The 57,671-nt window shown below is 73.9% G+C and carries 47 protein-coding genes (2 of these 47 running past the window's edge); 13 read left to right on the top strand and 34 right to left on the bottom strand.

What is annotated here, in order from left to right; all coding sequences use genetic code 11:
• The 3 genes from HDA31_RS10755 to HDA31_RS10745 all read left to right on the top strand — a co-directional run.
• Positions 1-932 carry the 3' portion of an MFS transporter gene (locus HDA31_RS10755; RefSeq protein WP_178064943.1) on the top strand. 391 nt of this gene lie to the left of the window's left edge, so only the last 932 of its 1,323 coding nucleotides appear in the window; its start codon lies off the left edge, out of view; its stop codon occupies positions 930-932.
• 79 nt (positions 933-1,011) lie between these two features.
• On the top strand, positions 1,012-1,404 hold the full coding sequence (locus tag HDA31_RS10750) for a helix-turn-helix domain-containing protein (RefSeq protein WP_178064942.1): 393 nt from the start codon (positions 1,012-1,014) through the stop codon (positions 1,402-1,404).
• 122 nt (positions 1,405-1,526) lie between these two features.
• Positions 1,527-1,736: a hypothetical protein gene (locus tag HDA31_RS10745; protein WP_178064941.1), complete on the top strand. Its 210-nt coding sequence runs from the start codon at positions 1,527-1,529 to the stop codon at positions 1,734-1,736.
• 98 nt (positions 1,737-1,834) lie between these two features.
• On the opposite strand, the gene HDA31_RS32935 is transcribed toward HDA31_RS10745, so the two are convergent.
• The 3 genes from HDA31_RS32935 to HDA31_RS10730 all read right to left on the bottom strand — a co-directional run bounded on the left by HDA31_RS32935 (position 1,835) and on the right by HDA31_RS10730 (position 8,244).
• Positions 1,835-4,741: an ATP-binding protein gene (locus tag HDA31_RS32935; RefSeq protein ID WP_178064940.1), complete on the bottom strand. Its 2,907-nt coding sequence runs from the start codon at positions 4,739-4,741 to the stop codon at positions 1,835-1,837.
• Positions 4,742-4,831: 90 nt separating this feature from the next.
• Positions 4,832-5,140 (bottom strand): hypothetical protein, encoded by a 309-nt coding sequence (locus tag HDA31_RS10735; RefSeq protein ID WP_178064939.1) that lies wholly within the window; start codon positions 5,138-5,140, stop codon positions 4,832-4,834.
• A complete protein-coding gene (locus HDA31_RS10730; RefSeq protein WP_178064938.1) occupies positions 5,137-8,244 on the bottom strand; it encodes a type 2 lanthipeptide synthetase LanM family protein in 3,108 nt (1,035 codons plus the stop codon). Before HDA31_RS10730 ends, HDA31_RS10735 begins: the two co-directional genes overlap by 4 nt.
• Positions 8,245-8,719: 475 nt before the next feature.
• Between HDA31_RS10730 and HDA31_RS10725 the strand changes: the two genes are divergently transcribed.
• The 5 genes from HDA31_RS10725 to HDA31_RS10705 are packed head-to-tail and all read left to right on the top strand — an operon-like array spanning position 8,720 to position 16,178.
• Positions 8,720-11,224, top strand: a complete 2,505-nt coding sequence (locus HDA31_RS10725; RefSeq protein ID WP_178064937.1) for a tetratricopeptide repeat protein — start codon at positions 8,720-8,722, stop codon at positions 11,222-11,224.
• A 5-nt stretch (positions 11,225-11,229) separates the two neighbouring features.
• Positions 11,230-12,591 carry a condensation domain-containing protein gene (locus tag HDA31_RS10720; RefSeq protein WP_178064936.1) on the top strand — a complete coding sequence of 454 codons (1,362 nt, stop codon included), beginning with the start codon at positions 11,230-11,232 and terminating at the stop codon, positions 12,589-12,591.
• A gap of 1 nt (position 12,592) precedes the next feature.
• Positions 12,593-13,861 carry an MFS transporter gene (locus HDA31_RS10715; protein WP_178064935.1) on the top strand — a complete coding sequence of 423 codons (1,269 nt, stop codon included), beginning with the start codon at positions 12,593-12,595 and terminating at the stop codon, positions 13,859-13,861.
• Positions 13,862-13,905: 44 nt separating this feature from the next.
• Positions 13,906-14,694: a class I SAM-dependent DNA methyltransferase gene (locus HDA31_RS10710; RefSeq protein ID WP_178064934.1), complete on the top strand. Its 789-nt coding sequence runs from the start codon at positions 13,906-13,908 to the stop codon at positions 14,692-14,694.
• Between the two features lie 20 nt (positions 14,695-14,714).
• A complete protein-coding gene (locus HDA31_RS10705; protein WP_311774352.1) occupies positions 14,715-16,178 on the top strand; it encodes an MFS transporter in 1,464 nt (487 codons plus the stop codon).
• Between the two features lie 20 nt (positions 16,179-16,198).
• On the opposite strand, the gene HDA31_RS10700 is transcribed toward HDA31_RS10705, so the two are convergent.
• The 8 genes from HDA31_RS10700 to HDA31_RS10665 all read right to left on the bottom strand — a co-directional run bounded on the left by HDA31_RS10700 (position 16,199) and on the right by HDA31_RS10665 (position 32,291).
• Complete coding sequence (locus tag HDA31_RS10700; RefSeq protein WP_178064932.1) at positions 16,199-18,286, bottom strand: amino acid adenylation domain-containing protein; 2,088 nt, start codon at positions 18,284-18,286, stop codon at positions 16,199-16,201.
• Complete coding sequence (locus HDA31_RS10695) at positions 18,283-21,195, bottom strand: type I polyketide synthase (protein WP_178064931.1); 2,913 nt, start codon at positions 21,193-21,195, stop codon at positions 18,283-18,285. The genes HDA31_RS10700 and HDA31_RS10695 overlap by 4 nt, the downstream gene beginning before the upstream one ends.
• Complete coding sequence (locus HDA31_RS10690) at positions 21,192-24,644, bottom strand: non-ribosomal peptide synthetase (protein ID WP_178064930.1); 3,453 nt, start codon at positions 24,642-24,644, stop codon at positions 21,192-21,194. The genes HDA31_RS10695 and HDA31_RS10690 overlap by 4 nt, the downstream gene beginning before the upstream one ends.
• Positions 24,644-24,910, bottom strand: a complete 267-nt coding sequence (locus tag HDA31_RS10685) for a phosphopantetheine-binding protein (RefSeq protein ID WP_074473075.1) — start codon at positions 24,908-24,910, stop codon at positions 24,644-24,646. The genes HDA31_RS10690 and HDA31_RS10685 overlap by 1 nt, the downstream gene beginning before the upstream one ends.
• Positions 24,910-27,204: a beta-ketoacyl synthase N-terminal-like domain-containing protein gene (locus HDA31_RS32930; protein WP_178064929.1), complete on the bottom strand. Its 2,295-nt coding sequence runs from the start codon at positions 27,202-27,204 to the stop codon at positions 24,910-24,912. Before HDA31_RS32930 ends, HDA31_RS10685 begins: the two co-directional genes overlap by 1 nt.
• The gene (locus HDA31_RS10675) at positions 27,197-30,424 is read right to left on the bottom strand and encodes a non-ribosomal peptide synthetase (RefSeq protein WP_178064928.1); all 3,228 of its coding nucleotides are present in this window, start codon (positions 30,422-30,424) and stop codon (positions 27,197-27,199) included. The genes HDA31_RS32930 and HDA31_RS10675 overlap by 8 nt, the downstream gene beginning before the upstream one ends.
• Positions 30,425-30,684: 260 nt before the next feature.
• Positions 30,685-31,524 (bottom strand): aminoglycoside phosphotransferase family protein, encoded by an 840-nt coding sequence (locus tag HDA31_RS10670; protein WP_178064927.1) that lies wholly within the window; start codon positions 31,522-31,524, stop codon positions 30,685-30,687.
• A gap of 5 nt (positions 31,525-31,529) precedes the next feature.
• A complete protein-coding gene (locus HDA31_RS10665) occupies positions 31,530-32,291 on the bottom strand; it encodes a LuxR C-terminal-related transcriptional regulator (RefSeq protein ID WP_074473072.1) in 762 nt (253 codons plus the stop codon).
• 575 nt (positions 32,292-32,866) lie between these two features.
• Here HDA31_RS10665 and HDA31_RS10660 point away from each other — a divergent pair.
• On the top strand, positions 32,867-34,075 hold the full coding sequence (locus tag HDA31_RS10660; RefSeq protein WP_178064926.1) for an MFS transporter: 1,209 nt from the start codon (positions 32,867-32,869) through the stop codon (positions 34,073-34,075).
• Positions 34,076-34,181: 106 nt separating this feature from the next.
• Here the strand turns inward: HDA31_RS10660 and HDA31_RS10655 are convergent, their stop codons facing one another.
• A complete protein-coding gene (locus HDA31_RS10655) occupies positions 34,182-34,835 on the bottom strand; it encodes a TetR/AcrR family transcriptional regulator (RefSeq protein ID WP_178064925.1) in 654 nt (217 codons plus the stop codon).
• 109 nt (positions 34,836-34,944) lie between these two features.
• On the opposite strand from HDA31_RS10655, the gene HDA31_RS10650 reads away from it, so the two are divergent.
• Positions 34,945-35,589, top strand: coding sequence for an O-methyltransferase (locus HDA31_RS10650; protein WP_178064924.1), 645 nt, complete (start codon positions 34,945-34,947; stop codon positions 35,587-35,589).
• An 85-nt stretch (positions 35,590-35,674) separates the two neighbouring features.
• Here HDA31_RS10650 and HDA31_RS10645 read toward each other — a convergent pair whose 3' ends face one another.
• Positions 35,675-36,661: an aldo/keto reductase gene (locus tag HDA31_RS10645; protein WP_178064923.1), complete on the bottom strand. Its 987-nt coding sequence runs from the start codon at positions 36,659-36,661 to the stop codon at positions 35,675-35,677.
• 127 nt (positions 36,662-36,788) lie between these two features.
• On the opposite strand from HDA31_RS10645, the gene HDA31_RS10640 reads away from it, so the two are divergent.
• Entirely contained in the window at positions 36,789-37,637 is an 849-nt protein-coding gene (locus tag HDA31_RS10640; protein WP_178064922.1) for a helix-turn-helix transcriptional regulator, read from the top strand.
• A 698-nt stretch (positions 37,638-38,335) separates the two neighbouring features.
• Here the strand turns inward: HDA31_RS10640 and HDA31_RS10635 are convergent.
• The 3 genes from HDA31_RS10635 to wrbA all read right to left on the bottom strand — a co-directional run bounded on the left by HDA31_RS10635 (position 38,336) and on the right by wrbA (position 41,079).
• Positions 38,336-38,752, bottom strand: a complete 417-nt coding sequence (locus HDA31_RS10635; RefSeq protein ID WP_219824894.1) for a MarR family winged helix-turn-helix transcriptional regulator — start codon at positions 38,750-38,752, stop codon at positions 38,336-38,338.
• 339 nt (positions 38,753-39,091) lie between these two features.
• The gene (locus HDA31_RS10630) at positions 39,092-40,465 is read right to left on the bottom strand and encodes an MFS transporter (protein ID WP_178064920.1); all 1,374 of its coding nucleotides are present in this window, start codon (positions 40,463-40,465) and stop codon (positions 39,092-39,094) included.
• Positions 40,462-41,079 carry an NAD(P)H:quinone oxidoreductase gene (gene wrbA / locus HDA31_RS10625; RefSeq protein ID WP_074473065.1) on the bottom strand — a complete coding sequence of 206 codons (618 nt, stop codon included), beginning with the start codon at positions 41,077-41,079 and terminating at the stop codon, positions 40,462-40,464. Before wrbA ends, HDA31_RS10630 begins: the two co-directional genes overlap by 4 nt.
• Before the next feature lie 84 nt (positions 41,080-41,163).
• On the opposite strand from wrbA, the gene HDA31_RS10620 reads away from it, so the two are divergent.
• A complete protein-coding gene (locus HDA31_RS10620; RefSeq protein ID WP_178064919.1) occupies positions 41,164-41,937 on the top strand; it encodes an SDR family NAD(P)-dependent oxidoreductase in 774 nt (257 codons plus the stop codon).
• A gap of 74 nt (positions 41,938-42,011) precedes the next feature.
• On the opposite strand, the gene HDA31_RS10615 is transcribed toward HDA31_RS10620, so the two are convergent.
• From HDA31_RS10615 to HDA31_RS10540, 16 genes are read right to left on the bottom strand one after another with little or no spacing between them, the layout of a single operon-like run.
• Complete coding sequence (locus tag HDA31_RS10615) at positions 42,012-43,073, bottom strand: methyltransferase (protein ID WP_178064918.1); 1,062 nt, start codon at positions 43,071-43,073, stop codon at positions 42,012-42,014.
• Positions 43,070-43,420, bottom strand: coding sequence for a TcmI family type II polyketide cyclase (locus HDA31_RS10610; RefSeq protein WP_376701376.1), 351 nt, complete (start codon positions 43,418-43,420; stop codon positions 43,070-43,072). Before HDA31_RS10610 ends, HDA31_RS10615 begins: the two co-directional genes overlap by 4 nt.
• A gap of 18 nt (positions 43,421-43,438) precedes the next feature.
• The gene (locus HDA31_RS32925; RefSeq protein ID WP_178064917.1) at positions 43,439-44,620 is read right to left on the bottom strand and encodes an acyl-CoA dehydrogenase family protein; all 1,182 of its coding nucleotides are present in this window, start codon (positions 44,618-44,620) and stop codon (positions 43,439-43,441) included.
• Positions 44,621-44,632: 12 nt separating this feature from the next.
• A complete protein-coding gene (locus HDA31_RS10600) occupies positions 44,633-45,808 on the bottom strand; it encodes an acyl-CoA dehydrogenase family protein (protein ID WP_074473061.1) in 1,176 nt (391 codons plus the stop codon).
• A complete protein-coding gene (locus tag HDA31_RS10595; RefSeq protein ID WP_219824893.1) occupies positions 45,805-46,275 on the bottom strand; it encodes an SRPBCC family protein in 471 nt (156 codons plus the stop codon). Before HDA31_RS10595 ends, HDA31_RS10600 begins: the two co-directional genes overlap by 4 nt.
• Positions 46,276-46,277: 2 nt before the next feature.
• Positions 46,278-46,562: an acyl carrier protein gene (locus HDA31_RS10590; protein ID WP_178064916.1), complete on the bottom strand. Its 285-nt coding sequence runs from the start codon at positions 46,560-46,562 to the stop codon at positions 46,278-46,280.
• 11 nt (positions 46,563-46,573) lie between these two features.
• Entirely contained in the window at positions 46,574-47,818 is a 1,245-nt protein-coding gene (locus HDA31_RS10585) for a beta-ketoacyl synthase N-terminal-like domain-containing protein (RefSeq protein ID WP_074473059.1), read from the bottom strand.
• Complete coding sequence (locus HDA31_RS10580; protein ID WP_178064915.1) at positions 47,815-49,086, bottom strand: beta-ketoacyl-[acyl-carrier-protein] synthase family protein; 1,272 nt, start codon at positions 49,084-49,086, stop codon at positions 47,815-47,817. The genes HDA31_RS10585 and HDA31_RS10580 overlap by 4 nt, the downstream gene beginning before the upstream one ends.
• Positions 49,083-49,541, bottom strand: a complete 459-nt coding sequence (locus tag HDA31_RS10575) for a cupin domain-containing protein (RefSeq protein WP_083302487.1) — start codon at positions 49,539-49,541, stop codon at positions 49,083-49,085. Before HDA31_RS10575 ends, HDA31_RS10580 begins: the two co-directional genes overlap by 4 nt.
• A gap of 10 nt (positions 49,542-49,551) precedes the next feature.
• On the bottom strand, positions 49,552-50,496 hold the full coding sequence (locus HDA31_RS10570) for an amidohydrolase family protein (RefSeq protein WP_178064914.1): 945 nt from the start codon (positions 50,494-50,496) through the stop codon (positions 49,552-49,554).
• A gap of 34 nt (positions 50,497-50,530) precedes the next feature.
• Positions 50,531-51,475 (bottom strand): NAD(P)-dependent oxidoreductase, encoded by a 945-nt coding sequence (locus HDA31_RS10565; RefSeq protein ID WP_178064913.1) that lies wholly within the window; start codon positions 51,473-51,475, stop codon positions 50,531-50,533.
• Entirely contained in the window at positions 51,472-52,194 is a 723-nt protein-coding gene (locus HDA31_RS10560) for a SchA/CurD-like domain-containing protein (RefSeq protein WP_178064912.1), read from the bottom strand. Before HDA31_RS10560 ends, HDA31_RS10565 begins: the two co-directional genes overlap by 4 nt.
• Positions 52,176-53,396 carry an FAD-dependent monooxygenase gene (locus HDA31_RS10555; RefSeq protein WP_178064911.1) on the bottom strand — a complete coding sequence of 407 codons (1,221 nt, stop codon included), beginning with the start codon at positions 53,394-53,396 and terminating at the stop codon, positions 52,176-52,178. Before HDA31_RS10555 ends, HDA31_RS10560 begins: the two co-directional genes overlap by 19 nt.
• Positions 53,393-53,725: an antibiotic biosynthesis monooxygenase family protein gene (locus tag HDA31_RS10550; protein ID WP_178064910.1), complete on the bottom strand. Its 333-nt coding sequence runs from the start codon at positions 53,723-53,725 to the stop codon at positions 53,393-53,395. Before HDA31_RS10550 ends, HDA31_RS10555 begins: the two co-directional genes overlap by 4 nt.
• A 40-nt stretch (positions 53,726-53,765) precedes the next feature.
• Positions 53,766-54,878, bottom strand: a complete 1,113-nt coding sequence (locus HDA31_RS32920) for a Gfo/Idh/MocA family protein (RefSeq protein ID WP_178064909.1) — start codon at positions 54,876-54,878, stop codon at positions 53,766-53,768.
• Positions 54,879-54,917: 39 nt separating this feature from the next.
• Positions 54,918-55,493: an NAD(P)H-dependent oxidoreductase gene (locus HDA31_RS10540; protein ID WP_074473051.1), complete on the bottom strand. Its 576-nt coding sequence runs from the start codon at positions 55,491-55,493 to the stop codon at positions 54,918-54,920.
• A gap of 236 nt (positions 55,494-55,729) precedes the next feature.
• Here HDA31_RS10540 and HDA31_RS10535 point away from each other — a divergent pair, with 236 nt between their 5' ends.
• Positions 55,730-56,584, top strand: a complete 855-nt coding sequence (locus HDA31_RS10535; protein WP_178064908.1) for an LLM class flavin-dependent oxidoreductase — start codon at positions 55,730-55,732, stop codon at positions 56,582-56,584.
• Here HDA31_RS10535 and HDA31_RS10530 read toward each other — a convergent pair.
• A complete protein-coding gene (locus tag HDA31_RS10530) occupies positions 56,556-57,395 on the bottom strand; it encodes an SDR family NAD(P)-dependent oxidoreductase (protein ID WP_178064907.1) in 840 nt (279 codons plus the stop codon). The genes HDA31_RS10535 and HDA31_RS10530 overlap by 29 nt on opposite strands.
• Positions 57,392-57,671, bottom strand: the 3' end of a protein-coding gene (locus HDA31_RS10525; protein ID WP_074473049.1) for a hemerythrin domain-containing protein. It continues 392 nt past the right edge of the window; 280 of the gene's 672 nt are visible here — the last part of the coding sequence; the start codon falls outside the window, past its right edge — the gene reads right to left on this strand; the stop codon is at positions 57,392-57,394. Before HDA31_RS10525 ends, HDA31_RS10530 begins: the two co-directional genes overlap by 4 nt.

Here is a 57,671-nt window from a genome sequence, read left to right as displayed (position 1 = left end):
CGCAGTTCTTCGCGCCAGCGCGCATGTCGATCATCCGGGACATCGTGACCGGTCAGGCTGACCGGGCACGAGCAGCGGGGATCGCCCAGGCCACGGCAGGCACTGCCGCGATCGTCGGGCCGCCCCTGGCGGCGCCGTTGCTGATCACTGCCGGATTGCCCTGGGCGCTGCTCGTCAACGCCGCGTCGTATGCGGTCTCCTACGTCATCATCCGATCCACCGGACCCGGTTTGAACGTCGGACACGAGGAGGCCGGACCACGGCCAGGGGTGCGGGCGGAGTTCGTGGCGGGCCTCCGGTTCTTCCGCGGCAGCCAGTTCCTCCTCGCGCTGCTCACCATCGTGGTCATCGGCCAGATGGGGACGGGTGCGCTGAACACACTCAACGTGTTCTTCCTGACCGACAACCTGGGTGCGCCATCCGAGTCGTACGGGTACCTCGGCACGGCCATCGGCGTGGGGGCGATTCTCGGTGCGCTGGCCGCCGGCTCGGTGGTCGCGCGGATAGGAGCTTGGGCTACCACCTGGGTCGGGCTGGTCGCCGGTGGAGTCCTGCTGTTCGCCTACTCCCGGCAGACGACGTTGGCCGGCGGCATGATCCTGCTGTTCCTGTCCATCGTTCCGATCACGGCCCTGAACACGGCGATATCGCCGCTGATGCTGGCCGCCGCTCCGCGGGAGTACACCGGACGGGTGATGGCCGTGTTCCAGCCCGTCACCCAGCTGGCCTCGATGCTGGCGGCAGTGGCATCGGGGTGGCTGGCCAGCTCCGCGCTGCGGGACTTCGCCGCCACTGTCGGCGGGGTGCGGCTCGGCCCGATCGATGTGATCCTCGCGGTGGCGGCGGGGCTGATCGTACTGGCGGGCTTGTACGCACGCGCGATGCTGCCGCGCTCCGAGGTCCAGCCCGCCACGGACCCCCGCCGCGGCTGACCTGTGTCCGGGATCCTGGACTACCGGCAGTAGGCCACGAGCAAACCACTCCGATACCGTCGGCTGCCAGGATCGCAGCATGACCGATCTTCGTGGCACGGAGCTGTCGTCGAACGTCGAGCACAGCTGGCGGCACGGCGTGTGGTGTCCCGCTCACCAGCAACGGGAGGCGGACTTGTCGGCCGTCCTTCCCGGTCTCATCGTCTCGGCGTCGTTGCTGGTTCCGTCGCTGACGGCGCGGGAGACGGCAACCCTACGGCTGCTCGGTGCCGGCTACGACAACCACACGATCGCACGGCGGCTGTCCGTCAGCGAGCGAACCGTCAAGCGGCACGTCAGCGCGGTCCTGGGCAAGCTGGGCCTCACCTCACGGCTACAGGCGGGCCTGGTTTCCATGGTGACGACCCTTGTCGGGGCGGAAGGGATCTGTCGCGGTGCCCGCCCCTTCTGCGTCCCGGCGACGGGCGAATAGCACGGCGTTGCCGCGAACTCAGCAGCCGGCACAGCGGCATCCCCAGTCGCCATACCGCAAACGGACGGCCCACATACCGGCGGCGCCTACCCTGAGGGCACACGGCGACCGGGGAGGTCACGATGACGCAAGAGGACCCGAGCTCCGAAGCGGAGACGGAGTTCGCTGCCCCCGGCACGGCGGAGGACCCCGTGCGCATCCAGCCGGGCACGGGGGCGGATCCCACCCCTGACGGCCTCTCGACCGACGTGGAGGACGAAAGCGAGGTGGTCGCCCATGCCGAGGCCGACGACGCCGAGGCATTGCCGTGGTGCGTGGGTTACTTCTGCTGACAGAGACGACGACCAGGGCGCATCTGCGTCGGCTGCACCATTCGTGCACAACGCGCCGCGATCAGCGCAGGACACCGACGGGGTGTGCCGGCCGGGGGTCAGCTGCGGTACTCGCGAGTGACGAACTCGCTCAGCGCGATCCGGTTGGGCAGCCCGGTCTTGACGATCAGGTTGGAGATGTACCGTTCCACGGTCCGGGCCGAGAGATAGAGGCGCTCGGCGATCTCACGGTTGCTGAGCCGCTCGACCAGCAGTTGCAGCACCTCAAACTCCCGGACGGTGACCCCGGCGCTGCGCAGTGCACCGGGAACCTGCTGGAAGCCGGTACGCCGCTGCGAGACGCGCGCGCCGGCGGCGCGCAGCAGGGTGCGGCAGGCGCCGGCGACGGCGCTCACATCGGCGGCGTAGAAGTGCTCCTCGGCGGCACGCAGCCAGTCGACCGGGGTACCCCAACCGTCGGCCAGGGCCGCCTCGGCGGCCAGCCGGAGGCCAAGGTGCCGACCCATCGGGTACGGCTGCCCAACCTGGATCGCCTCGGCGACGGCGGCGGCTGCGGCTGTCCCGTCGCCGGACCGCCCGGCGACGACAGCTCTGGCGAAGAGGGCGAACTGTCGGTCCCAGCGAAACGGCGTGAGCGAGCCGGCAAGGGTCCGCTCGGTCTCCTCGTCCCGGCCTTGCAGGGCGACGAGGAGGAGGTGCATCCCGTCGCGTCCGATGAGCTGGATGGTGGTCGGGTTCCGGGCATCCGCCGCGAGCGCACGGGCCATCTCGTCCCTCGCCCGAGCACGGTTCTCCTCCAGCAGGGCGCAGACCGCGCGCGCCAGACCGTGCACCCGGGGGCCGTTCCGCGCCTGGTCGCCGTGGGCGTCCTCCAGGTGCCGAAACGCTTCGTCCATCTCCCGGCGACGGCCCTGGTGGGCGGCGAGGACCATCCGTAGCAACATGACGTACTCGGCCGTCTCGAGCAGCTGGAGCCGGCTCGTGGCCGTCCGCACCTCATCGATCAGGGCGCTCGCCTGGTCGAAGTCGCACCGCAGGATCGCCTGTAGTGCAAGGCTTGCCTCTGCCTGGTAGCGCGCGGTCACCGCGCCGATCCGACTGGCCTTCGTACGAGCCTGCTCGAGCCGTCCCGGGTCGGCCGCGCGCAGTGCGTCATCGTTGCCAAGCCGAACAAGGGCATGGATCTCCCAGATCGGCAGGCCGTGGGCCACCGCGATGGCCCGGCTTCGGTCCAGGCAAGCGGTGGCTTCGGCCGGATCGCGCTGCCGGACCAGCGCGCCGAGCAACTGCCATGCCTGGCAGGCGACAACTGGCAGGGGCAGCGGCTCCGCGACCGTCGCCGCGCGTCGGGCCATCGCCTCCACCCGCTCCAACCGGCCCGGCCCGGGCCGGTCGAGTTCGAGATGGGCGGCCACCACATCGACCTCTGCGAGGTCGCCAGGCCGGGCGTCAGGCCCCAGCAGGGTGCGGGCCGCCTCTACTCGTTTCAGCCCTTCGTCCAGCTCGCCGGCCAACATCGCCGCCCAGGCGAGCCTCGTCTGCAACCGGGCCAGCCGACGCTCGTCGAGCGCGCCGGCAACGTGCTCGACGATTCCCACGAAAGCCAACGCCTGGTCGATCCGGCCCGCCTCGGCCATCGCGTAGATCAGTGGTTCGAGCGTCTCGGCTCGGATCGTCGTGTCGTCGTCGGCCAGCAGCTCCCAGGCCCGTTCGAGGAGGGTGGCGGCGGAGAGGGCTGCGCCCTCGGCCAGGCTGCGCCGACCCGCCTCGGCGAACAGCCGGCCGGCGGCCGCCCGGTCGCCTGCCGCCAGGCGGAGCGCCGCAGCGGCCTGGCACCACTCGCCGGGCAGGCCGGGCTGCACTGCGACCACCGCGTCCGCGGTGCGCCGGGCGAGTCGAGTCAGCTCGGCGGGCTCCAGCAGAGTCAGCAGCGCCTCCTGCACCATCGGGTGTTGGAACCGATACCAGTCCGGGGTCTGGTCGTCGGCGACCACGAGCTGGGCCGCGAGCGGCCCCTGAAGGTGGGTGAGGAGCTCCCGGTCGGCCATACCGGTCACCGCCTGTGCCACGGCAAGCGGAAACCGGGAACCGAACAACGCGCCCGCCATGATCAGGTCCCGGGTCGAACCGGAGAGTTGTCCGACCCGCCGTCGAACGCTGCGGACGAAGGTGTCCGGCCGGCTGGCCAGGGCGTGCTCGTGGATCCGCCAGCCGGTCGCGGTCTGGGCCAGCACTTCGCTCTCGCACATTCCGGTGAGCAGGTCCTCCACCAGGAACGGGTTGCCGGTGCTGCCGGCCCACACCAGGTCGACGACGGCCTCCGGCACCATGGCGACGTCGGCATCCAGAAAGGACGCGACCATCTGCAGCACCTGGGGACGCCCCAACCGGGGCAGTTCGAGCAGCACGCCGTGGCCGCGCTGGGCGACCGAGCGCACCAGGTCCAGCGCCGGACATGGCTCGGGACGCAGGGTGCCGAGCAACAGCGCAGGCTGTTGGGCCAGGTTGTCGACCAGGTACTCGGTCACGCCGAGGGTCTCCGAATCCGCGTCGTGGAGATCCTCCAACGTCAGGAGGCACCCGTTCTCCTGCCCGGCGACACCCATGAGCCGGAGCACCGCCTCCGCGAGGACGACCAGGGAGGCGTCGCCGTGGTTGCCGGTGCCCGGACGTAGATCGGGCACCAGCCGCCCCAGCAGCGGCCGGTACGGGCCGAGCGCGTCGAGGTCGATCGGTTCCCCGGCACGCAGCAGCGACAGTACGGCTTCGGTCAACGACCGGTATGGCACCAGGGGCCCGGTCGTGCTGCTGCGCCCCCGCATCAGGCGCATGCCGGAGTCGTAGGCGAGATCGGCGACGACCGCGGCGAGCCGGGACTTGCCGATGCCGCCCTCACCGACAAGGAAGATGGCCCCACCCTGACCAGCCCGGGCCGCGGACAGACCTTCTCGGATCAAGCGCTGTTCGTTGTCCCTGCCAACGACTATCGATGAACGTGTCCCCACGGGCGGACGCTACCGCCTGTGGCGACATCGGTCCATAGCGTGGCCACAGGCCCGGGTGATCCTCGGTCCCGCACGGTTGCCGTCCTCCGGTCAACTCGGTGGGCAACAGGTCGTGCTACCGCCGCTGACCAGCCGAACCGGGTCGTCGTAGGGCTCTGGCGCGGCGATGCCGCCACTGGCGGTGGCGACGACCAACCCGGCGAGGATCGCCGCCCGGATGCCGAGGGAGACAGCGGGGCGCGCCGCGTCCCGCCGCCGATCCGGCTCGTGTGGGACCTGGTCGGTGCTGATCGGCGCATCGTGGTCGCTGAACATGTCATCCTCTCGGTTCACTTCGGCGGCGTACAGCGGTGGGCGGTGCTGGTCAACGACCGCAGATTCGGCCAGCGGCCCGGTCACCACGGGCCCGCCGACGACGGTGACTCCAGCAGCAGGACCGACGGGACCTGACGGTGGAAGCCGAGACGGAGAAGCCCGTAACCGATGCCGGCCAGCCCGGTGAGCAGTCCTGGCGTCTCCACCTCTTCCGGAGTGCTGCAGATCGGACCGTGTCGACGGATGGCGTCAAGGACCAGGCTCGCGCGACGGCGGCGGACCTGCACAGCCCCGGGATGACGGCCGGTCCCGGCCAGCGCGGTCAATGCCTCGGTCACACTGAGTTCTCCGTGGCACAGGCTCAGATCCCGCAGAAGCGGCCGGCTGGCCGCAGCCTGAACTCCCTGTTCGGCGTCGCTGCTGGACACGGCTCCGACAACCGCGCCCAACAACCGTCCCGCGTCGCCCGCACACAAGCCCGGCTCGCCGGGCACCGGCGCTGGAGCGGCCGAGAGCAGCGCAACGGCCCGCGCGGCGAGGGGCCGGCAGCGGGGGAAAGCGCCCGCCATCCTGTGCAGGGCGAGGCTGACGCCGACCCAGCCCGTGGCGAACGAGTTGGGCAGGGCATCCGGTTCCGCACCGGACACGACAGGGGCCAGCAGATCGAAGCAGCGATGGGCCAGCCGCCCCGCGGAAGGCAGCCCCAGGTCGCGGTGGACGGCAAGCATCGCGGCCAGGCAACCGGCGGTGCCGTCCCGCCAGTCGATCGAGGACCGCTCCACCGCATGGGCGGTCAGCCCGACGGTGTCCGCGGCGAGTGCGGCGATCTCCGCGTCCCGCAGCAGCATCCCCAGTCTGGAAAGGCCGTACGCCATACCGCCCAGCCCGGACAGGCCGCCGCAACCGATCGCCGCCGCCAACTCCGGCTGTTGTTTCAACAGCTGACACAGCTGGGGATAGCCGCGTATGGCGTGCCGGGCTGCGGCGGCGAATCTCGGTACCCCACTCAGCCGGGCCACCTCGGCCAGGAACAGGGCAATGCCGAGATTTCCGTCGGCAAGGCCGGCTCCGGTGGGCAGGAGCAGCCAGCGCTGCCCATCCACTGGTTCGAGCCCCAACCAGTTGATCCGGTCGCCGTCGGAGATGCCGGTGGCGACGAGCCGGGCGGCGATCTCGCAGGCGGCGGCGAGCAGGCGCTGGGGCGGGGCGGCGATCCCGTCCATCCGCGCCAACGAGCGGCCGGAGCAGCGATGCGCCGGAAGAGGCACCCGGGTGGCGAGGGATGCCGTCAGGATCCACTCCTGGTCCCGACGGTCGACGTCGCCGAGCCGGCTGAGCATGTCCTTGGCCCGATCGCCCACCGGTCGGTCCAGCAGCCTCGGCAGCCGGATCGAGTTCGATGTCCACAGGTCACGGTCGCCGGGCCGGGCCGTGACCAGTGGGATGTCGCCGGCCCACAGGTCGATTGCCTCGTGCGTCGCGAGGGCTCGCCGCACCGGGTCGTTGGCCTCGATCCAGAGCGGGTCGAACGCCTGGTCCCGGTCCATTCCGTCACGCAGGGCCTCCGGGCGACCGGCCTCGTCCAGCATCGCCCGATAGCGGCGGGTCGGGCGGGCGACCACCCGTACGTCGAAGTCGGTGCACCGACCCACCATGGCGGCCAGTCGGTCCCGGTTCCGGCGCACCGCGTCGTAGGCCAACCGGAACCCATGCAGCAGCTCGGACAGGTAGTCGCCGGGATCCGTCGGCTTTCCGTCCAGATGGGGACGGCTGTGCCCGGCCCCCCAGTGCATGACCCTGGCGGCAACGCGCATCTGGTCGGTGCCGGCCGCTTCCCATCGGACGACGGGGGCCCCGGTGGCCCCGGCCAACGCCGAGGTGTCCGTTCCGCCGAACCCACCGAACCCGGCGCAGGGCAACATCCCGGTGCGGATCACCGAGGTTGCCAGGGCCAGCAGGGCGGGGTCGTCGTTGCGATCGATGGTCGACAGATAGGGGTGGAAGAGGGTCTCCGCATCGATCACCAGGGGCTGGTCGCCGGCAGCCACCACGTTCTCGCAGTGCATGTCGGTGGTGTGCGTGACATGCAACAGGACGAGCAACGCGCCGAGTCGGCGGTAGTAGGCCGACGCGGCCTCGGTGCCGGTGACCGGCTGGTGCCCGACGAACTCCTGCCAGCCGTGCCCGGAGACGGCGAGAACGGCGGGAGTGCGCAGATCGAGCCCGGGGACGGTGGTGGACAGCCAGCGGACCATCCCTCCGAGGTGGACCTGGGCCTGAACCCCGCGGGGCTTGTAGACGATCCGGGTGCCACCGGTGAAGTGAAGCAGCCGGACGCCCTCCCCCCGTTGGTGTGGATCGCCCAGGCCCGCGCTGATGCCGCAAAGCGGTCCCGGGTCGACACCGCCAAGCACGACGCGCACGATCCCGTCGCGATCGTCGGCGAATCGGCTCAGCAGCCGAGTCAACGCGTCAAGCTCGCTCCGGCTGGTCTCGGCCAGCAGACGAGCGAGCACAGGGTAGTCCGTGAACAGCTCCCACAGCCCGGACGTCTCGCTGAGCATCCGGACGAAGTCCACGAACCTCTGCCGGCTGTCCCTGCCACGCAGTCGGCCCGCGTCCCGCCACGCGTGCAGTTGGGCGACGAACGTGGGAGCGGCCATCGTCACCAGCCTGTGGCCCAGATCGGCGCCGAACCCGGCGAGCACTGCGGGCACGTCCAGCCACGACACGAATCGGTGCGGCGGCAGTCGTCTGGCAAGCTGCCTCACTGTCGCCGTCACCAATGGCTGCACCGACCAGGCGAACGCGTCCTCCCACCGGGTCGGCACCGGAACATCGGCGGCCGGCGGCACCGCGGACCGCAGGGCTTCCTCCACGGCCCGCGCCCATCGGGGTCTCTCCGCACGGGCGGCCAGGACTGCGGGCGGCTCGCCGAGCAGCCGCAGCACCACAGCCTGGTCGATTCCGAGATCCGCCAGCCTTCGCTGGAAGGCCGCCTCGCCCTGCGGACCGTAGCGACCACGCCATCGATCGAACCGGGCGCAGGCGACCTCATCCGCGGAATCGCGGAGTTGGCCGATGCCATGGATCCGCTCATGCAGTGCCAGGGCGGGAGCCCACCAGGAGCCATCCGGGCCGGTGGCAGGGAGATCGCCGGCGGCCCGCAAGGTCGGTGCGGTGGTCATGGGGCCATGATGCCCATGCGGGCGGCCGCGCTTCTTGCGTGCAAGGTACGCACATTCTGAGTGCACTGTCGTCAGGTGGGCGCCAAGTCCACGGCCTCGCTTGCCGCTGAGCGTTCAGCCGCCCGCCGGGGAGCCCGGCCGAGACGGCACGGCCGCGTCCGCTGCCGGCTGTGGGTACCCGCGCCGAGCCCGGGGCGCGGAACCGCTCTTCGACGGCAAACCCCTTTGATTGACTGACATCGCTGGCTGGGCGAGAATGGCGGCAGCAGGGGCCGTCATCGCCCGTCTTCCTCACGTGATCGGGAGGAGGTGCCGAGCATGGAGCGTTACGAGGACCTCGAAGGATCCGCCGTGGGCCTGATCAACGCCGTCATCAACTGACCCGCCGGTCACCAACCGGGCGGGCGCGGGCTGTCCCATCGTCGCGTGTCCGCCCCTCGGCACCGCACCAACCGACCGGGCCGGGAGGTAAGGGATGGCCGACATCGCCTGGCGGGATCCGGCGGCGCTGCCGCTGCGCCCGCTGATCGACCTGACCGCCGATCCCGCGGTCCCGCCGGCCCTGGTCGCCGAGGCGGCGCTGTTCTGGGTCGGCCGGCCCGACCCGTGCGGCTGGTTGCCCGCACACGCGCCGCCCGCCGGCCTGCGCCGCACGATGCGCCGCTGCGGCCTGCTCGACGCCACGGACACCCTCGTCGCGCCGCCCGAAGTGCAGGAACGACTCAAAGCGGACGACCCCGCCGGTCTGCTGTGGGCGGCCCGCCTGATGCGCGCGCTCGGCCGCCGGGAGGACGCCGCGAGACTGCTGCGGCGGCTCGGTGGCGACGCACCCTCCCCGGTGCGCGCCTGGCGCGACCTGCTGCTCGCCGAGGACGGCCGGCAACCGCTTCCCGCGGTGCCACCCGAGGCGGCGGGCCTGCCGGTCCGCCTCGCCACCGCACTGGCCCACGCCGGCCGGGTCGCAGCGGACGGGCAGCCGGCCGCCGAAGCGCTCGCCGTGGCGGAGTCGCTGGCTGCCGGCCTGGCCGGCGACCGGCTCGGCGTGGTCGCCCGGGCCCGGGTCCTCGCCGTGCGGCTGCGCAGCCCGGGCGGGCCGACGCCCGAGGCCGACACCGTCCGCGCCGTCGCCCGCGACCTGGGGACGGACCGGGACGACTTCCTCGCGCGCGACGCCGCGCTGGCGCTGCTGCGGGCCGCCGCCCGCGCCGCCCTGGACGAGACCGGCGCGACCGGCGGCGGGCCGGCGCGCGAGTTCGCCGGCGTCGCCCTCGACCTCGACCCGACCGGCGCGGCGACCCGGCTCCTCGCGGCTGACGCGGCCCGGGCGGCGGGCGACCGGGAGGCGGCCCGCACCCACTACCGGGTGGCGGCCCGGACCGGGCTGACGGAGCGGACCGCGGCGCTGGCCGGGCTGCTCGACCTGGCGGCCCCCACCTCGGCCGTCGAGGACGACGCGCCCGCCGCGACAGCCGGCCCCGCTGGACCGGCGTCTCCGGCCGACGCCGGCGAGCTGGTGGGGGCGCTCGCCGACCTGCTCACCTCGGACCGCGGCGAGGAGCAGGACCGGTTGGCGGTCCTGGTGGCGCGACGCCCGGCGCTGGGCGGCACGGTCTGCGCCGACGCGGTGCGGTGGGCGGTCGCGGCGCGGGAGCCGGCGGGCGCGGCGCGGGAGCCGGCGGCGGGGGCGCGGCCGCTCCCGATCGAGCGCTACCGGCCGTTTCTCGACCTGAGCCCGAGCGAGATCCTCGACCCGGTCGACACCCCGCCGGTCGCGATCCACACGCCACTGATGTCGTACGCCGCCGTGCTGGAGCGCCGCGAGCCGTGGTTCCGGGAGATCCACCCGCAGCGGGCCACCGCCGCCATGTTCCGCGACGAGATGCAGGCGACGGCCACGGTGTACGGGTACGCCTCCGGTGGCGCCTCGGCCGACTACCGGACGTGGCTGGCGGCACCCGACGGCTGCCCGCCCAGGGTGCGGGACCGGCTGGCCCACGCGTCGGACCTGCCGCTGCTGGACCGGGCGCTGCTGGGCCGGCTGCTGTCCGCCGTGGGTTTCCACGCCGAGGCCCGGGGCATCCTTCCCGGGCCGGACGTGCCGGTGCGCGACCCCGAGAGCGCGTACGCGCTGGCCAGCTGGCTCTTCGCCGAGCAGATGCTCACCACGGGGCACACCGCCGAGCTGGAGCCGCACTTCCGCACGCTCTACGAGCAGCTCGGCGACGACGTCCGGTACGCCCGCACGCGGGTGGTCACCACCATCAACGCCACGGTCAACGCGGCCCGGCGTCGGGAGCCCGAGACCATTGCCCGCTGGCGCAAGCTCGGGGAGGAGGACCTGGCCCGGTACACGGCACTGCCCGAGGTGTCGGAGTTCGATGCCGCGATCATGACCAGCAGATGGTTCCGGGCCATGGGGTTCCTGCCGTTCCTCACCGGCGACCGTGACCTGCTGCGCGCGGACATGGACCGGTGGCTGGGCATCGCCCGGGAGCTGACCGGGCACGACGCGCACACCCGGGTCATCGCCGCCGACAACTACTTCCCGGCCGTGGAGACCGCCGTGCGCACCCACACGTACCTCGGCGAACGCGACACCGCACTGGCCCTGGTGGACGAGCTGGCGGAGCGGATCGACCCGATCGACCCGAAGACCTGGCTCACCGCCGGGGAGCTGCGGTACCAGGCCGGCGACGTCGGCGGCGCGCTCGATGCGTACCTGCGGGCCGCGCACCTGCAGTTCCCGTACGGCCGCATCTCCTGGTTCAACGCCGGCCAGGTCCACGAGCAGCTGGGCCGGGCCGACCTGGCCGCCGAGTGCTACCGCCGGTCGCTCGCGCACTGGCCGACCGGCGTGACGCCGCTGCGCCGGCTGCGCGACCTGCACCTGCGCGGCCGGCTGCCCGACGACCGGGGGGTGCTGGCAGCCTGGGCCGCGGGCCAGCCGGCGTGGCCGGGGCTGCCCGCGTTCGAGGGGTGAGCCGGGTGGGGGTGGCGCCCTACGGGGCGCAGCGGGAACTGCTGCTGCTCAGCGACACCGACGGGGCCGGCCTGCCCCGGCACAACCCGATGCCCCGGGCCTGGACGCTGTGGCACGTCCGCGGCGAGGTGGACGTGCCCCGCCTGGCCGCCGCCCTGCGGGCCGTCGCCGCCGGCAACGACGTGTGGCAGGCCCGGTTCGCCCCGGGCCCCGAGCTGGTGTGCGGGGCCGGGCAGACGTTCCCGGTGACCACGGTGGACTGTGCCGACGTGCCGGCGGACCGGCGGCTGGCGGCGGCCGGCGCGGCGCTCGGCGACGCGGTGTACGCGCCGATCGACCTGCGCCGCGACCCGCTGGCCGGCGCCTGCCTGGTGCGGCTGGCCCCGGACGAGCACGCGCTCGCCCTCGTGGTGGACCACGGCTTCGCCGACCACGCGACGCACACCCGGTTCGTGCGCCGCGCGGCGGCGGCGTACGAGCATCCGGAGCGAACGCCGCCGCCGGCGCCGTCGTTCTTCGCGCACGTGGCCGAGGTCGCGGCGGACCCGCGGCGGCCCGCCTCCCGGGAGTTCTGGGCGGAGGCGATGAGCCGGGAGGTCCCCGCCGTCGCCTTTCCCGGCGGACGCTGGAAACCGTGGCGGGACACCACCGCGACGGCTGCCTGGCCGCTGCGGCTGGACGGCGACACCGCCGGGGCCATCCGGCGCGGCCGGGAGCGCACCGGCGCGACGGGCTCCGGCCTGCTCCTGGCCGCCCTGTCGTTCCTGCTGGGCCTCTGGGCCGAGGCGGACGTCCCGGTGCTGTACGCGCGGGGCGGCCGGTGGACGCGGGACAGCCTGGAGGTCCCCGGCGCGCTGCACGAGGCGGTGGTGAGCGTGCCGCCGGACACCGTCCCGTCGGCCTCGCTCGCCGACTGGGTGCGCGGCCTCGCCGCCGCCAACGCCGCCGCACCGCCCCTGCTCGGCCGCTGGCTGACCGACTTCGGCGGCATCGAGGCGCTGCGCGAGCGGCGTCGCCTGGTGCTCAACGTGGTGGCGGCGGAGCGCACCTACCCCCTCGGCGTCGCCACGATCGGTCCGGCGGGCCGGCCGCTGCGCGACGCCGTGCGCCCGCCCGCCGGCCGACGCGGGTTCCCCGCCCACAACGCGCTGCACCTGGCGGTCACCTGGTCGGCCGAGCGGCCCGAGCTGACCGTCCACCACGACCCCGAGGTGCTGCCGGCCGCCGAGCCGGTGGGCGCCGCCCTGGTCCGGTTCTTCGCGCTGCTGGCGGAGCGGCCCGACATCGAGCCGGGCCGGGCCGCCGACCTGCTGCGCGCGACCTGGCTGCGGGCGGCCGACGCCCCGACCGGGGCGACGCCGGCCTGACATGGCGCACCGCCCTTCCGGGCTGCTCCGGCAGCACGACTTCCGGTCCCTGTGGCTGGGGGCGGCCGCGAGCCAGTTCGGCGCCCGGATGGCCCTGGTGGCGCTGCCGTTGGTGGCGGTCGGCCCGCTGCACGCCTCCGCCTGGCAGGTGGGTCTGGTCGGCACGCTGGGCACGGTGGCGTTCCTGGTCGTCGGCCTGCCCGCCGGCGCGGTCGTCGACCGGGTGCGGCAGCGGCGGCTGCTCATCGGCGCCGACCTGGGGCGGGCCGCGCTCGTCGCCTCGCTGGCCGTGCCGGCGGCGCCGGGCGGCGTGGCGCTCGGCCAGCTGTACGTCGTCGTCCTCGGCGTCGGGGTGCTCACGGTGTTCTTCGACGTCGCGCACCAGAGCTACCTCCCCCGGGTGGTGCGGCCCGACGAGCTGGTCGAGGGCAACGCCCGGCTGAGCACCACCCTCGCGGTGGCGCAGGTCACCGGCCCCGCGCTGGCCGGGCTGGCCGTCGAGCTGGCCGGCACCGGACCCGCCGTGCTGCTGATCGCGGCGGGGTTCGCCGGGTCCGCCGCGTACCTGGCCCGGATCCGCGCGGCCGACCCGCGGCCCGCCACCCCCGCCGGCCGGTCCCGGCTCGCCGGGCAGATCCGGGAGGGCGTGGCGTACGTGCTGCGCCACCCGGTGCTGCGCGTGCTGGCGCTGGCCGGCGGCGCGTACAACATGTTCGCCCTGGTGATGCAGGCGATGGTGCCGGTGCGGCTGGTCAGCGAGCTGGGCGCGTCCCCGGCGGCGGCCAGCGCCTACTTCAGCGCGGGCGGCGCCGGCGGGATCCTCGGCGCGCTGGCGGCCCGCCGCCTGGCCCAGCGGCTCGGGCAGCACCGCTCGGCCTGGCTCTGCCTCCTCGCCACCGCACCGTTCGCGCTGCTCACACCCCTGATCGACAGCGCCGGCCGGATCTGGTTGGCGGCCGGCGGCTACCTGGTGCTGTGGGCGGGCGCGACGGCCTCCACGGTGGCCCAGGTCAGCCTGCGCCAGCGGCTGTGCCCGCCCGACCTGCTGGGCCGGATGAACGCCACCATGCGGTTCCTGCTCGGCGGGGCGATGCCGCTGGGCGCGCTGCTGGGCACCGTGCTGGGGGCCGCCGCCGACGCCCGGGCGGCCCTGTGGGTGGGCGCCGTCGGCCTGCTCGTGTCCTGCCTGCCGCTGCTGCGCCTGCGCGGCGGGAACGTCCCGGGGCCGCCGCCGGCCGGCGTCCACTCGTCGTCCACAAGGCACACCTAGCCTTTCCCTGTGCGGCGGCGGCGATGGACGGCAGGGGGCCCACGGTGACGGATCTGCGCGCGACGGATCGCTCGGTGCAGGCGCTCTACGACTCGATCGCCGGCACGTACGACCACGTCACCCGGCGCAACGACTACGACCGCTGGGTCGCGCTCTACCTGGGCCTGATCGAGCGGCACGGCGCACCCGGACGACGCCTTCTCGACGTGGGCGCCGGCACCGGTCAGGCCGCCGTCCGCTTCGCTCAGGCGGGATACCGGGTCACCGCGGTCGACGTCTCGCCGGAGATGCTGCGGCAGGCCCGGGCGAAGCCGGGCGCCGGGCAGGTGCGCTTCGTCGTCGCGGACGTGCGGGAGCTGCCCGACCTCGGGAGGTTCGACGTCGCGGTGACGCTGGGCGAGCCGTTCATCTACCTGCGCGACGAGCAGGAGCTGTCCGCCGCGCTGCGCGGGGTGTCCGCCCTGCTGACGCCGGGCGGCCTGGTCGTCGTCGACCTCGGCACCGCCGGATTCCACCAGCGGCACCCGTCGCGCGTGGTCGTGGAGGACGGCGAGAACGAGTTCGCCGTCGTCCGCGGGGCGTCGTCGCGCCGCGACCCGCACGGCTCGGACTACCTGATCGACCGGTTCACGACCGACGACGGGATCACCTGGCGGCGGTTCCGCCAGCGGCACGAGTTCTCCTACTTCGCGCCGGAGGTGGTCGGGCGGCTGCTGGGCGAGGCGGGCCTGACGCACCTGGCCACCCACGGGCTGCACCTCGGTGAGCTGGTCGAAGAGGCCGACGAGGAGCTGCACCGCAAGAGTTTCGTCGTCGCGCGCAAGCCGGGCTGACGGCCCGCCCGGGCTGCCGCGTGCCGTGCGGCACCGGTTCGGAGCCGGTGCCGGCGAGCCGTTGGAGGCGAGAGGAGGTGTCCGATGAAGATCGCCGACTGGAGCGAGTGACCCGCGGTCACCTGGCGGGCCGCCTCCTGCGCCGGCCTCAGGAGCGGCCTGCCACGGGCCGGGCACTCGCGGGGCGGCCGGGTGGCCCGTGGGGAGGACGCCGGTGGACGCGCGCGGCACTCCCGTCGCACGGGACGCCGCTGCGGGCACCGGCGTTCCGGCGTTACTGGGGCGCCGTGAGCGTCTCGGCCGCCGGCGACGGGCTGCTGTCGGTGGCGGTGCCCATCGCCGCCGTGCTGCTCGGCGCAGGCCCGGCCCAGATGGGCTGGCTGACGGCGCTGGCGTGGCTCCCGAGCGTCCTGTTCGCCATTGCGGCGGCCGGGTGGGTGGCCCGCTTCCGGCACCCGCTGACCCCGATGATCGGCGCGGACGTCGTCCGCTTCGCGGCGACCGCGTCGCTGCCGGTGGCCTGGTGGCTGGGCTGGTCGAGCCTGCCCGCCCTGTACGCGCTCACGGCGATCGTCGCGAGCGCGTCCGTGGTGTTCGTCGTGGCCGACGCCGCCCTCTTCCCCACCCTCCTCGACGACGACCGCCTCGTCGCCGGGCAGTCGCTGGTCTACGGCGCGCGCACGGTGGCGTCCGTCGCGGGATCCGGTGCGGGCGGTCTGCTGGTCCCAGTCCTGTCCGCCCCGGTCGCGGTGGCCGCGGACGCGCTGTCCTACCTCTGGTCGGCCGCCCTGCTGACCAGGATCGACCGTTCCGCCGCGCGGACGCCGCCGCGCCGGGCCGCGCCGGTCTCCACCACGGGGCTCCGCTTCATCGCGGACGCCCCCGCCCTCCGTGGCGCGCTCGGCGTCACCACCACCGCCAACTTCTTCAACCTGATGTTCCACGCCCTCCTGGTCCTGTTCCTCACCCGGACGCTGCGCCTGTCCGCCGCCGTGACCGGGCTCGTGCTCGGCGCGGAGGCCGCCGGCGCCCTGGTGGGATCCCTGGCGCTCCCGGCGGTCGCCCGACGCCTCGGGATGCCCCGGAGCCTGGTGGCCGGCAGCCTGCTCTCCGCAGCGCCGCTGACGGCCATCGCGGTCGTGGCCGGTCCGGCGGCGGTGGTCGTGACCGTCGTGCTCGTCGCCTCGGTCCTGTCCGGGGTGGGCCGCTCGGTGCAGGACATCAGCGTCGCCGCCACCTTCGTCGCCGCGGTGCCGGTGCCGCTGCGCGCCCAGGTCCGGGGGGCCTACCAGACGATCAGCTTCGGGGTACGCCCGGTCGGCGCGGTGCTCGGCGGGTTGGCGGGGCAATCGGTCGGGCTGCGGCCGGCGGTGCTCCTCGCGACGGCCGGTGGCCTGCTCGCGTTCCTCTGGGCGCTGCCGTCCCTGCGGTCCGGCGCCCCGCGCGGGCCGCGCGGGGTGCCGGAGGCCGCCGTCGGCCGCTGACCGGCCGCGACCACGACGGGTCAGGCGCGGGACGGAGAGGCCACCGGATCGGGGCGGCCCGCGCGGACGCCGGAGCGGCGGACCCGGGCCGGCGGAGGGGGCAGCGCCCGCCGGTCGACCTTGCCGTTGGCGGTGGCGGGCAGCTCGGGCAGGAGGACGCAGCGCGCCGGCACCATGTGGTCGGGCAACTCCCCGGCGAGGAACGCGCGCAGCGCCGGCTCGGCCAGCCGGGCCGGGTCGGCGTCGCGCTCGGCGACCAGGTACGCCACCAGGGCCGGCGCGGCGCCCTGGTCCTCGCGGAGCAGCACGACGCTGTTGGCCACGAGCGGGTGCCGGTTGAGGGTCGCCTCGATCTCCCCCAGCTCCACCCGCTGCCCGCGGATCTTGACCTGGGTGTCGGCCCGGCCGACGTAGTTGAGGTGGCCCTCCGGCGACCACCAGACCAGGTCCCCGGTCCGGTACACCCGCTGCGGCCGGCCGGCGACGGTCACCTCGACGAACCGCTCGGCGGTCAGGTCGGGCCGGCCGGCGTAGCCGCGCGCGAGGCAGTCCCCGCCGACCACCAGCTCCCCCACCTGGCCCAGCGGCGCGAGTTCGCCCCGCTCGTCGAGCACGTACGCGACGACGTTGCTGATCGGCCGGCCGATCGGCACGGTGTCGGCCGGTTCGGGCCGGCGGCACCGCCAGGCGGTGACGTCGATGGCCGCCTCGGTGGGGCCGTACAGGTTGTGCACCTGCGCGCCGGGCAGCACGGCGGTGAGCTTGTTGACCAGCTTCGGCGGCAGCGCCTCCCCGCTGCAGATCACCCGGCGCAGGTCGACGCAGCGCTCCAGTCCCGCCTCCTCGACGAAGAGGGCGAGCATGGAGGGCACGAAGTGGACGGTGGTCACCGACTCGCGGGCGATCACCTCGACCATCTCCTGCGGGTCGCGGTGCGCCTGCGGCTGCGCCGTCACCAGGGTGGCGCCGGCGAGGAAGGGCCAGAGCAGCTCCCACACCGAGACGTCGAAGGTGTACGGCGTCTTCTGCAACACCACGTCACCCGGGCCGATCCGATAGGTGTCCTGCATCCAGGCCAGGCGGTTGGCCAGCGACAGGTGCGTCATCTGCACGCCCTTGGGCGCGCCCGTCGACCCGGAGGTGAAGATCACGTACGAGAGGCCGTGGACCACCTCCTGCGGTGCCCGGTAGCCGCGCCAGTCGACCGGCGGGGCGGCCCGGTCGCCGCCGTCCAGCGGGCGGACGGGCACGGCCGGCGCGGCGCCCAACGCGGCCCGCCCCGCCGGGTCGGTCAGCACCAGCGTCGCTCCGGCGGTGCCGAGCATGAGGTCCAGCCGGGGACGCGGGTGCGCCGGGTCGACCGGCAGGTACGCCGCGCCGGCCAGCAGCACGCCGAGCACCGCGACCACGAGTTCGGGGCTGCGCTCGGCGCAGAGCCCGACCACCGACCCCGGCCCCACCCCGTCGGCGCGCAGCCGCCCGGCCAGCGCCGCCGCCTCGTCCAGGAACTCGCGGTAGCTGAGGTGGCGGCCACCGCCGCGCAGCGCGACGGTGTCGGGGGTGCGTTCCGCCTGCCGGCAGATCAGCTCGTGCACCGGGGTGCGCGGGGCGGGCGTCGGCGCGGGGTTGAAGCCGAGCAGGGTGCGGCGCTCCTCGGGGCCGACGAGCGTCGCCTCCCGCACCGGCCGGTCGGGGTGGGCGGTGAGCCAGGCGTGCAGGGTGCGCAGGCGCTCCGGCAGCCACCGGGCGTCGCCGTGGTGGCGCAGGAAGCGCACCGGCAGCGCGCCCAGGGTGGCCACGACACCGTCGTCGGCGGCCGCTGCGGGCAACAGCACGTCCGGCACCGCCGCCGGTGGCAGCACGTCCGGCACCGCCGCCGGTGGCAGCACGTCCGGCACCGCCGCGGACGGCGGCACGGCAGGCACCGCCGCCGGGGCAAGGCTGCGCGCCTGCGCGCGTACCTGGTCGAGGGTGTGGTCCGGGCCCACGCGCAGCCGCAGCTCGCCGCGCGGGCCGCGCACCGCGACCTCGGTCGCGCCGCCGAGCCGGTGGCAGAGCACGGCCGCCACCGCGGCGGCGAGGTCCGGGGCGTCCTGGCGGCCGGTCACGCGGTCACCAGCCCGGCGAGCACGCGCGGCGTGGCGTCGGCGGTGAGGGTGTCGATCGGCACCCGCACGCCGTAGCGGCGTCGCACCTGGCCGATCATGCGGATGAGCAGGAGCGAGTCGCCGCCGACCGCGAAGAAGTTCGTGTCCGGGCCGATCTCCGGGACGCCGAGCAGGGCGGTCCAGAGCGCCACGAGCTCCCCCACGAGGCCGTCCTCGCCGCCGGCCGGCGACGCCGGGACGTCCGGGACCGATGGCGCGATGTCCGGGACGGGCGGCGGGACGTCCGGGACGGGCGGTGCGGCGTCGAGCCAGTGCCGGGTGGGCGCGAACGGGTAGCCGGGCAGCGCGACCCGCCGGCCGCCGGCGTCGCCGCGCAGCGCCGGCCAGTCCACGCCCACCCCGGCCGTCCAGAGCGCGCCGACCCCGGCCAGCACGTCGCCGGCGTCCGCGCGGGCCGTCGCCCGTGGCTGGAGGGCGTACGCGGGCACCGACCGGCCCTGCGGGGTCTGCCGGGCGGCGCCGGTGAGCGCGCTGCCCGGCCCCACCTCGACCAGGACCGGGTCGGGCAGGCCGAACGCGGTCAGCAGCGCGTCGTGGTAGCCGACCGGGCTGCGCAGCTGGGTCGCCCAGTAGCCCGCCGGGCGGGACAGCCCCTTGCCGAGCAGCGCGCCGTCCACGGAGCTGATCACCGCGAGGGCGCGCGGAAGCCGGTCCACCCGGTCGGCCTCGACGCCGAACCGCCGGGCCGCGTCGGCCATCATCCGGCTGTGGTACGCCCGCCGGGCGGGCAGCGTCCGCCAGTGCACGCCCGCCCCGGTCAGCCGCTCCCGCAGCGCGTCGAGCTGCGCCACCGGCCCGGCCACCACGGTCAGGTCGGGGGCGTTGCGCGCGGCCACGTCGAGCTCGTCCAGGCCGGCCAGATGGGGGGTGAGGGAGGGTGGGGAGGTGAGGACGGCCAGCATGCCGCCCTCGGGCGCGTCCTGCATGAGCCGGCCCCGGACCGCCACCAGGCGCAGCATGTCGTCGCCGGCCAGCTCGCCGGCCAGCGCGGCGGCGGCGAACTCGCCGACGGAGTGGCCGACTAGCGCGGCAGGTCGTATCCCCCAGGAGAGCAGCAGCTGGCCGAGGGCCAGCTCGTGCAGCGCCAGCACGGGCTGGGTCACGTCGGTGCGGTGCGCCACGTCGTGCGGGTCCTCGTCGACCAGCACCTCCCGCGGGTCCAGCCCGAGGACCGGGGTGAGCAGCCGCGCCCCTCGGTCGAGGTCGGCCCGGAACGACGGGTAGCGGTCGTAGAGGCCCCGGGACATGCCGGGGAACTCGGCGCCCTGGCCGGGGAAGAGGAGGACCACGCTGGGCCGGCGGGCCGCCGCCCGGCCCGGGGCGCGGCCCAGCCGGGCCGCCGTCCCGGCGAGGTCCGGGGCGGCCACCGCGAGCCGGTGCGGGAAGTGCCGGCGGTACGACTGCAGGGTGCGGGCGACGTCGGCCAGCGGCAGGTCGGGGTGCTGCCGCAGGTGCTCGCCGAGCTGGTCGGCGGCGGCCCGGACAGCCTCCGGGGTACGCCCGGACAGCACCACCAGCTCGGTGCGTTCCCCGGGCGGGGCGGTCGGGTCCGGTGCGACCGGCCCGTCCCCCTCCTCCAGCACCACGTGGACGTTGGTGCCGCCGAGGCCGAACGCGCTGACCCCGGCCCGGCGCGGCGTGCCGTCGGTGTCCCAGGGCCGGGCGACGGCGTCCACGGTGAACGGGGTGGAGCCGTCGAGCAGCTCGGGCCGGGCCTGTTTCAGGCCGGCCAGCGGCGGGATCTGGCGGAAGTGCAGCGCCAGCGCGGCCTTGATCAGCCCGGCGACGCCGGCCGCCGCGTCGAGGTGGCCGACGTTGGCCTTCACCGAGCCGAGCGAGCAGGGCCGCGCGCCCCGGGTGAACACCTCGGTCAGCGCGGACAGCTCGATGGCGTCGCCGACCTCGGTGGCGGTGCCGTGCGCCTCCAGGTAGCCGACGGTGGCGGGGTCCACCCCGGCGGCGGCGTACGCGCGGGTCAGCACGTCGATCTGGCCGGCGACCCCGGGGGCGGTGTAGCCGACCTTCAGGCTGCCGTCGTTGTTCACCGCCGAGCCCTTGATCACCGCGTAGACGGTGTCGCCGTCGCGGCGGGCGTCCTCGACGCGTTTGAGCACCACCAGGGCGACGCCGTTGCCGGGCACGGTCCCCTCCGCGGTGGCGTCGAACGGGCGACAGGTGCCGTCGGCCGACATGATGCCCTTGGTCTCGTACAGGTAGCCGGAGTGCTGCGGCACGGCCACGCAGGCCCCGCCGGCCAGCGCGACGTCCGAGTCGCCGGCGCGCAGGCTCTGCGCGGCCAGGTGCACCGCCACGAGCGAGGTCGAGCAGGCGGTCTGCACCGTGACGGCGGGCCCGCCCAGGCCCAGCCGGTAAGCGATCTTCGCGGCCAGGTGGTCCTTCTCGTTGCCGAGCACCACCGACAGCAGCCCCTGCGCGTCGACCAGGCCGGGCCGCGCGAAGACGTGGTGCAGCCCGTAGTAGTTGAAGCCCGCGCCGGCGAAGACGCCGACCCGGCCGAAGGGCGCGTCGGTGGCGAGCCCGGCCGACTCCAGCGCGGTCCAGGCGGTCTGCATCAGCAGCCGGTGCTGCGGGTCGGTGGTCTCCGCCTCCCGGGGGGTGATGCCGAAGAAGGCGGCGTCGAACAGCTCCGGGTCGGCCAGCATCCCGCGCGCCGGCACGTACGCGGGGTCGTCGAGCCGGTCGGCGGGCACGCCGGCGGCCAGCAGCTCGCTGCGGGTCAGCGAGCTGATGGTGATCCTGCCGGCGGCCAGGTTGGACCAGTACTGCCAGACGTCGGCGGCGCCCGGGAACCGGCCCGCCATGCCTACGATCGCGATGTCGCCGTTCATGAGGGTGCGCCTGCTCCTTCGGTCTGTGCGTGCAGATGCCGGGCCAGCGTCTGGACGGTCGGAAAGCGGTAGAGGTCGGTCAGCGGGATGGTCCGGCCGGACAGCCGCTGCTGGAGCAGCCGGCGGACCACGGCCAGCCGCAGGGACTCCCCGCCGACGTCGAAGAACGCCTCGTCGAGGTCGAAGTCGTCGGTGCCCAGCGCCTCCACCCACGCCCGGCTGACCAGCTCCTCGAACTCGGCCAGCGACGCCGAGGCCGGGGCCGACGTCGCCGAGGCCGGGGGCTTCGCCGCCGCGGCCGCGGTGGGGGGCGCGGCGGCGGCCAGGGCGGCCAGCGCCCGCAGGTCGACCTTGCCGTTGCGGTCCAGCGGGAACTCGGCCACGGTGTGCCACTGCTGCGGGCGGGCGTACGGGGCCAGCTCCGGCTCCACCGCCCGGCGCACGTCCGCCACGTCGACGCCGTCCGCGTCGGGCTTGAGGGCGGCGCACAGGCGGATCCCGGTCGCCGGGTCGCCGACGGTGAAGACCACCGCGTCGCGTACGCCGGGCCGGGCGCGCAGCCGGCGCTCGATGTCGACCAGCTCGACCCGGTGGCCGGCGATCTTCACCTGGCGGTCGTTGCGGCCGAGGAACCGCAGCTGCCCGTCCGCGCCCCAGCGCACCAGGTCACCGGTGCGGTACAGGCGCGTGCCCAGCTCCGCGGAGCGGACGAACGAGGCGTCCGTGCGGGCCGGGTCGTCGAGGTAGCCGTCGGCGAGCCCGGTCCCCGCCGCCCACAGCTCGCCGACCGCCCCGGGCGGGACGAGGCGGCCGCCCGGTCCCACGACGTGCAGGTCGGTGCCGCGCACCGGCCCGCCGATCGGCAGCGGGTCCGGGGTGGCCTCGGCGTGGTCGACCGAGTACGTGGTGGTGAACGTGGTGTTCTCGGTCGGGCCGTAGCCGTTGGTGAGCCGCAGCCCCGGGCAGGCGGCCAGCACCCGGCGCACGTGCGCCGGGGAGACCACGCCGCCGCCGGTGAGGAGCTGCCGCAGCCCGGCGAAGGCGTCCGGCCGGTGGTCGGCGACCAGGTGGAAGACGCCCGAGGTGAGCCAGGCGTGGCTGACGGCCTCGGCGCGCAGGAACCCGGTCAGCGCGTCGGGCGTCGGCTCCCCGGCCGGGAAGACCACCACGGTGTCCCCGTTGGCCAGCGGCACCAGCAGCTCCAGGGTGGACGCGTCGAACGCCAGCGGCGACAGCCGCAGCATCCGCATGCCCGGCCGGTCGGCGAAGAGCGCCGGGTCGTCGGCGAGGCGCAGCACCGCCCGGTGCGGCACGACGACGCCCTTCGGCACGCCGGTCGACCCGGAGGTGAACGAGGTGTACGCGGTCCGGTCCGGTCCGGCCGGGGCCGCCTCGGGGCCGGCGTCGGGGGCCGGGGCCGGGTCGTGGAGGTCGACCAGCGGACAGTCCGCCACGCCGGACCAGTGCGGTCCGGGCGCGGCCACGCCGAGCCGGGCGCGGGGCGCGACCGCCCCGGCCAGGTGCGCCCGCCACTCGTCGGTGGCGTCCCGGTCGACCGCCACGTAGTACGCGCCGAGCCGCAGCACGCCCAGCACCGCCACCGCCTCCGCCGCCGAGCGCGGCAGCTCCAGCAGCACCCCGTCGCCGGCCCGCACCCCGCAGGCGTGCAGCAGGCCCGCCTGGGCGACGGCGCGGTCGTGCAGGTCGCGGTAGGTGAGGGTGAGCCCGGCCTGCGGGTCGACCAGCGCGATCCGGTCACCCGCGTCGCGGGCGTGGCGGGCGAGCCGGTGCCACACGTCGTCGGTGGTGTGGTGGGGGCCGCCGGCGCCCAGCGTGCGCAGCCGGTCCCGCTGGGCCGGCGAGAGGGCGCCGACCCGGCCCAGGGGCGCGTCCGGGTCGGCGGCGAGCGCGGCCAGCGCCGCCCGGAACGACTCGACCAGCTCACCGGCCTCGGCGGCGGTGAGCACCGACGTCGCGTACTCCAGGGCCAGCCGGGGGCGCGCCGACCAGGACTGGAGGTAGAGCAGGGCGTCGAAGACCGCGCCGTGGCAGTGCCCCTCGTGCAGCCGCCAGCGCCGGCCGCCCCCGGTCAGCTCGTCGGGGACCAGCTCGTGGTGGGCGGCGAAGCCGAGCTGCGCCAGCGGGTTGCGCGCCGGCTCGGTGGGGACGTCGAGCGCCGCGACGACCCGCTCGAACGGCACGTCGGCGTCGGCGGCCGCCTCGCCCACCGCCGCGGCCACGCCCCGGACGTGCTCGCGTACGGTCAGCGTGTCGCCGCTTGAGCAGCGCACCGGGACGACCCGGGTGCACAGGCCGACGATCTCCGCCATGCCCGCCTCGAAGCGGCCCGCCACGGGGACCCCGAGGAGCAGGTCGTCCAGCCCGGCGTGGCGGGACGCGGCCAGCGCCCAGCCCGCCATGACCACCGACGTCACGGTCACTCCGCACCGGCGGGCCAGGTCGGTCACCGCGTCGGCCGTCGTCGGGTCGAGGTGGAAGTGCAGGCGGGCGCCCCGCCCGTCGGCCTCGGCCAGCGGGGGCAGGTCGGTGGCGAGCGCCACCGTGCTCGGCGCGCCCGTCAGCCGGGTCCGGATCCGGGCCAGCGCGGCGTCCACCTCCCCGGCCGCCTCCCGCGCGGCCAGCCGGCTGCCGATCCAGTCCGGGGAGGGTGCGGGCCCGGCCGCCGCGTCGGCGTCGGACGGTGCGCCGCCCGCCGCGTCGGCGGCGTAGCGCGCGGTGAACTCCCGCCACAGCAGCCCGATGCTCCAACCGTCGCTGACCACGTGGTGCACCAGCAGGGTCAGCAGGTCCCGGTCCCCGGCCCGGGTCAGCACGAACACGACCGGTGGCTCCTCGAAGGGGCGCAGCAGCCGCCCCGCCGCGGTGCCGTACAGGTCGTGCACGGTGCGGACCGCGTCGTCGCCGGGCAGCGCCTGGTGCAGCAGCCGCGGCTGGTACGGCGCGGGCAGCACGATCCGGGCCTGCCGGGGCTCGTGGACGAAGCGGGTGCGCAACGCCTCGTGCCGGGTGGCCAGCTCCCCCAGCACCCGGCGGACCCGGGCCGGGTCCAGCGGGCCGTCCGCCTCCAGGGTGAACATCAGGTGGTAGGGCACGTCCCGGTCGAGCAGGTGCGCGGCGAGCATGGACCGCTGGCCGGGCAGCAGGTCCCGTTCGGCGGGCCGCCGCGCGAGCACCGGCGGGGCGGTGTCGACGTGGTCGACCGCGTCGGCGAGCGCCTGCGCCAGCGGCAGCGCGGACAGCAGCCGGCCCGCCTCCACGTGCGCCCGCAGCTCCCGCTGGCCGAGCGCGACCAGCGCGATGGCCTGCAACGAGGTGCCGCCCAGCCCGACGAAGGACTCGGTGGCCGCCGCCTGAGGCAGGTGCTCGGGCGCGACGCCGAGCACTCCGGCGGCCAGTGGCATCCAGGCGGCCAGGTCGGGGCGGTCCATCACACCGCCTCCGCCGCCGGCCGGTCCGCCGGCACCTGGCTCGCGACCGTACGCAGGTCGGCGAAGCGGGGGTTCTCCAGCACGTGACCGAACATCACCGCGAGGTTGATCTCCTGGCGGATCAGGGTGCTGAGCCGCAGCGCGCTCAGCGAGTGGCCGCCGAGGTCGAAGAAGTCGTCGTCGTCGTCGACCGTGTCGACGCCGAGCACCTCCTTCCACAGCTCCTCGAACTCGGCCACCCAGGTCCGGTCGTCTACGTCGCGCATCAGTGGTGCCTCTCTGTGTCCAGATGGGTAGCGGGGGCGTCCAGGTAGTGCCGGGTGGCGGCGAAGGGGTAGGTCGGGGCGGGCACCCGCCGCCGCCCCGTGTCGTACGCGGGGTCCCAGGGGCCGGCCAGGCCGAGCTGCCACAGCGCGCCGACCGTCGCCAGCAGCCGGGCGTGCCGGTCGGTGGGCAGCGTCGACGGGTCCGGTCCGAACCGGGGGGTGACGCTCGTGCCGACCTCGATCCAGAGCAGCCGGTCCGCGTCGGGTGGGAGCGGCTGCGGCGCGGTCGGGGCGAGCGCCGCCGCCCGCCAGCGGGTCGGATCGGCGCACTCGGCGTCGGTGAGCGGTTCCCCGCCGGCGGCCCGCAGCGGCAGCTCGGCGGGGCGGGGCCGCGCCGGGGCGGGGTCGCCGCGCAGCAGCGCCACCGCCTCCGGCAGGGTGAGCACCCCGGCCACCACCGCGCCGGCCAGCAGGCCGAGGCCGGTGCCGGCCAGTTCGCGGGGCGCGATCCCCCGGCCCCGTAGCAACCGGGCCAGGCCGACGCAGGCGACCAGCCGGGTGACCCGCTCCCGGGCCGGCTCGTCGAGGGGCTGCCCGCGCAGCAGCGCCGCCCCCTCGTCGGCGGTGGCGCGGTAGACGGGGTCGGCGTCGTAGTTCGGCCGGTTGCCGGTCAGCTCGCCGGCCGCGGTGAGGTACAGGCCCACGCCCCGCGCCCGCGCCTTCGCGTCGACCTGCCGCACCGCCGGCCCCGGCACACCGGTCCCGGCCGCCGGAGCGTGCCGGCCGGTGAGGAACGCCGCCCGCCAGGGCAGCTCGGCGCGGCCGGTGCGCAGCGTGTACGCGACGTCGGCCAGGTCGCCGGGGGCGGTCCGGGCCACGAAACCCACCGCCCGGTCGACGGCGTCCTGGGCGGCGGCGGCCGTCTTCGCGGAGACGAGGACCAGCTCGGTGACGTGCCGACGGCGGCGGGGCGCGGGGTCCGGGGCGGCTTCGAGGACGACGTGGGCGTTGGTGCCGCCGATGCCGAAGGAGCTGACCCCGGCCCGCAGCACCCCGTCGATCGGGGTCCAGGGCCGCGCCGCCACCGGCAGCTCGAAGACCGAGCCGGCCAGCTCGATGCGGGGGTTGGGGGTGCTCAGGTGGGCGATCGGCGGCACGGTGCGGTGTTTCAGCGCCAGCACCGTCTTGACCAGCCCGATCACGCCGGCCGCGGTGTCCAGGTGCCCGACGACCGACTTGACCGCGCCCAGCGCGCAGGGGGCACGGTCGGGCCGGTCGCTGTCGAAGACCTGCCGCAGGGCCGCCACCTCGATCGGGTCGCCCAGGGCGGTGCCGGTGCCGTGCGTCTCGATCAGCCCGACGGTGTCCGGGTCGACGCCGGCCACCTCCAGCGCCGCCGAGATCACCGCGGCCTGGCCGGTGGGGCCGGGCGCGGTGAAGCCGGCCTTGCGCAGGCCGTCGTTGTTGATCGCCGAGCCCCGGACGACGGCGTGCACGGTGTCCCCGTCCCGGCGGGCGTCGGCGAGGCGCTTGAGCACCACCACGCCCGCCCCGTCGCCGGGCACGGTCCCGTCGGCGGCGGCGTCGAAGGCCCGGCACCGGCCGTCGGCGGAGAAGATGCCGCCGGGCTCGTACCGGTGCCCGCGCCGCGTCGGCGGCGCCACCGTCGCCGCCCCGGCCAGCGCCACGTCGGCGTCGTAGGTCAGCAGCGCCTGCACCGCCTGGTGCACCGCGACCAGCGACGTCGAGCAGGCGGCCTGCACCGTGACCGCCGGGCCCTGGAGGTTCAGCTTGTACGCGATCCGGGTGGCCGCGAAGTCCTTGTCGCTGCCGATGATCAGCCCGAGGCCGCCGGCCGCCTCGACGGCACGCTGGTTGGGCCAGACGTTGTCGAGCAGGTAGACGTTGAGCCCGGTGCCGACGTACACCCCGGTCCGGTTGCCGTCGGCGGCGACCGGCGGCTGGCCGGCGTGCTCCAGCGCCGCCCACGCGCACTCCAGCAGGACCCGCTGCTGGGGGTCCATCAGCGCGCTGTCCGACGGCGAGTAGCTGAACAGCCGGTGGTCGAAGCGGTCCGCGCCGTCCAGCACCGCCCGGGCCGGCACGAAGTCGGGATGCTCGACGAGGTCCTTCGGCACGCCCCAGCCGAGCAGCTGCTCCGGGGTGAAGAAGCTGACCGCGTCGATGCCGTGCGCCACGTGGCGCCAGAACCGGTCCAGATCCCGGTCCGCGCCGGGGACGCGCACAGCCAGGCCGACCACGGCCACCGTGGCGTCGTCGTCGGGCTCAGCCACGGCCGCCTCCGGCGCCGCGCCGGCGGCCGGCGAGCAGGGCCCGCCCCTGGTGGCGGTGGGCGACCCGCGCGTCGGCCAGCACCGGGGCGGCCTCGCGCAGGTGCGCCGCGCAGCCGGCGACCGTGCCGGCCCGGAACAGGTCCGTCACGGAGACCTCCAGCCCGTCGTCGGCGAGCCGCTGCTGCAACGTGATCAGCGCGAAGCTGTGCCCGCCCAGGTCGAAGAAGTTGTCGTGCAGCCCCACGTCGGAGCGGCCGAGCACCTCGCTCCAGCAGGCCCGTACCCGTTCCTGGAGGTCCGTGCCGGTGGCGTGGTCGGCGGCCGGGGCCGGCGCGGCGGCCGTCCGGGCCGCGCGGGTCTCGGCCAGCAGGCGGGCGGTGTCCACCTTGCCGTGTGCGGTGAGCGGGATCGTCTCGACGGTGAGGATCCGGGCCGGCACCATGTAGGCGGGCAGCGTCCGCCGGACGTGGCCGCGCAGCTCGCGTTCGGTGTCCGGGCCGGTCCCGCCGACGACGAAGGCGACCAGTTGGTCGTCCTCGGCCGCCACCGCGCACGAGCGCACCGCCGGGTGGGTCAGGAACGCGCCCTCGACCTCGGCCAGCTCCACCCGGTAGCCGCGGAGCTGCACCTGGGTGTCGTTGCGGCCGAGGTAGACCATGGTGCCGTCGGTGCCCCACTTGACCACGTCGCCGGTCCTGTACATGACCCCCCGCCCGTAGGGGTCGGGCAGGAAGCGGGCGGCGGTCAGCTCGGGGTTGTCCACGTAGCCGTGCGCGACGAGCACCCCGCCGCAGTACAGCTCGCCGGGCACGTCCACCCCGGTCGGGCGCAGCTGTTCGTCGAGGACGTAGCACCGGGCCGACCGCAGCGGCACGCCGACGTCGCCCTCCCGGACCCGGGCCAGCTCGGCGGCGGGCACGGCGACGATCGTGCAGTGGATGGTGCCCTCGGTGATGCCGTACATGTTCACGAAGACCGTGTCCAGGTGGGGCGCCCCGGCGACCAGTCGGGCGAGCCGGGCCCAGCTCAACGCCTCGCCGCCGAGGACGACGTAGCGCAGCCGGGACCGCTCGCCCCCGAGCTGCCGCAGGTAGGGCGGGAGCAGCCGGTAGAGGGCACCCGGGGTCTGGAACACCACCGTGACCGCCTCCCGGTGCACCAGGGCGGCGAGCCGCTCCCGGTCGACCAGGTCCGCCCGGTCGGCGACGACCAGCCGGCCGCCGGTGGTCAGCGCCCCCCACATCTCCCACACCGAGGCGTCGAACGAGAAGGAGCTGGCCGCCAGCCACCCGTCGGCGGCGGTGACGTCGAGGCCAGCGGGGGTGGGGGTGTTCAGGGCGGCCAGGCCGCCGTGCCCGACGAGCACGCCCTTGGGCGCCCCGGTCGAGCCGGAGGTGTAGATGACGTAGGCCGGGTCGTCCCCGGCGGGGTAGGCCCGCGGCGTCTCGGCGACCCCGTCGAGGGTGTGCGGGTCGGCCAGCGGGATGCCCAGGCCGGCGGTGAGCGCCCGGGCGGTGTCGGCAGTGCCGGGCTCCGCCAGCATGATCCGCAGCCCGGCGCTGGCGGCGATCAGGTCGAGGCGCTGCCGGGGATACTCCGGGTCCAGCGGCACGTAGACGGCGCCGAGCCGCCACGCCCCGACGATGGCCGCGATCACCGCGGGCGAGCGGCCGAGCAGCAGCCCGACCCGGTCGCCGTGGCCGATCCCCAGGTCCGCCAGGCCGGCGGCGATCCGGCCGGCCCACCGGTCCAGCTCGGCGTAGGTCACCGTCGCGTCGCGGTGCCGCACCGCCACCGCGTCGGGGGTACGCGCCACGTGCTCGTCGAAGCGGCGCAGCACCGACGGGTAGTCGACCGGCTCGGCGGTCAGCGGCGGGTTCACCCCCTCGGTGAGCAGCCGGCGCTCGGCCGCGTCCACCATGGACGGCTCGGCGTCCGGCTCGTCCACGATCGAGCGCAGGAAGGTCAGGTAGTGCCGGAGCAGCGTGGCGACGGTCTCCTCGGTGAACAGCTCGGTGCTGTACTCGGCGCGCAGGAACGGGGCGCCGGTGGAGACGTCGAGGGTGAGCCCCACGTCGAACTTCGTGACGTCGACCTCGACGTCCACCTCGGTCAGCTTCACCCCGTCGAAGTCGGGAAAGGCGAACGGGAAGTTCTGCACGGTCAGCGAGGTCTGGAACAGCGGCGCGTGGCTGAGCTGCCGCTCCCCCACCGTGGCCCGCACGATCTCCTCGAACGGCACGTCCTGGTTGGCGAAGGCGGCCATGCTGGCCCGGCGGGCCCGGTCGACCAGCTCGGCGAAGCGGGGCCGGCCGGTCAGGTCGAGCCGGATCGGCAGGGTGTTGACCAGGCAGCCGACCAGCCGCTCCTCGGCCTCGTCCATCCGGTTGGCCACCGGGACCCCGATCACCACCTCGTCCTGGCGGGCGTAGCGGGACAGCACCGCGGCGTACGCGGCCAGGGTCACCGCGAACAGCGTCGCGCCGCGCTCCCGCGCCCACGCGGTCAGCCGGTCGACCAGCCCGGCGTCGACCGGCAGGCGCAGCACCGCGCCCCGGTTGCCGAGCACGCTCGGCCGGGGGAAGTCGGTGAGCAGCGCGAGCTGCGGGGCGTCCCGCAGCATGGTGCGCCAGAAGTCCAGCCCGGAGTCGTCCCGCTCCCAGGCGGCGCGCTGCCGCTGCGCGTACGCCAGATAGGACTCGGCCGGTTCGGCGTGGCCGGCGTCGTCCGCCCCGGCCAGCGCGGCGTGGTACTCGGCGGCGAGGTCGCGCAGCAGCAGCCCGACCGACCAGCCGTCGCAGGCGATGTGGTGGACCAGCACCGCCAGGGTGTGCTCGTCGGGCCCCCAGGAGCGCAGGTACGCCCGCAGCACCGGGCCCTCGTCGAGCGCGAACGCCCGACGCGCCTGCTCGGCGACCAGGGTCCGCAGGAACCCCTCCTGGGTGTCCCGGTCGGCCCATTCCCCGGCCTCGATCTCGATCTCCGCCTGCGGGGAGTCCGCCACCCGCTGGACGAGCACCCCGTCCACCGGCGCGAACGTGGTGCGCAGCGCCTCGTGCCGGGCGGTGACGCGCAGCAGGGCCGCGCGCAGCGCCTCGGGGCGAAGCGCGCCGTGCAGGTGCACCCCGAAGGCCACCACGTAGGCCGGGTTGCCGGGTTGCAGCTGGTTGAGGAAGTAGAGCCGTTCCTGAGCGAACGAAGCGCGACCGGTACGAACCATACGGTGATCGTGGCCGCCCGGGCATCCCGCCCGACAGAGCTGGCCTTCCCGCCCCGGCAGGGAAAACCTCCCGGTCGGCTGCCGGACAGATCGGCCGGCCCGGCCCTGCCCGCAGCCCCGTCCGGCCGGGACGCGGCTGCGGGCAGGGCAGCCTCGGGGGCGGGATCCGCCTTCCCGGCCACCGTCGCGGCGGCCGGGCGACACCAGCTCGGGGTGACGGCGCGCGCGGCGTCACCCCGACCCGGCGACCGGGCCGGGGGTCAGTACTCGCCGCGCCCGAAGGCGGCCAGCTCGGCGGAGTGCGCCGGGTTGCCGACGTACGTGGCGCCGATCGGCGCGGTGACCCGGCACCACATGTCGAGCCGGTCGACGTCGATCCCGGCGGCGGCGGCCAGCTCGTCGCGGCGGCGGCGCATCTCCGCGCGGTCCAGCCCTTCGAGCACGTAGTCGACGGCGTCGAAGCAGGGGTCGCCGGCGCAGGCCATCGGGTCGATCGCCACCAGCCCCCGGGCGCCGCCGCTGAGCACGTTGCCCAGGTGCAGGTCGCCGTGGAGCAGCACGGTCTCGGTGGGCACCGCGAAGAGGTCGTCGCGCAGCCGCTTCGACCCGGTGAGGTCGGCTCCCCGCCGGGCCGCCGAGTTGAACAGCACGTCGATCCAGTCGGTGAGCTGCCGGGGCGCGGCGGCCGGGTCACCGGCGGCGTGCAGGTCGGTGAGGAAGCCGGCGTAGTCGGCGGGGGTGGGCGGCTGCGCCATCTTCTCCACCAGCGTGCCCGGCCGGATCGACTCCAGCAGCACCGCGCCCCGGGCCGCCGCCAGCACCGCCGGCACCCGCCCGCTGGAGGCGAACTGGCGCAGCATGTCGACCTCCTCCCGCACCGCGTAGCTGTCCGGTGACAGCTTCAGCACCGCCTCGCCCTGCGGGCCGGCGCAGCGGAACACCACCGCGGAGTTGCCGGACTTGAGCTGCTCACCGAGGGTGATTCCCCACTCGGCGACGAGCTCGGTCAGCCGCTGCGGCAACGCGCCGGCCCAGCGGTGGGCGGCCTTGCCGAAGCGCGGCTCCAGCCGGCCGGCGACGGCCTCCAGGTCCAGGGTCATGGCGTTCATCCCTCCACCGAGCGCAGGCTGGCCAGCGCCGCCGGGCCGCCCGCCCGGCGCAACGGCACCGCGCCGGCGCCGGGCAGGCGCGGGTTGCCGCCGCCGGCCACCAGGTCGAACGCCGGCCGGTACGGCCGCGGGCGGTCGAACCGGGCCTTACGGGCCATCTCGATCGCCTCATACCGGTCCGACACGTTGAGTTTGTTGAAGATCGTCGAGATGTGGTTGCTGATCGTCTTCGGGGACAGGTTGAGCCGGGCGGCGATCGCGGCGTTGCGCATGCCCGCCGCGATCAGCTCCAGCACCTGCCGCTCGCGCTCCGTCAACTCCGGGAACATCTGCTGGTTGCGCGGCTCCCGGTCGAGCTGCCCGATGAGCAGGTCGGCCACCCGGGGACCGAGGATCACCTCGCCGGTGGCCAGGCCCCGGACCGTCCGCACGATGCCGTCGCCGGGGCAGCTCTTGAGCACGTACCCCCGGGCGCCGGCGCGCATGGTGGCGACCACGGCGGCCTCGTCCTCCACCGCGGTGAAGACCAGCACCGCGGTCGACGGCGAGGCCCGGTTGATCTCCTGAAGGGTGCCGGCCTGGAAGTCCGGCATCGCTATGTCGAGCACGAGCACGTCGGGGCGGACCGACGCGGCGCTGCGCAGCGCCGCCTGCGCCGATCCCGCCTCGGCCACCACATCGATCTCAGTCGAGACGGACAGCAGGGCGTGCAGCCCCCTGCGCACCACCGGCTGAGCGTCGGCCAGCACCACCGTCACGACCCGGGGTCGTGCCCCGCTCGCGACCTCCTCCGGATCCCGCCTCCTCGTATGAGCCAGGTCCGTCGACGAGCCAACGCCGACCATTGCCACACCTCACCCCGTCCCCAAGCAGCCCGCGACGACTCCCGGTGGAGGCGTCGCGGGAACGGATCGCCTCATCGGCGTGAACAGCTACCTACATCCACTAGAACAACACATATACACGATCGGCAGGCCCCCCTGTCAATCATCCGACCTATTTTCCGAGGTCAATTATGTAAACGAGCATGGATCGGGACTATTGTCAGTCGGAAGCATTTCACCGCCAGCGGCGGGATCCGCAAGGTCACGACCTGCGCCTCCGACTGGCCGGCCACCGCGATCCGCCCCGATCTGCGCGTACGCCTACCGCAGCGCCCCCGGGTTGTCCAGCGGAAAAGTTCCCGACCGCCCGGGAAGGTGTCCCGTCCACCGCCCCCCGTAGGCCCTGTCCAACCGCCGACCCGATCACGATTATTGACGACGACCGCGCCATTACACCAGGATGTGGGAACATGCCCTTTTCGCGATTGATTGATTATTCGTTCCGTTTGGTGCCGACCGATCCGCTGCGCAGGAAACTGATCGCGATCCGGCTGGCCGAGTCGATCGGCAAGGGCGTCTTCCTCAGCGGCAGCGTCGTCTACTTCACGCTCCGCGTCGGGCTCGACGCCAGGCAGGTCGGCCTGGGCCTCTCCGCGGCCGGCCTCTCCGCCTTCGTGTCGTCGGTGCTCTTCGGGGTGATCGCCGACCGGGTCGGCGCGCGGCGGCTGCTGATCGTCCTGTTCACCACCCTGGCCGTCGGCTTCGGCCTCTACTCCCTGGTGGGCAGCGCGGCGCAGTTCTACGCCCTGGTGGTCGCCGTCGGATTCATCGAGTACGGCACCGGACCGACCAACGGGGCCCTGGTCGGCAACCTCGTGCCCGCCGAGGAACGGGTCAAGCTCAAGGCGATGATGCGCTCGGTGTTCAACATCGGCTTCAGCATCGGCATCGGGGTGGCCGCCGTCGCCGCGCTCAGCCAGCGGCTGCTGGTGCTCATCCCGCTCACCACCGCCGCGCTGATGGCCGGCGCCGCGCTGCTGGTGACCCGCCTGCCCGACGCACCGTCCCGGCCGGTGCCGGTGGGCTTCAAGCGCTTCGCCGCCGTACGCGATCCGCGCTTCCTCGCGGTCATCGGCGTCTCCACGATCCTGGCCTCGCACGTCAGCGTCATCCTGGTCACCATGCCGCTCTGGGCGCTCAACCGCACCTCGCTGCCGCACTTCCTGGTACCACTGCTGCTGATCTTCAACACCGTCTTCGTCATCCTGTTCCAGGTCCGGGCCAGCCGCGGCGCGGACACCGTGGCGGGAGCCGGCCGGCTCGCCCGGCGCTCCGGCTACTGGCTCGCCGGCGGCTGCCTGGTCATCGCCCTGACCGCGCTCGACGACAACGTGGCGCTCGCCGGCGTGGCGATCGTCGCCGGCGTGCTGATCCTCTCGGTGGCCGAGGTGATGCAGGCCGCCTCCGGCTGGGGACTCGCCTTCGGACTCGCCCCCGAACACGCCCAGGGCGAGTACCTGGGCGCGTTCGACCTGCACGTCATCACGCAGAACATCGTCGGCCCGGCGGTGCTCTCCGGCCTGGTCATCTCGTTCGGGTTCTGGGGCTGGCTGGGCATCGCCCTCGCCGCGCTCGCCGCGTCGGCGGTGATCGTGCCGGTCGCGCACCGCAGCCAGCTCACCCTGGAGCCCGAGCCCGCCCCGGCGACCAGCCGTTAGGGCACCGGCCCGGCACGTCGACCGGCTGGCCGGCTCGGGGCCTGCCCATCGGCGGGACGTGCCACCGCAGCCGGGCCGGAGGCGACGCGCGAGTTCCGCAGCCCCCTCAACACCCTTCGCCGCCGCCGGACCGACCGACGCCTGCGCCTGGTCGTGGACCCGGCGTCCCAGCCGACGTCCGCGCCTCCGGTCGCCCCCGGGCCGCCCCGGTGACCAGCGCGTCCAGCAGTGCGGGTGTCACCGGTTCGCCCGTCACGAGCACCCGGAAGTGGATCGGCCCGACCACCTGGTCGACGAGCAGGTCGACGTCGGCGTCGGCGGGCAGCTCGCCCCGTGCCGCGGCCCGGTCGAACGGCACCCGGTCACGGGCGCGCAGCCGCGGCAGAACCTCCGCGCGCAGCCGGGTGGCCAGCTCCGGATCGTGCTGGGCCTGACCGGCCAGGGCCCGGAACACCGCGCCCGAGTCGGACACCTCGAGGAAGCGGACCAGCTCGTCGAGGTGGGCGCGCAGGTCGGTGTGCAAGGCTCCGGTGTCGGGCAGGGTGAGCTCCTGGACGCTGTCGGCGGCGAACGCGTCGACCAGGATGTCGGTCTTGGAGCGCCACCACCGGTAGATCGTCTGCTTGGCGACGCCGGCCCGGGCGGCGATGCCCTCGATGGTGACCTTGGCATAGCCGATCTCGGCGACGAGGTCGTCCGCCGCCTGGAGCACGGCCTCGCGGGCCGCCTCGCTCCGGCCGTGCCGGTTGCCGCGGTGCATCGGGCGCTCCTTCCCCGTGAGGGTTCTTCCCGCGAGGGGTCCACGTCTCCCGAGACGGTACAAGACCCACCACTTCCCTAGACGCTACGTTGCGTCTAGTCTACGTGTCATGACGACGACACTGCACGACCCCGCGGTCCGCGACCTGATCGTCCGGCTGTTCGCCGAGGCCGAGCGCGACGATGAGCGCTCGCCGGGGCGGCCCGCGCCCACGGCCACCGCCCAGGAACGATCCGACCTGCTCGAAGACGTCTACATGCCGATCTCGGCCCGCGGCGGCGACCTGCTCTACGCCCTGGTCCGCGCGGCCCGACCGCAGACGGTGGTCGAGTTCGGCACCTCGTACGGGATCTCGACGCTCCACCTCGCCGCGGCCGTGCGCGACAACGGGATCGGGCACGTCACCACGACTGAGCTCAGCGCGACCAAGGTCAGGGCGGCCCGCGCCAACATCGAGGCGGCCGGGCTCAGCGACCTCGTGACCGTGCTCGAGGGCGACGCGCTGACCACCCTCGGCACGGTCGACGGCCCGATCGGCCTGGCGCTGCTCGACGGCTGGAAGGAGATGTGCCTGCCCGTCCTGCGCCTCATCGAGGACCGGCTCGCCCCGGGCGCCCTGGTCGTCGGCGACGACTCCACGTTCGAGTCGATGAGCGACTACGTGGCCTACGTCCGCGACCCCGGCAACGGCTATGTCAGCGTCGACTTCCCGGTCGAGGACGGCATGGAGCTCAGCTGCTGGACGGGCCGCTGACCGACCAGGTCAGGTCGTGCAGGTTGCCCCGGTCGTCAGTGGACCGACCCGGGCAACCCGCCGCCGACTTCGACACCGGACCTGGCTAGTTGCCGACGCCGAGGCTCGACATGAACGCCGCCGGGTAACGGTCACCGCGCGCGGCGCCCTTCGGCACGGCCGCCTCGATCTCCTCGAGGTCACCGGCCGACAGCTCCACGTCCAGCGCCGGCAGCGCCTCGCCCAGCCGCTGCCGGGTGCGCGCACCGACCAGCGGCACGATGGACGGGTCCTGCGCCGCCACCCACGCGATCGCCAACTGCGCCACCGTGCACCCCTTCGCGTCGGCGACCCGGCGCAGCGCCTCCACCAGGGCGAGGTTGTGCGAGGCGTTCTCGGCGGAGAAGCGGGGGCTGTGGTTACGCGGATCGTCCGCCCGCCCCGGCACCCAGTTGCCCGAGAGCAGCCCGCGACCCAACACCCCGTACGCGGTCAGCCCGATGCCCAGCTCCCGCAGCGTGGGCAGCACGTCGGCCTCGACCGCCCGCGACAGCAGCGAGTACTCGATCTGAAGATCAGCAACCGGATGGACGGCGTGCGCCCGACGGACGGTCTCCGCGTCCACCTCGGAGAGCCCCACGTACCGCACGTAACCGGCGTCGATCATCTCCTTGATCGCGCCGATCGTGTCCTCGATCGGCACCGACCGGTCGAGCCGGGCCGGCCGGTAGATGTCCACGTGGTCGACGCCGAGCCGGGTCAGCGAATAGCTCAGGAAGTTGCGCACCGAAGCCGGGCGGGAGTCCTGACCGGCGAACCGCATGCCCGGCCCCACCTGCTGCCCGAACTTCACACTCAGCACATAGCCGTCCCGGTCGCGTCCCCGCAACGCCTCCGACAGCAGCAGCTCGTTGTGCCCCATGCCGTAGAAGTCGCCGGTGTCGACCAGCGTGATCCCCGCGTCCAGCGCGGCCCGCACGGTGGCGACGCTCTCCTCGCGGTCGGCCGGGCCGTACGCGCCCGACATGCTCATCGCCCCCAGCCCCACCGCGGAAACCGTGGGACCCGTGTCGCCCAGAGTGCGTACCCGCATCGAAACTCCCCTCATCGGTCGATCTCGGCTCCACCCTGCGCCGCTTCCCGGCCCGCCGACAGCGGAGCGCCTGTCGTGGGAGCGGCGCTCCCTGGCCCGACGCCCGGTCCCCGGGCAGCATGAAGGCATGCAGCGCGAGCAGCTCGCCGATTTCCTCCGTCGCCGACGCGAGGCCATCCGCCCCGCCGAGGTCGGCATCGCCGACGGCCCCCGCCGCCGCACCGCCGGCCTGCGCCGCGAGGAGGTCGCCATGCTCGCCGGCATGTCCGTCGACTACGTCGTCCGCCTCGAACAGGGCCGCAGCAGCCAACCGTCGACCCAGCTGCTCGGTGCCCTGGCCCGGGCCCTGCGCCTGACCGACGACGAGCGAAGCCACCTGTTCCACCTGGCCGGCCACCAGCCGCCGCCCGCCGACGGCGTCGCCCGCCTGGCCCGGGCCGGCCTGGTCCGCCTGCTCGACCTGGTGGGCGACACCCCCGCCATGGTCCTGTCCGACCTCGGCGAGGTCCTGGCGCAGAACCGCATGTCGATCCTGCTCACCGGCGACCACACCGGGCTGGCCGGCGACCGCCGCTACGTCGCCTACCGCTACTTCACCGACCCGGCCGTCCGCGACCTCCACGGCCCCGAGGAATGGCAGCGGCACGCCCGCCAACAGGTGGCCGACCTGCGCGCGGTGGCCGGCCGGCGGGCCGGCGACCCGGCCGTGACCGGCCTGATCGAACGGTTGCGGGCGGTGAGCGACGACTTCCGGCGGCTGTGGGCCGAGCACGAGGTCATGGTGCGCCGGGCCGACCGCAAGACGTTCGTGCACCCGCGCGTGGGCCGCGTCACGATGGACTGCGAAACCCTCGTCACCCCCGACCTCGGCCAGCAACTGCTGGTGCTCACCCCGGCCGACGCCGGGGCCCGGGAGAAACTCGACCTGCTGCGCGTGCTGGGGGTCGAGGAGTTCCCGGCCCGGGTGCCCCACTGACGGAGACGCCCGTGGTGGGCACCTCCCCGGTGGTTCCGGCCCGCCCGCGAAGCCGGGATCACCATCGCGGTGGTCGACCACGACACGCTGACCCGCGACGACCCGCACCGCGCCGTCGCCACCGTGCCCGCCGGCGGCGCGACCGCAGCCGGCAACCAGGCCTACGCCCGACGCGACCTACGGCTCCGAGGGGCTGCCCGATCGGGTCGCCGCCCGGCGGTCATCTGATACCTCCGAATCAGAGTTTCTCAGCCCTCGTCAAAACCATTACAGTCAATGCCTTACTGATTCGATTGATCACTCTCGGCCACCTTTCGTTGCAGAGTCCGGCGCACCACCGGGAAGGGAACTGAAGTCCGTGGTGTCGCGTCGCAACTACTAGAAGGAGCCGTCGACGCAGTTGCCGCACAGGACCACACTCGTTCACGCCCGTCGGTCGGGGCGCACGGCCGTCGCGCTCGTCGCCGCCACGCTGGCTGCCGTCGTGGTCGTTCCGCCGGCGGCCTGAGCCGCTGGTTCGAGGACCGGCGCCGGGTGCCGCCGGCCACATCCTCGGCGCCGGCGCGAGGAACGCGGTGCCGGGTGAATACACCGTGGTGCTCAAGGACGGTGCGGCCGGTCGACGAGCGCCGCCGCAATGTTGCGACTTCCCGGCCCCGGGGATGATCGGACCCGTCGCGGCGGCCAGGGAAACCCCGTCACGAGTCGAACTCCGCCCGGCGCGGGGTCACTTCCCCGGCCGTGAGTTTGTCCAACAGCCGCGACAGCGCAACGGCCTCCTCCCGGGTCAGTCCGGCGGTGAGCCTGCTCTCCGCCTGCTGCCAGAGTCTCTCCACCGTGTGTCGGGTGGCCCAGCCATACTCGGTCAGGAACACCCGGCTCGCCCTGCCCCGGCTGTCGCTGCGTTCACGACGGACCAGTCCACCGCGTTCCATGCGCTGCAGCATCTTGGTCAACGTGGCCGGAGTCGCCTTGACTCGATCACCCAGCTCCGCCTGCGACACACCCTCAGGCTCCCTGATGTTGAGCAGAACCTGTTCTTGGCCGATGTAGATGTCCAGCTGAGTCAGCTTCTTCGCCAGCTCGTTGCGGTACAGCTTCGCCAGGCGAGCCATTCTGTACAGCACGGTTTGGGTGAAGTCGACCTCGGAACCTGTGCCCCCCATGGTGACGTAGCCCCCCCGTGGCCGACACAGCACCGCAGGACCGCGGTTGCCGGGCGGCCGCCACGCTCTTCGTCGAATTGTTCCTGCCGCGGCGTTGCGCCAGGCGAGACGATCGACGGGGACCGGTGTCCCGCCCACAGTTTCGCCTGACGCGGGACTCTACACCCGCTTTGCCCGGTCACGGTTTCTGGTCGGGATGTCGCCTGCGCATTCCTGAGGCGCGGGTACGCCTGCCGCGAAGCCCGAGCGCACGCGATCCCTGACGAGATGCTGCTCACGCGACCGGAGTCAGGCCCGCCTGCTCACCACGACCATGCACACCGCGAGCAGCGAGAGCGCGGCCGTCACGACCGCCGTCGTGTAGCCGGCCGGGATGTCGGCGGGCGAGCCACCGCCCATCCGCCAGGTGAGAACGCCCAACGGAGGCCCGATGGCGAACCCGAGATTGAGCGTGAGCGAGGAGAACGCGCCCGCGGTCGCGCCCCGGTCCGGCGACACCGCGTTCATCACCGCAGCCTGGCACGGGCCGGCGAGCAGGCCGGTGCCCGCGCCGACCAGAGCGAGACGCCACGCGAGGTCGGCCGCGCGCCAGTCACCCGACGCCCCCAGCAGCGCGACGGTGCCGGTGAGCACGAGCGCGGTGCCGAGCACCCCTGCCCGGTGATGGCCCCACCGATCACCGATCATCCCGCCGAAAGGAGCGGCCGCGACCATGCCGGCGGGGAGAGCCAGCAGCACGAGACCGGCCACCGTGGGGGAAACGCGCAGACCGTCCGTCAGGTGGAACGGCGCCAGGAAGCCGAGCGTCCCCGTCACGGCCCCGCCGCAGCACGACGCGATCAGCCAGTACCTCGGCAACGGGTCGGCGAGCATGCCCAGGGCCACGCGTGCGTCTGGTCGCCGCGTCCACACGGCCGTCACGACGATGGCGAGGACCAACAGCGACAATGCCAGGATCGGTGTGCCGCGTGTTGGATCGGCCGCCTGGAGGCCGAGGAGAAACGCCGTGCCGCCGGCCCCGAGCAATATCGCGTCGAGGAGCCACGACCGCCTCGGCAGCGCCAGCCCCATGTCGTCTGCGGGGATCGAGCGGAGGCCGAGCCAGCCCGCGACGAAGCAGATCGGCACATTGATCAGGAACACCGAACGCCACCCGGATGCCTCGATCAGCGCGCCACCGAGCGCGGGCCCGACGGCGGCGCCCAGCGGGCCCAACGCGGCGACCACCCCGACCGCGCGGCCCATCATCTGCGGCCGGACCGAGCGGGCGATGGTGGCGAGCACCAGCGCGGAGATCAACGCGCCGAACAGACCCTGCATCACGCGTGCCGCGACCACCGTGCCGAGACGGTCCGCCACCGCCACCAGCACGCTAGCCACGCCGAAGCCGCAGACCGCGAGGAGGAACGCCTGCCGCTTCGACATGGTGTCCGCCCAGCGGCCGAGCGGCAGGCCGAGGGCGACCAGCGGCAGCGCGTACCCGAGGACCACCCACTGCACGGTGGTCGGCCCGACCCCCAGGTCGGTGCCGAGCGTCGGCAACGCGACGCCGACGATCGTCATGTCCGCCCCGGTGATGAACACCGTGATCCCAACCGCGACCACCGCGCCCCAACGGTCGGCCCCGCGTGTGCTGCTCGGCGTCCGTTCGCGCGCGGTCATTCCCTCTGCCGGCTGCCGGCCGTCATGCGCCGCGCGACCTCGGCGACCCGGGCACCGTAGACGCGCGCCGCGCTCAGCTCCGCGCCGGAGGGACCAGGCTGGCCGATCGAGGCGAGGGCGGACACCCCGTACGGATTGCCGATGGCCTTCAACTCGTCGCCGAGGTAGCCGGGAGAGACGTAGATCGCACCCCAGTGGTGGAACACGTGCGACAGCGCAAGCAGCGTGGACTCGTGCCCACCGTGCGCGGTGCCGACGCTCACGAGACCACCGACGACCTTGTCGGCCAACTCGTCGACGAACCACAACGGACCGGTGGTTTCGAGGAACTGCATGATCGGGGAGGCGAGGTTGCCGTACCTGGTGGGCGAGCCGATGATGATGGCGTCGGCCCACCGCAGGTCGTCGTGCGTCGGCGGCGCCAGGTGCGCGGAGGCGTCCAGGTTCGCGACCCAGTCCGGGTTCGCCGCGATCACCTGGGGCGGCGCGGTCTCCTGGGCGCGGCGCAGCCGCACCTCGGCGCCCTCCTTCTCAGCCCCCTCCGACACCGCCTCGGCGAGGCGACGCGTAGTTCCGGTAGTGCTGTAGAACGCGACAAGCACGCGGACCGACATGCATTTCCTTTCCCCTGCTGCCCAACCAAGTCTGGCACCAAGCTAACATATTAGTTAGCCGGGCAAGTATCTACAGGAGGATGAATGGACTTGGGCCTTCGAGACCGCGCCGTGCTCGTCACGGGCGGATCATCGAACATCGGAGCGGCGACCGCGATCGCGTTCGGACGGGAGGGCGCACGCGTCACGTTGACGTACAAGTCGAACAAGGAGGCGGCCGAGAAGGTGGCCGCCCGGGTGGAGCAGGAGGGCGGCACCGCCCACACCGTGCCGTTCGACCTCGAGGACAGCGGTGCTCCCGCCAGGCTGATCGATGCCGTCGTGGAGAAGTGGGGCGGGCTGGACGTCCTCGTGAACAACGCGGTGCGCTGGGCGGACCACAATCCGACCCAGGGCCCCCGGAAGTTCGAGGACGAGACCGACGACAGCTGGGTCACTCTCATCGACGCGAACCTGACCGCGCAGTTGCAGGTGCTGCAGGCCGCGCTGCCCGCGCTGCGACGCAGCGGTAGCGGCCGGATCGTCAACGTCTCCACCTCGCTCGTCGAGCGCGGCATGGTCGGCTCGGTCGCCTACACCGCGGCGAAGTCGGGTCTCTACGGCGCGAGCAGGAGCCTCTCCTGGGAGGTCGGGCGCGACGGCGTGCTCGTCAACGTGGTCATGCCGGGCTGGGTCATCGACGGCAAGGACCTGCCGTTCGAGATTCCCCAGGCCCTCATGGACGAGCAGACCTCCCGCCTCCCCACCGGCCAGTTGCCGTCCTGCCAGCACGTGGCCGATGCCGTGGTGTTCCTCGCGTCCCAGGCGAACAAGAGCATCACCGGCGAGATCGTCCGGGTCACCGGCGGTATGTCCTGACCTGAGACAAGCCTGAGCCCCGGTACGCGGCCACGTACCGGGGCTCAGGCGTCCGGTGGCACGGATGACACCGGTCAGGCCGGCACCGCCTCCAGCACGCTCTCGGCGCGCGGGTCGGCATCCCGGGCGTGCCTCACCTCGGTCACCCGGAAACCCGCCCGCGACAACAAGTCGCGCATCTCGGCCTCGGTGCGATAGCGCCCGCCGAGCACCATCAGCATGCCGAGATCTGCCATGCGACCCGGGTTGAAGCCCGGCCGTTCGGTCAGCAGCGCGTCGAAGACCATGAGCCGCGCCGACGGGCTCATCGCGGAGCGGACGTTGCCGAGGATGGTCAGCACCTGCTCGTCGTCGAAGTCGTGCAGCACCCGCGAGATCGTGTAGACGTCCCCACCCGCCGGCACGGAGTCGAAGGCGGTGCCGCCGACCACCCGCACCCTGGCGGCCAGGCCGAGGCCGGCCAGGTGCTCGCGCGCCGCGTCGGAGGACTCCGGCAGGTCGAACAGCACGCCGGTGAGCCCCGGCCGGTCGACGAGCACCGCTGCCAGCAACGCGCCCACGCCACCGCCCACGTCCACGACCGTGCCCTCGGCGCCGAAGTCGCACTGCGCGACCACCAGGGGCACCGCGGTCTCCCGACCCATCGCGGCGTCGAATGTCGCACGGGCCTTCGGGTCCTCGGCGATGTAGGAGAAGTACGGCTTTCCGTACACCACGTCGAACGCCGGCCGCCCGGTGTGCGCGGTGTGCAGCACCTCCGCGCACGCCGCGTACGCCTCCTCGCCGTGCAGGATCGCGATGTACTTGTGGGTGTTCGGCACCGACGAGCGCAGGTACTCGGCCGGCCCGTTCAGCTCGAACCGGCCGGGCGACGGCTCGGCGAAGACCCCGGCCGAGACCAGGGCCCGCAGGAACCGGGCCAGGGCCGTCGGATCGGCACCGACCTCCCCGGCCAGCGCCTCGATGTCTCTGGGCCCGTCGGCCAGCGCGTCCGCGACGTCCAGCTTGGCCGCGACGTACAACGCCTGCTGCAACCAGGCGCCGAACATCAGGCGCATGATGACGGCACGGTCCTGCAACTGGGGTGGCGGCTCGGACGACGGCGCCGCCGACGGCACTGCTGACACCTGGGTCATGCTTGGCTCCTCCGCGGGTTGTCCCAGTGGTAGAAGGATCTCGCCATGGCGTCCACCGGGGACCGCCACCGCTGCGGGTCGTACGGGGTGACGTAGGGCTCGAGGTCGGCGCTCAGGTTGACGAACAGTGGGTCACGCCGCGCCTCGTCCACGCGCGCGCGGAACTCCGCGTCGGTCTCGATCAGGTGGAAGTACAGCCCGTGGAACTCGAACAGCGTGCGGCTGCGCACGCCGATCCGCTGCGGCAGGTCCGTGGCGTCCGACGCGGCGAACAGGTCGGCGACCGTCCGTTCCGCGCCGTCGTTCAGTCTCGCGACGATCAGGGTGCGGTGCACCGGTTCACTCACGATCGGTCCTCTTTCCCATCAGACGAGGAAGGTCGGGGTCGGCAACCCCAGCTCGATGCGGCCGAGCCGCTTGACCGCCTCCTGGCCGAACGCGACGTGCTGCGACGCGGCGTGAACGTCCCGGAAGCAGCGCTGCAACGGGTGCCCCGCGTACAGCGACCTCGCGCCGCACGAGTGGAAGGCGGTCTCCACGACCTCTCGCGCGGTGGTCATGGCGTGCACGACGGCCCCCGCGAGCCGCGCCCGCACCGGCGGTGGCGCCCCGTTTCCCGACGCGACGGCCTCGGTCACCAGGCCGATCGCGTCGACGACGAGAGCTCGCGCCGCGCGTACCGCGGACTCGCACCTCAGGATCGCGGCCTGCGTCACCGGTTCCTCCGCCATCGAGGTGCCGGCGGGCTGGCGGGTCCTCGCGTGCGCGGCGGCGTGGAACTCGTCGAGCGCGCGCCGGGCCACCCCGAGGGGGAAACCGGCCATCATCGTCATCAGGAAGCTGAACATCGAGGCCCCGTACAGCGGTCCCGGCTGTTTCGCCTGTTCGAAGAAGGGGTCGGCGGTCAGTTCCCGCGGCACGACGGTGCCGCGCACCACGACGTCATGGCTGCCCGTGCCCCGCAGGCCCGCCACCCGCCAGGTGTCGACGATGTCGGTCTCGCCCGCCGGCACGAACGCCATGCGTTGCGCCGGTGCCCCCTGCGCGGTGGTGACCGGCACGCCGTCCCGGGTCGCCACGAAGCCGGCCATCAGCAGGTCGCTGTGGGCGCACCCGCTGGTGAACGGCCAACGGCCGGACAGCCGGTAGCCGTCGCCGGTCTCCTCGCCCCGGCCGGCGGGCGCCATCGAACTCGCGACGATCGGCCGAGGGTGGACGGCGACCAGATCGGCCGCGGCGGCAGGCTCCAGCCAGGCGAGGAAGCCCGCCCCCTGGCCGATGAGCAGTGTCCAGCCCGCCGAGGGGTCGGCGCGCGACATCTCCTCGATGACCTCGACCACGGTCAGCGGCGGGCACTCGAGCCCACCGAACACCGCAGGCAACGCCATGCTGAACAGGCCGGTGTCCCGGAACCGGGCGACCAGGTCCGCCGGCAGGGTACGGGCCCGCTCGATCTCCTCACCCCTCCCGTCGACTTCGGCGGCCACCGCCCGGGCCACCTCCACCACGGATTCAGGGGAGGTTGTCGTGGTCGTCTGCACGTGCACGGATCACACTCCTCACACCTGGAAGATCGCCGGGGGCACCGGGAGACCGAGCCACGCACGGCTCAGCCGCTCCCGGGAGTCGGCGGAGAACGCGATGTGCTGCCCCGCCGCGTGCATGTCGCGCAGGCAGCGCTGCAGCGGCGAGTGGTCGAACAGCGCGGACGCACCGGCCTGGTGGAACGCCCTGCTGACGATCCCTCGGGCGACGTCGAACGCGTGGACCGTCGCGGCCGCGAGCCCGGCCCGTTGCCGCAGACCCAGCTCCCGGCCCGACTCGACGGTGTCCCAGACGTCCGCCGCCGCGTCGAGCACACCGGCCCGCGCCGCCCGGAGCGCGGCGTGGTCGGCGACCAGCTCGGTGTTCACGAGCGGGTCGTCGAGCAGAGTGTGCCGGGCGCCGACCCGCTGCTTGGTCGTCGCGAGTGCGGCCAGCTCGTCGAGCGCCCGCCCCGCGACGCCGAGCGGAAAGCCGGCGAACAGCACCATCAACACGTTGTACGGCGACAGGCGGTACAGCGGCCCCGGCTGGTGCGACGGCTCGGCGAACGGCACCGCGGTGCGCCGGACCGGCACCACGACCTCGCTGACGGCGATGTCGTGGCTGCCGGTGCCGGCCAGCCCGGCCACGTGCCAGGTGTCGTGCACCGTCACCTCATCGGCGGCGAAGAACGCGACCCGCATCCCCGGCCTGCCGTTCTCGTCCAGCTTCGGCCGCCCGTTCTCGCGTACGACGAACCCGCCCATCAGCACGTCGGCGTGGGAGCAGCCGCTGGAGAACGGCCACCGGCCGGTGACCCGGTAGGCGGTGCCGTCCGCCATCAGCTCGCCCCTTCCCACCGGAGCCATCGATCCCGCCACGATCGGGCAGGGGTTCGTGGCCACGATCTCCTCCGCCGTACCGGGTGGGAGCCAGGCGAGGAACGCCGAGGTGTTGCCGATCAGCACCGACCAGCCCACGGAGGCGTCCGCCCTCGACACCGTCTCGATGGCGGGGATGAGCTCCTCCGGTCGACATTCCAGGCCGCCGAGCGATGCGGGCAGGCCCATGGCGAACAGGCCGCCGTCGCGCAGCTTGCCGACGAGCTCGGCGGGCAGCGTGCGGTCGGCCTCGGCGCGGTCCGCCAGCGCCGAGACCGTGTCCGCCAACTCCTCGGCCGCCGCGACCGGCCGCAGGGTCGTCGCCGTCATGCCGCCGACCCGTCGGCCCCGACGGCGGCCAGCGCCTCGATCTTCTTCTTGATGACGTCCATCTGCACGCCGGTGTTGCGGTTGATCCGCTCGGTCATGCCGGCGTCGTCCACCGGCGCGTCGGGGCGCATCGCGAAGTCCTGCTCCCAGCGCATCAGCACTCCGCCGTCAACCTCGCGATAGCTCCACCGGATGTCCATGTGCAGGAACGGGCCCGGCTCGACCCGCCGGGCGGTGACCGTACGGGTCGCCTCGTCCGGCCGGCGCTCCGAAACCCAGGACCAGACGCGACCCTCCTCGTCGGGGTGCATGGTCAGCCGGAACCGCACCACGCCGTCCTGCTCGGAGAGGATCTCGACCGCTGCGTACTCGGTGAACAGGGACGGCCAGTCGGCGAGGTCGTTGGTGCGTCGCCACACCAGGTCCATCGGGGCGGCGATGAGCACCTCGTTGTCGGTGTGCGCCACGGTCAGCCCACCTTCCGCAGGTTGTCGTTGACCATGGACACGAACTCGGTGACGCGTTCGAGCTGCTGGGACTCCTCGGGCAGATTGACGCCGCGCCCCCGTTCGATCGCCGTGATCACGCCGAGCAGCCCGAGCGAGTCCACCCCGATGTCCTCGAAGGTCGTCGAGTCGTCGATGCTGTCCGCCGCGGCCACGGCGCCGGTCTCCGAGGCGAGCAGTTGGACCAGCTCCGTCATCGTCAGCCCGGCTGCGGCAGGGTGCGCCGTGGTGACCTGGTTGTCGCTCATACGTTTCTCCCTCAGTTGAGCCGTTCTGGCGAGCTGAGCACTAGCGCGGAGGTGAAGCCACCGAAACCGCGGGCGAGCAGGAGCGCGTGGCGCAGCGGGACGATCCGCGCCACGTCGGTGACGAGGTCCAGGTCGACCGCCACGTCCGACGCGGCCACCCCCGGGGTCGGTGGGACAGCGCCGGTGGCCAGCGCGAGCGTCGCCGTCACCAGGTCGACGACCGCCGAAGCCGAGTAGGCCCGCCCGGTCCCCGCCTTCGGCACGGTGACCGGGATCCCGTCCAACCGGCTGCCGAACACGGTGCGCAACGCGTCCGCCTCGGCCGCGTCGGCCCTCGGCACCCCCATGCCGTCGGCGAAGACCACGTCGATGTCCGCCGGCCGCAACGCCGCGTCGGCGAGGGCGAGCCGGATCGCCGCAGCGAGCGCCTCCGCGCTGCGGCCCCACCCTTCCTCGTCGTCCGGGCCCCCGGGGTTCCGACCGGCGAAGGTGGCCGCGTGCCCGGTGAGCACGCCGAGGGCGGACGCGCCACGCTCCCGCGCGTGGTCGGCGTCCTCCAGCACGACGACCGCCCCGCCCTCGCCGGGCAGGTAACCGCTCGTGTTCCGGGCGAAGGGCCGGTACCCGCCGTCCTCGGCGAGCAGCCCGGAGCGCAGTTGGCAGGTGAGCGCGTACGGGCTGATCGGGGCCTCGGTGCCGCCACAGACCTGCACGCGGCAACCCTGGCGGACGGCGGCCCTGGCGTGCGCGACCGCGTCGAGGCCGCCTGCCGACTCCGTGCAGACCACGGCGCACGGTCCGCGCAGGCCGTGCGCGATCGAGAGCTGGCCGGTCGAGGCCGCGTAGAACCACGCGATCGACTGGTACGGCCCGACGAACCTCGGCCCGTTCGCCCACAGGGCCTGAATCTCCCGCTGGCCGAACGCGTTGCCACCGGAGGAGGCGGAGGTCGTCACGCCGACGTCGAACGGGTCCACGACGGCCAGGTCCAGGCGTGCGTGGTCCAGCGCCTGCCGGGCGGCGACCAGCGCGAACTGCGTCCACAGATCGGTCTGCACCACCACCCTCCGGTCGATCGCGTCGCTCGGGTCGAACTGCCGTACCTCGCCCGCCCAGCGCACCGGATACCGGCCTGGGTCGAACCGGCTGATCGGCGCGATGCCGCTGGTCCCCGACAGCGCCGACGCCCAGAACTCGCGCGTGCCGGACCCGGTCGGGGCCACCACGCCGAGTCCCGTGAGCACGACGTCCGTCATCGGCGGCCCCTCCGTCCCGCCCGGTCGAGCACGACAGCCGACTGGAAGCCGCCGAACCCGCTGCCGACGCTCAGCACCAGGTCCGTCTTGAGCTCCCGCGCCTGGTTCGGCACGTAGTCGAGGTCGCACTCGGGGTCGGGGTGGGCGTAGTTCGCCGTCGGCGGGACGACCCCCCGGTCCATCGCGAGCACGCACGCCACGAGCTCGAGGCTGCCGATCGCGCCGAGGGAGTGCCCGATCATCGACTTGATCGAACTCATCGGCGTACGGCGGGCGTGCTCCCCGAGGCTCCGCTTCACCGCGGCTGTCTCGTGCCGGTCGTTCTGCTTGGTGCTGGAACCGTGGGCGTTGACGTAGCCGACCTCGTCCGGAGCGGCCTTCGCCCGGTTCAGGGCGGTGGTGATGGCCCGCGCCATCTCGATGCCCGACGTGGTGAGGCCGGTCATGTGGTAGGCGTTGCCAAACGTGCCGAACCCGCCGACCTCGCAGTAGATCGGCGCGCCACGGCGCAGCGCGTGCCCGATCTCCTCGAGCACCAGCACGGCGGCGCCCTCGCCGAGCACGAAGCCGTCGCGGGTCGCGTCGAAGGGCCGGGACGCCGCCTCCGGCTCGTCGTTGCGGGTGCTGGTCGCCTTGATCGCGTCGAAGCACGCCACGGAGATCGGCGAGATCGGCGCGTCGGCTGCGCCCGCGATCACCACGTCGGCCCGGCCGCTCTCGATCAGCCCCGCTCCGTGGCCGACCGCGTCCAGCCCGGAGGTGCAGCCGGTGGACACGGTCATCACCTGACCTCGTGCGCCGTGCGCGGTGGCCACCTCGGCGGCGAGCGTGCTCGGCACCAGCGCGTGGTAGAGGAACTCGTGCGCCCGCGCCGGGTCGACGAGCCACTCCGCGCCCCCGCCGGACACCTCCACGTACTCGTCCTCGAGCTTGATGGTCGCGCCGACCGCGGTGCCCATGCTGACCCCGAGCCGCCACGGGTCCACCTGCGCGGCGCTCAGCCCGGCGTCCTCGACCGCCTCGCGGGCGGCGACCAGGCCGAACTGCACGTGCCGGTCGAGGCGATACACGTCCTCGGGCCGCAGTCCCTCGGCCAGCGGGTCGAAGTCGCACTCGGCCGCGATCCGTGAGCGGAACCGGGACGCGTCGAACAGTGACATGGCCCTGGTCGCGGTGCGCCCGGCCACGAGCAGCTCCCAGAAGTCCTTGATGCCGATGCCGCCCGGCGCGACGACGCCGAGGCCGGTGACGGCGACCCGTCGTCTCATCTGCCACCGCCCGGGGCGTCAGCCTCCGCCGACTCGGTGTCGACATGCCCGAGCTCCGGACGCGGAGCGAGCGGGCCGAGCTGGAAGACCGCGTGGACCTCGGTGTCGCCGGTGTTGCGCAGGCGGTGGCGGGTGCCGGGCGGCACCAGCAGAGCGTCGCCCGCGCGCAGCTGCCACGGCTCACCGTCGAGGTCGACGGCGAGGTCGCCGGTCACCACGTAGAGGAACTCCTCGGAGTAGGGATGGTAGTGCTCGGCGATCCGCTCCCCGGGTGCCAGCCGCGCCACGCCGAGGAAACCGGAGACGGAGTGGGCGTTGCGCGGGCTGAGAAGCGTGCGGATCACCCCGCCGCGTCTGCGGTCCGCCGGGATGTCGAACTCGTGGACGCGGTGGATGGCCCGGTCCGGCGGTCGCGAGTGGACGGGGGCCGCGTTCCCGGCCTGGATGGTGTCCATGTCGTCTCCTTCACAAGCGGAACAGCCGCTTAGCGTTGCCTTCACGAATGGCCCGTCGGTCTTCTTCCGGGACGGGTAGGCCGTCGATCGCCGCGAGCACGGGGGATTCCATGCCGACGAGCGGCGGCGAGTCGGTGCCGAGCAGGATCCGGTCGGCGCCGAACACCTCGAGGTTCGCGCGTAGCGCCCTGGCGCTGGGTGACGCCGTGTCCACCCACAGCGCGCGCAGGTACTCGCTCGGCGGTCTGCTGAGCGGCAGCGGCGCCGCCGGCGCCCCACCGCCCCGCGCCCATTGCGGCGGTGCGTAGATGAGGTCGAGCTTCTCCGCGAGCAGCGCCAGCGCGCCACCGGCGCCGGTGGCGACCAGCCGCAGGCCGGGGAACTTCTCCAGCCAGCCGCCGAGCACGCAGCACCCGACGCCGATCGTGACGTCACAGAACCGGCCGAGCTGTTCGAGCAGCCGGTGGTCTGTCAGGCCGGTGCCCGCGGCGGGCTGCGCGGGGGCGTGCAGCAGCACCGGCGCCTCCAGCTCGTCGGCCATCGCGAAGAACTGCCCGGCGGCCGGATCGTCGAGGTAGCGGCCGGCGACGCTGGTGTTGATCACGAAGCCGACGAAGGCGCCGTCCCGGTAGGTCTGCGCCGCGCAGGCGAGGTGTTCGTCGTCGCCGAACGGGTTCGCGTACACGAGCGCGCGCAGGTGCCGGGGGTGGGCGGCCACCTGTCCGGCCAGCCAGTCGTGAAAGGCCCGCAGCCGGTCGGTCGGTTGCGCGTAGTTGTCCACGCCGGCGACGGGCACCATGGCCCCCGCGCCGACCGGGCTGCCGACCACCGTCAGCTCGATGCCGACCGCCAGCTTGCGTTCGATCATGCCGGGCACGTCGCGCAGGCTCGGCGGCATCGGGAAAGGGCTCATGGACTCGGGTGGGCTGATGTGGCCGTGGACGTCGATGGTCACCCGCTCGCCTCCGCGTCACGCCGGAACGGTCCGGTCACGTCCGCCCTCCCCACTCCGCGCCGACGGGCCCGGCCGCGAAGATCTCCGCGACCGCCGCGCAGTCGTCGTCACCGTGGCCCCGGCGTACGGCCTCCTCGTGGCTGCCTGCCGCCGCGCCCGCCATGGGCAGCACGACCCCGTGGCGTTCGGCCTCCCCGACCGCGAGGGTGAGGTCCTTGGCCATCAGGCGTAGGCGGAAGTCGGGGCTCTCGTAGGACCGCTGCGTCATGCGCTCGGCCTTGAACCGCATCACCGGCGCGGCGAAGCCGCTGCCCGTCACCGCGTCGAGCACGGTGCGCCGGTCGAGGCCCGCCGCCTCGCCGAGCCCGATGGCCTCGGCGAGCGCCTGCATCTCGACCCCCATGATCATGTTCATGATCAGTTTCAGGGACATGCCGCTGCCGAGCGCTCCGACGTGCAGGACCTGCCGACCCAGCGCGCGCAGCACCGGCTCCGCGCGCCGGACGAGGGGGTCCGGACCGCCGACGTACCAGCGCAGCAGTCCGCTACGCGCGTGGTGTCCGTTGCCGACCACACCGGCGTCGATCAGCGGTCCTCGGTCCGCCAGCTTCCGCACGGCCTCCGGCGCCACGGTGGTCGCGTTGACCACCAGGTTCGGCCGGGCGGCGAACACCCCCTGCGGCCCGGTGAGCACGGCCCGCAGCGCAGCGTCGTCCGCGACGGAGACGAGCACGACGTCCGCGCCGCGCGCCGCCTCCTCCGGTGTGGCCGCGACGGTCAGCCCGGCGCGGGCCCGGCCCGCGGTGCGGTTGTGGACCCGGAGCACGGCACCCGTCTCGGCGATCCGCTCGGCCATGCCACCGCCCATGGTGCCGAGTCCGACCACGGCGAGCGTGAGGCGGCTGAGGTCGGGCGCGGGGATCGCCTCCTCGACCGGTCGTCCCGGCCGCACGGCGGGGCGCGTCGTCCTGTCGGTCATGAGGACACCGCGTCCGACTGGCGGTGGGTGACCAGATCCAGCCGTTGCTCGGCGAAGAACCGCGCGAACCCCGCGGGCGTCGTCAGATCCCAGCCCGGCTCGAGCAGCCCGGTCATGCCGGCGGTCGTCGGTGCGCCCACCACCGTCCTGCCGAGGTGGTCCGCAGCGGCGTCAAGCCCGCCGACGAAGTCGGCGACCCGTACCACGAAGTCCCCGTGCCAGAACACGCTGGTGCTCGCGAGGGGCGTCGTCGTGGCGGCACCGAGCAGCGGGCGTCCGGCTCCGAGAAGCTCGGCGATGTCGTCGCCGCGGCCCGGACGCACGGGGTACCGCAACGCGATCCGGATCCGCTCGCCGCCGGGGGCCAGCAGCGCCGGGTCGGTGACCCGGTGCACGACCCTGGTCATCATCGCGCGGGCGAAGAAGTCCCGGGCCCCGGTCGGCGCTTCGAGGTCGCGCTTCTCGGTCAGGAGGGGGTTGAGGGCCGACTCGGTCCGCCGGATGGCGGGCTGGGCGGACAGGTGCCGCATGATCAGCGGCAGCGGTCCGTCCACGTCCATGACGCGCACGACCCGGTTGCGCCAGAAGAACACCGAAGTACCCAGGAGGCGGGCACCCCCGTCAATCTCGGTGGCCGGACGTGGGTAGCCGGCGAGCACGCGCCGGGCCTCCTGCTCGGTGCCCGGCCGCACCGTGAACGTCAGTGCGTGTCGTTCCATGTGGGCTCTCCTCGGTCGGGGGAAGGACGCTGCCAGGCCGACAGCAGTTCCAGCTCGTCGAGCCGGGCGGTGGTGCGGCGCTGCCACACCCGCCTCGGCGTCGCACGCAGCACGAGATCGCGCACGCGCGTGGCCACGGGTGACGAGAGGTGGTGCATGCGGCCGATCTCTCGTGCCTCGCGGACCATGCCCTCGGTCGCGGGGCCGCGGCGGGTCTGGTACGCGGCGAGCGATCTGCGGAGGGCACCCGCGTCGGCCAGGTCGACACCGCGCAGCTCCGCCGTCAGCGCGAGCACGTCGAGCAGCGCCTGCGATCCGCCCTGGCCGGTCGTCGGCTGCATCGGGTGCACCGCGTCGCCGAGCAGCGCGACCCGCCCGGTGTGCCACGTGTCCACCGGGTCGCGGTCGTGGATCGGCGTACGCAGCACCGCGTCGGGGTCGGTGGCCTTGAGCAGGCGGCCGACGAACGGCGGTGCGGTGACGAACTCTCCGACGAGGTCCACGGTCCGCGGCGGGTCGGCGAGCGTGGCAACCCAGTAGGTCCGCCCGTCCGGCAACGGCCACGCTCCGAAGCTACGGCCCGCACCGACCACGTGCAGCGCGGTGCCCTCCGACACCGTCTCCACCGAGACCGGCGCGGTGCCCCGCCACGAGTCGTAGCCTGCGTAGCTGGTCGGCGCGCGGTCGCCGACGACGTGCGCGCGCACCGTGGAGTGCAGTCCGTCCGCTCCGATGAGGAGGTCGCCGCGGACCGTGGTGCCGTCGACGAGGTGCGCGGTGACCCCGGTCGCGTCCTCGTCCACGGCCGCGACCGGCGCACCGGTCCGCACGGCCTCGTCGGGCACCCCCGACCTCAGCGCGGCCATCAGGACCGCCCTCGGCACCGTGACGCTCGGGGCGCCCAGCTGCGCCGTGGCCTCGGCCAACGACCAGCTGGCGAGGTAGCGTCCCCGCCAGGACACCAGCCGGTACTCCCCGACGGGTACGCCGGCCGTGAGCACCGGTTTCGCGACTCCGAGCATCCGCAGGGCCATGGCGGCGTTGGACTGCACGCCGAGGCACGCACCGGACAGTCGTTCCTGCGCCACCCGGCGTTCCAGCACCGTCACCCGGTGGCCCAGCCCGGCCATGCCGATCGCGGCGGCCAGGCCGCCGACCCCGGCGCCGACGACGACCACGCTGCCGGTGGCGCTGCCGCTCACTCCTCCACCCTGGTCTCACGCCGGACGGTGAAGCGCACCGAGCGGCGCTCCACCACGCAGGCCAGCATCGGGGCGGCCAGCTCGCGGTGTCCGGGGGAACGCTCCCACTCGAGGAAGTCCGCCGCGCTGTGCCACTCGCTCGTGATCAGCCAGTCGTCCGGGTCCTCGGTCGACTGGCAGACCTGGTCGACGCGGTGACCAGGCAGCGAGGCCACCTCCCAGCGCACCTTCTCGTACGCGTGCAGGAACTCCTCCGCGGTGCCCGGCTTGAGCCGGAGCAGGAACAGCACCCGGTAGCCGTGATCGTCCTCGTTCGTCTGCTCGTTCATGTGGACCTCCATGTCCCGCCCTGGCCCCGCGCGCGGCGGGTCAGGCGACCTTCTCCCAGCCACCGGAGCGGTGACTGCGCCGTACGGCGTCGGAGACCGCCGCCACCTGCCAGGCGTCGACGATCGTGGGGTGCCCGTTCTCGACACCGGTGAGGATGGCCTCGACGAACCGCCCCGCCAGTGCCGCCCACTTGCGCAGTCCCACCTCGCGCGGCGTGTTCGCCCCCGACGCGACGGTCTCCGGCACCTCCACCCGGGTCGGCTGTGCACCGGGGCGCGACAGCCACAGCCCTGCGGCCCCGCGCCACTGCAGCGCGCCGTCCTCGCCGTAGAGGCTCACCTCGTCCTCGACCGGACCCAGCAGGTGCCACGCTTCCCAGAACCGGGCCCGCACACCGTTGTCGAAGTCGGCGCTGAAGTCGTAACCGGTGTCCGCCGTGACGGGCACCCTCGGCGCGTCGGAGGTGCGGCCGTCGTTGTCCCGCGCCCACGCGAAGGCCTCGGTGATGTCGTGGAACCGCCGGGGCGCGGCAGCGTCGTCGACGTCGTACGCGAGCCTGCCGCGCACCCGGTCGATCTCCGCGCCGACGAGCCACCGCGCACGGTCGATCACGTGGCTGCCGTGCTGGGCGAGCGCGCCGCCGCCCTCGTCCGCCTGGTACATCCAGGTGGCGGGTAGCTGCGGGACACCGAGGGGACACGTCGAGTGGATCTCGACCAGCCTTCCGATGGCGCCTTCCGTCAGCAGCTCGCGCATCCGCAGCAAGCCGGGGTCGTCGCGCCAGATGAAGCCGCTGGCGTGCCGGACACCGGACGCGGCCACCGCACCCATGATGGACCTGGCCGATTCGAGGTCGGCGGCAAGCGGCTTGTCGCACAGGACGTGCCTGCCTGCGGCAACGGCGCGCAGCACCGGTTCGAGGTGCACGGCGGGCGGGGTGGCGACGGACACCACGTCGACCGCGTCGATCAGCTCGTCGAGCGAGTCGGTGACGAGCCGGATCCCGTACTGCGCGGCGCGCTCCTCGGCCCGTGTTCTGGTGCGGCTGAGGATCGCCACGATCTCCGCGCCCTCGGTGCGGTGGAACCCCTCCAGGTGCAGGCCGGCGCCCCACCCGGCACCGAGCACCCCGACACGGACAGTTTTCGGCACGGCAAACCTCCTGGGTGGCCGCGTGGTCGCGGCCTGCTCTCAGCTGGCGGAGACGGACGGGGCGACGACGGACGCCTGGCGGATCAGCGCGGCGAAGCGGGCAACGCGCCGGCCGAGGTACCGGGCCGCGTCGAGGGCGGGGGCATCGACGGAACCGTCGCGGTGCGCCTTGGCCGAGACACCGTACGGATTCCCGCCCACGCGGCGCACCACCGGATCCCCGTAGCCGGCGGGGACGATCACGCCGCCCCAGTGGTAGACGCTCTGGAACAGGGCGAGCAGGGTTGTCTCGTGCCCACCGTGGTCGGACCCGGCCGCCGTGAACCCGGCGACCGCCTTGTCCGCCAGTTTCTCCTGCTCCCACAACGTCCATGTGGCGTCGATGAACCGCTTGACCGGGGCGGCGACGTTGCCGAAGCAGGCCGGGGTGCCGATCACGAGTCCGTCGGCCCAGTTCAGCGCCGCGAGGGCACGGTCGATCGGCTCCAGATCGGTGGCCGGCAACTCGACCGACCTGACCGAGGCACCCGCCGACGCCGCGCCGGCGGACACGGCCTCGGCGAGACGCGCGACGGTGCCACCCGAACTGTAGTAGATAATTGCCACCCGGGTCATCGGAACTCCCTGCACCATAATTGGTCTCCGAGATTCCCTCGGCCTTCGAGGATCGTCGATTACTTGCCCGTTGTCAAGAACCTTCTTCCGCGGACAATTATTGAACGAAACGCGACCGGATCGGTCCTGACAAAACGGGGGCGTGCCGTATTTCGGGGGCACTTGCTAGCGCCGCCGTCGGGTCGCTAGTTTCTCTCCGACACTGATCGGAAATCCGCCGGGCGAAAGGTGTGGAAATGGAGATCGGAATTGGGTTGCCGTCGACGGTGCCTGGCTTCAGCGGGTCCGAGGTGGTCGAGTGGGCCAGGCGGGCGGAGGCGCTCGGCTTCTCCACCCTCGGCGTCATCGACCGGCTGGTCTACGCGAACGCCGAGCCGCTCACCGTACTCGCGGCGGCGGCGGCGGTGACCACGCGGATACGGCTCGCGACCACGATCCTGGTGGCGCCGGCCCGACCGAGCGGGGCGTTGCTCGCCAAGCAGGTCGCCAGCGTGGACCGTCTGTCGGGCGGGCGGCTCACCCTCGGCCTCGGGGTGGGCGGCCGCGCCGACGATTTCGCCGTCACCGGCACGCGGTACCACGAGCGCGGCAGGCGGTTCGCGCAGATGCTCGCGGAGATGCGCGACGTGTGGGCGGGTTCGGAAGGCACGGGCGAGATCGGCCCCGCCCCGGTCCAGGAGCGCATTCCCGTGCTGCTGGGTGGCCGCGCCGAGGCGGTGTTCCGGCGGGTCGGCGAGGTCGCGGACGGTTGGATCAGCACCGGCGGGCGCGTGGAGATGTTCTCCGAACTCGCCCCGAAGGCGTGCAGGGCGTGGACGGAAAACGGGCGGCCGGGCAGGCCCCGGTTGGCGGCGATCGGATACTTCGCGCTCGGCGACGGCGCCCGGCACGCCGCCGACGAGCATCTGCTGGACTACTACGCCTTTCTCGGCGACTTCGCGAAGTTCACGGCGGCCGGCGCGCTCACCGACGCGGGGGCCGTTCGCGAGACGGTGGCCGCGTTCGCCGAGGCGGGTTGCGACGAGCTGATCCTGCACCCGTGTCTGAGCGACCCCGAGCAGGTCACCCTCCTGGCCCGGGCGCTGGCCTGAGCGCGGCCTCCACCTGCTCGCGCGTCAGGTCCCACAATCGGGACCCGGCGGCACGGTCCGTGGCGAGCGGATGCGCGACCGTCCGCTCGCCAAGGTCGTAGTAGGCCCCGGTCACGCTGGCGACCCGCTCGTCGAGCAGCGGCCGGACCACCCACGCGGCCCCGTCCTCGACCGGGTTCGCCGGCCCCCCGAACGCCTCTCTGACCAGCCGCGTATCGGTGTAGCCGGGGTTGACTGCGACGGCCACCGGCCGCCCGCGCCCGGCACGGGCGGCCAACTCACCGGTGAACATGACGAGCGCCAGCTTCGACTGCCCGTACGCCGACGAACGGTCCCACGACCGCTCGTGCTGCAGGTCGTCCCATCGCAGCTCGGCGCGGGCAAGCATGCCGGAGCCGACGTTGACGACCGTCGCCGTGCGCGCCATGAGCGCGGTCGTCAGCGCGAATGGGGCGAGGTAGTTCACCGCCCAGGTCAGCTCGTACCCGTCGGCCGACAACCTGCGCCGGTGCGCCAGCCGGTTGGGGGGAAACAGCCCGGCGTTGTTGATCAGCGCCCGCAGCGGCGGGTGCGTCGCGGCGACGCGCGTGGCGAGCGCCCGGACCTCCGTCAGACTCGCGAGGTCGGCGTGCACGGGCCACAGCCGCGCGCCGGGCACGTCGGCCTCGATCCGCCGGCACGCAAGCGCCGCGGCGTGCCCGGTGCGCCCGTGGACCAGCACGCCCCAGCCCGCCTCCGCCAGTATCCGAACCGCCGCGTGCCCGATGCCTGCCGTCGCGCCGGTGACCAGCGCCAGAGGCGGCTCCGTCACCTCGCCTCCCCCACCGGGGCCGCCCACAGCACGGCGCGACGTCGCTCGTACTCGGCGAGCCATGCGCCGTGGTAGGCGGCTCGCGCCCCTTCGCCGAAGCCGTTCAGGGCTAGCTCCACCAGAGCCGGGTCCATGCCTTCGGCGATCCACGGCAGCAGGAAGGGGAACAGGCCGGCCTCCTCCAGCTCCCGAGTGGTCCGCCGCTCCATGTCCGCCCACTCGTCGCGCGTGTAGCAACCGGGAAGCAGCGGTACGACCTCCCGCTCCTCGACGTCG

The sequence above is a fragment of the Micromonospora carbonacea genome, assembly GCF_014205165.1.
In the GTDB taxonomy this organism is placed as follows: domain Bacteria; phylum Actinomycetota; class Actinomycetes; order Mycobacteriales; family Micromonosporaceae; genus Micromonospora; species Micromonospora carbonacea.
Note: the sequence above shows the minus strand (reverse complement) of the source record. Positions and strands in the feature narration are given on the sequence as shown.

Excerpts from the sequence above, each read along its gene's own strand:
- HDA31_RS10575 (WP_083302487.1), bottom strand. The coding sequence starts at position 49,541 with ATGGACACCATCCAGGCCGGGAACGCGGCCCCCGTCCACTCGCGACCG.
- HDA31_RS10585 (WP_074473059.1), bottom strand. The coding sequence starts at position 47,818 with ATGACGGACGTCGTGCTCACGGGACTCGGCGTGGTGGCCCCGACCGGG.
- HDA31_RS10645 (WP_178064923.1), bottom strand. The coding sequence starts at position 36,661 with ATGCGGGTACGCACTCTGGGCGACACGGGTCCCACGGTTTCCGCGGTG.
- HDA31_RS10655 (WP_178064925.1), bottom strand. The coding sequence starts at position 34,835 with ATGCACCGCGGCAACCGGCACGGCCGGAGCGAGGCGGCCCGCGAGGCC.
- HDA31_RS10620 (WP_178064919.1), top strand. The coding sequence starts at position 41,164 with ATGGACTTGGGCCTTCGAGACCGCGCCGTGCTCGTCACGGGCGGATCA.
- HDA31_RS10540 (WP_074473051.1), bottom strand. The coding sequence starts at position 55,493 with ATGACCCGGGTGGCAATTATCTACTACAGTTCGGGTGGCACCGTCGCG.
- HDA31_RS10695 (WP_178064931.1), bottom strand. The coding sequence starts at position 21,195 with ATGAACGGCGACATCGCGATCGTAGGCATGGCGGGCCGGTTCCCGGGC.
- HDA31_RS10730 (WP_178064938.1), bottom strand. The coding sequence starts at position 8,244 with ATGACCACCGCACCGACCTTGCGGGCCGCCGGCGATCTCCCTGCCACC.
- HDA31_RS10560 (WP_178064912.1), bottom strand. The coding sequence starts at position 52,194 with ATGGAACGACACGCACTGACGTTCACGGTGCGGCCGGGCACCGAGCAG.
- HDA31_RS10715 (WP_178064935.1), top strand. The coding sequence starts at position 12,593 with ATGGCGCACCGCCCTTCCGGGCTGCTCCGGCAGCACGACTTCCGGTCC.
- HDA31_RS10615 (WP_178064918.1), bottom strand. The coding sequence starts at position 43,073 with ATGACCCAGGTGTCAGCAGTGCCGTCGGCGGCGCCGTCGTCCGAGCCG.
- HDA31_RS10550 (WP_178064910.1), bottom strand. The coding sequence starts at position 53,725 with ATGAACGAGCAGACGAACGAGGACGATCACGGCTACCGGGTGCTGTTC.
- HDA31_RS10670 (WP_178064927.1), bottom strand. The coding sequence starts at position 31,524 with ATGACCCTGGACCTGGAGGCCGTCGCCGGCCGGCTGGAGCCGCGCTTC.
- HDA31_RS10535 (WP_178064908.1), top strand. The coding sequence starts at position 55,730 with ATGGAGATCGGAATTGGGTTGCCGTCGACGGTGCCTGGCTTCAGCGGG.
- HDA31_RS10685 (WP_074473075.1), bottom strand. The coding sequence starts at position 24,910 with ATGCGCGACGTAGACGACCGGACCTGGGTGGCCGAGTTCGAGGAGCTG.
- wrbA (WP_074473065.1), bottom strand. The coding sequence starts at position 41,079 with ATGTCGGTCCGCGTGCTTGTCGCGTTCTACAGCACTACCGGAACTACG.
- HDA31_RS10600 (WP_074473061.1), bottom strand. The coding sequence starts at position 45,808 with ATGACGGCGACGACCCTGCGGCCGGTCGCGGCGGCCGAGGAGTTGGCG.
- HDA31_RS10725 (WP_178064937.1), top strand. The coding sequence starts at position 8,720 with ATGGCCGACATCGCCTGGCGGGATCCGGCGGCGCTGCCGCTGCGCCCG.
- HDA31_RS10750 (WP_178064942.1), top strand. The coding sequence starts at position 1,012 with ATGACCGATCTTCGTGGCACGGAGCTGTCGTCGAACGTCGAGCACAGC.
- HDA31_RS10630 (WP_178064920.1), bottom strand. The coding sequence starts at position 40,465 with ATGACCGCGCGCGAACGGACGCCGAGCAGCACACGCGGGGCCGACCGT.
- HDA31_RS10675 (WP_178064928.1), bottom strand. The coding sequence starts at position 30,424 with ATGGTTCGTACCGGTCGCGCTTCGTTCGCTCAGGAACGGCTCTACTTC.
- HDA31_RS10640 (WP_178064922.1), top strand. The coding sequence starts at position 36,789 with ATGCAGCGCGAGCAGCTCGCCGATTTCCTCCGTCGCCGACGCGAGGCC.
- HDA31_RS10590 (WP_178064916.1), bottom strand. The coding sequence starts at position 46,562 with ATGAGCGACAACCAGGTCACCACGGCGCACCCTGCCGCAGCCGGGCTG.
- HDA31_RS10745 (WP_178064941.1), top strand. The coding sequence starts at position 1,527 with ATGACGCAAGAGGACCCGAGCTCCGAAGCGGAGACGGAGTTCGCTGCC.
- HDA31_RS10635 (WP_219824894.1), bottom strand. The coding sequence starts at position 38,752 with ATGGCTCGCCTGGCGAAGCTGTACCGCAACGAGCTGGCGAAGAAGCTG.
- HDA31_RS10580 (WP_178064915.1), bottom strand. The coding sequence starts at position 49,086 with ATGAGACGACGGGTCGCCGTCACCGGCCTCGGCGTCGTCGCGCCGGGC.
- HDA31_RS10650 (WP_178064924.1), top strand. The coding sequence starts at position 34,945 with ATGACGACGACACTGCACGACCCCGCGGTCCGCGACCTGATCGTCCGG.
- HDA31_RS10565 (WP_178064913.1), bottom strand. The coding sequence starts at position 51,475 with ATGACCGACAGGACGACGCGCCCCGCCGTGCGGCCGGGACGACCGGTC.
- HDA31_RS10690 (WP_178064930.1), bottom strand. The coding sequence starts at position 24,644 with ATGGACCGCCCCGACCTGGCCGCCTGGATGCCACTGGCCGCCGGAGTG.